This window comes from Haliscomenobacter sp. (assembly GCF_033763495.1).
Classification (GTDB): domain Bacteria; phylum Bacteroidota; class Bacteroidia; order Chitinophagales; family Saprospiraceae; genus Haliscomenobacter.
Map to the genome: position 1 here is coordinate 1 of NZ_JANRKL010000193.1, position 57,671 is coordinate 57,671.

General features: G+C 47.1%; 52 protein-coding genes (1 of these 52 running past the window's edge). 16 read left to right on the forward strand and 36 right to left on the reverse strand.

What is annotated here, in order from left to right; translation table 11 throughout:
- Positions 1-122: 122 nt before the first annotated feature.
- From SFV55_RS22095 to SFV55_RS22110, 4 genes are all read right to left on the reverse strand, one after another.
- Complete coding sequence (locus tag SFV55_RS22095) at positions 123-1,373, reverse strand: TolC family protein (RefSeq protein ID WP_320031732.1); 1,251 nt, start codon at positions 1,371-1,373, stop codon at positions 123-125.
- A gap of 185 nt (positions 1,374-1,558) precedes the next feature.
- Complete coding sequence (locus tag SFV55_RS22100; protein WP_320031733.1) at positions 1,559-5,239, reverse strand: efflux RND transporter permease subunit; 3,681 nt, start codon at positions 5,237-5,239, stop codon at positions 1,559-1,561.
- Positions 5,240-5,249: 10 nt separating this feature from the next.
- Positions 5,250-6,140, reverse strand: coding sequence for a DUF2911 domain-containing protein (locus SFV55_RS22105; RefSeq protein ID WP_320031734.1), 891 nt, complete (start codon positions 6,138-6,140; stop codon positions 5,250-5,252).
- Between the two features lie 98 nt (positions 6,141-6,238).
- A complete protein-coding gene (locus tag SFV55_RS22110; protein ID WP_320031735.1) occupies positions 6,239-6,685 on the reverse strand; it encodes an HYC_CC_PP family protein in 447 nt (148 codons plus the stop codon).
- 176 nt (positions 6,686-6,861) lie between these two features.
- Between SFV55_RS22110 and serC the strand changes: the two genes are divergently transcribed.
- Both serC and SFV55_RS22120 read left to right on the forward strand, forming a co-directional pair.
- The gene (gene serC / locus SFV55_RS22115) at positions 6,862-7,935 is read left to right on the forward strand and encodes a 3-phosphoserine/phosphohydroxythreonine transaminase (RefSeq protein WP_320031736.1); all 1,074 of its coding nucleotides are present in this window, start codon (positions 6,862-6,864) and stop codon (positions 7,933-7,935) included.
- Positions 7,936-8,029: 94 nt separating this feature from the next.
- Positions 8,030-8,761 carry a M48 family metallopeptidase gene (locus tag SFV55_RS22120; RefSeq protein WP_320031737.1) on the forward strand — a complete coding sequence of 244 codons (732 nt, stop codon included), beginning with the start codon at positions 8,030-8,032 and terminating at the stop codon, positions 8,759-8,761.
- 7 nt (positions 8,762-8,768) lie between these two features.
- On the opposite strand, the gene SFV55_RS22125 is transcribed toward SFV55_RS22120, so the two are convergent.
- From SFV55_RS22125 to SFV55_RS22155, 7 genes are all read right to left on the reverse strand, one after another.
- Positions 8,769-10,724, reverse strand: coding sequence for an OmpA family protein (locus tag SFV55_RS22125; RefSeq protein ID WP_320031738.1), 1,956 nt, complete (start codon positions 10,722-10,724; stop codon positions 8,769-8,771).
- Positions 10,725-10,811: 87 nt separating this feature from the next.
- A complete protein-coding gene (locus tag SFV55_RS22130; RefSeq protein WP_320031739.1) occupies positions 10,812-11,192 on the reverse strand; it encodes a CBS domain-containing protein in 381 nt (126 codons plus the stop codon).
- 168 nt (positions 11,193-11,360) lie between these two features.
- The gene (locus SFV55_RS22135; RefSeq protein WP_320031740.1) at positions 11,361-12,248 is read right to left on the reverse strand and encodes an SPFH domain-containing protein; all 888 of its coding nucleotides are present in this window, start codon (positions 12,246-12,248) and stop codon (positions 11,361-11,363) included.
- 209 nt (positions 12,249-12,457) lie between these two features.
- The gene (locus SFV55_RS22140; RefSeq protein WP_320031741.1) at positions 12,458-12,847 is read right to left on the reverse strand and encodes a hypothetical protein; all 390 of its coding nucleotides are present in this window, start codon (positions 12,845-12,847) and stop codon (positions 12,458-12,460) included.
- A 76-nt stretch (positions 12,848-12,923) separates the two neighbouring features.
- Complete coding sequence (locus tag SFV55_RS22145; protein ID WP_320031742.1) at positions 12,924-14,708, reverse strand: FAD-dependent oxidoreductase; 1,785 nt, start codon at positions 14,706-14,708, stop codon at positions 12,924-12,926.
- 218 nt (positions 14,709-14,926) lie between these two features.
- Positions 14,927-15,778 (reverse strand): DUF6920 family protein, encoded by an 852-nt coding sequence (locus tag SFV55_RS22150; protein WP_320031743.1) that lies wholly within the window; start codon positions 15,776-15,778, stop codon positions 14,927-14,929.
- Positions 15,779-15,925: 147 nt separating this feature from the next.
- Complete coding sequence (locus SFV55_RS22155; protein ID WP_320031744.1) at positions 15,926-17,839, reverse strand: DNA topoisomerase IV subunit B; 1,914 nt, start codon at positions 17,837-17,839, stop codon at positions 15,926-15,928.
- A gap of 263 nt (positions 17,840-18,102) precedes the next feature.
- Between SFV55_RS22155 and SFV55_RS22160 the strand changes: the two genes are divergently transcribed.
- Positions 18,103-18,645 carry a hypothetical protein gene (locus SFV55_RS22160; protein ID WP_320031745.1) on the forward strand — a complete coding sequence of 181 codons (543 nt, stop codon included), beginning with the start codon at positions 18,103-18,105 and terminating at the stop codon, positions 18,643-18,645.
- Here SFV55_RS22160 and SFV55_RS22165 read toward each other — a convergent pair.
- Both SFV55_RS22165 and SFV55_RS22170 read right to left on the reverse strand, forming a co-directional pair.
- The gene (locus tag SFV55_RS22165; protein WP_320031746.1) at positions 18,635-19,162 is read right to left on the reverse strand and encodes a hypothetical protein; all 528 of its coding nucleotides are present in this window, start codon (positions 19,160-19,162) and stop codon (positions 18,635-18,637) included. The genes SFV55_RS22160 and SFV55_RS22165 overlap by 11 nt on opposite strands.
- Positions 19,163-19,233: 71 nt before the next feature.
- On the reverse strand, positions 19,234-19,836 hold the full coding sequence (locus SFV55_RS22170; protein ID WP_320031747.1) for an NfeD family protein: 603 nt from the start codon (positions 19,834-19,836) through the stop codon (positions 19,234-19,236).
- Positions 19,837-20,079: 243 nt separating this feature from the next.
- Here SFV55_RS22170 and SFV55_RS22175 point away from each other — a divergent pair, with 243 nt between their 5' ends.
- The 4 genes from SFV55_RS22175 to SFV55_RS22190 all read left to right on the forward strand — a co-directional run bounded on the left by SFV55_RS22175 (position 20,080) and on the right by SFV55_RS22190 (position 23,379).
- The gene (locus SFV55_RS22175; RefSeq protein ID WP_320031748.1) at positions 20,080-20,724 is read left to right on the forward strand and encodes a pyridoxamine 5'-phosphate oxidase family protein; all 645 of its coding nucleotides are present in this window, start codon (positions 20,080-20,082) and stop codon (positions 20,722-20,724) included.
- Positions 20,725-20,854: 130 nt separating this feature from the next.
- Positions 20,855-21,499, forward strand: a complete 645-nt coding sequence (locus SFV55_RS22180) for a hypothetical protein (protein WP_320031749.1) — start codon at positions 20,855-20,857, stop codon at positions 21,497-21,499.
- A gap of 2 nt (positions 21,500-21,501) precedes the next feature.
- Positions 21,502-22,122: a hypothetical protein gene (locus SFV55_RS22185; protein WP_320031750.1), complete on the forward strand. Its 621-nt coding sequence runs from the start codon at positions 21,502-21,504 to the stop codon at positions 22,120-22,122.
- Between the two features lie 30 nt (positions 22,123-22,152).
- Entirely contained in the window at positions 22,153-23,379 is a 1,227-nt protein-coding gene (locus SFV55_RS22190; protein ID WP_320031751.1) for a cytochrome-c peroxidase, read from the forward strand.
- Here SFV55_RS22190 and SFV55_RS22195 read toward each other — a convergent pair.
- The 11 genes from SFV55_RS22195 to SFV55_RS22245 all read right to left on the reverse strand — a co-directional run bounded on the left by SFV55_RS22195 (position 23,372) and on the right by SFV55_RS22245 (position 31,240).
- Complete coding sequence (locus SFV55_RS22195; RefSeq protein ID WP_320031752.1) at positions 23,372-24,130, reverse strand: hypothetical protein; 759 nt, start codon at positions 24,128-24,130, stop codon at positions 23,372-23,374. The two genes, SFV55_RS22190 and SFV55_RS22195, sit on opposite strands and share 8 nt — an antisense overlap.
- Positions 24,127-24,822: a potassium channel family protein gene (locus tag SFV55_RS22200; protein WP_320031753.1), complete on the reverse strand. Its 696-nt coding sequence runs from the start codon at positions 24,820-24,822 to the stop codon at positions 24,127-24,129. The genes SFV55_RS22195 and SFV55_RS22200 overlap by 4 nt, the downstream gene beginning before the upstream one ends.
- Before the next feature lie 74 nt (positions 24,823-24,896).
- Positions 24,897-26,030, reverse strand: a complete 1,134-nt coding sequence (locus SFV55_RS22205; RefSeq protein ID WP_320031754.1) for a T9SS type A sorting domain-containing protein — start codon at positions 26,028-26,030, stop codon at positions 24,897-24,899.
- Between the two features lie 102 nt (positions 26,031-26,132).
- Positions 26,133-26,372 carry a hypothetical protein gene (locus SFV55_RS22210; protein WP_320031755.1) on the reverse strand — a complete coding sequence of 80 codons (240 nt, stop codon included), beginning with the start codon at positions 26,370-26,372 and terminating at the stop codon, positions 26,133-26,135.
- 98 nt (positions 26,373-26,470) lie between these two features.
- Positions 26,471-26,743 (reverse strand): DUF5615 family PIN-like protein, encoded by a 273-nt coding sequence (locus tag SFV55_RS22215; protein WP_320031756.1) that lies wholly within the window; start codon positions 26,741-26,743, stop codon positions 26,471-26,473.
- Positions 26,740-26,997, reverse strand: a complete 258-nt coding sequence (locus SFV55_RS22220) for a DUF433 domain-containing protein (RefSeq protein ID WP_320031757.1) — start codon at positions 26,995-26,997, stop codon at positions 26,740-26,742. The genes SFV55_RS22215 and SFV55_RS22220 overlap by 4 nt, the downstream gene beginning before the upstream one ends.
- A gap of 90 nt (positions 26,998-27,087) precedes the next feature.
- Positions 27,088-27,495 (reverse strand): DUF6855 family protein, encoded by a 408-nt coding sequence (locus SFV55_RS22225; RefSeq protein WP_320031758.1) that lies wholly within the window; start codon positions 27,493-27,495, stop codon positions 27,088-27,090.
- A 22-nt stretch (positions 27,496-27,517) separates the two neighbouring features.
- Positions 27,518-27,985: an SRPBCC domain-containing protein gene (locus SFV55_RS22230; protein ID WP_320031759.1), complete on the reverse strand. Its 468-nt coding sequence runs from the start codon at positions 27,983-27,985 to the stop codon at positions 27,518-27,520.
- A 78-nt stretch (positions 27,986-28,063) separates the two neighbouring features.
- On the reverse strand, positions 28,064-28,867 hold the full coding sequence (locus SFV55_RS22235; protein WP_320031760.1) for an RNA polymerase sigma factor: 804 nt from the start codon (positions 28,865-28,867) through the stop codon (positions 28,064-28,066).
- A 73-nt stretch (positions 28,868-28,940) separates the two neighbouring features.
- Positions 28,941-29,924: a Gfo/Idh/MocA family oxidoreductase gene (locus SFV55_RS22240; protein ID WP_320031761.1), complete on the reverse strand. Its 984-nt coding sequence runs from the start codon at positions 29,922-29,924 to the stop codon at positions 28,941-28,943.
- A gap of 86 nt (positions 29,925-30,010) precedes the next feature.
- Positions 30,011-31,240: an MFS transporter gene (locus SFV55_RS22245; RefSeq protein WP_320031762.1), complete on the reverse strand. Its 1,230-nt coding sequence runs from the start codon at positions 31,238-31,240 to the stop codon at positions 30,011-30,013.
- Positions 31,241-31,502: 262 nt separating this feature from the next.
- Between SFV55_RS22245 and SFV55_RS22250 the strand changes: the two genes are divergently transcribed.
- Both SFV55_RS22250 and SFV55_RS22255 read left to right on the forward strand, forming a co-directional pair.
- A complete protein-coding gene (locus SFV55_RS22250) occupies positions 31,503-34,100 on the forward strand; it encodes an adenosylcobalamin-dependent ribonucleoside-diphosphate reductase (protein WP_320031763.1) in 2,598 nt (865 codons plus the stop codon).
- Positions 34,101-34,180: 80 nt separating this feature from the next.
- Complete coding sequence (locus SFV55_RS22255; RefSeq protein WP_320031764.1) at positions 34,181-34,846, forward strand: hypothetical protein; 666 nt, start codon at positions 34,181-34,183, stop codon at positions 34,844-34,846.
- 651 nt (positions 34,847-35,497) lie between these two features.
- Here SFV55_RS22255 and tnpA read toward each other — a convergent pair.
- The 4 genes from tnpA to SFV55_RS22275 all read right to left on the reverse strand — a co-directional run bounded on the left by tnpA (position 35,498) and on the right by SFV55_RS22275 (position 37,958).
- Positions 35,498-35,944: an IS200/IS605 family transposase gene (gene tnpA, locus SFV55_RS22260; protein WP_320031765.1), complete on the reverse strand. Its 447-nt coding sequence runs from the start codon at positions 35,942-35,944 to the stop codon at positions 35,498-35,500.
- A 371-nt stretch (positions 35,945-36,315) separates the two neighbouring features.
- On the reverse strand, positions 36,316-36,747 hold the full coding sequence (locus SFV55_RS22265) for a DUF2147 domain-containing protein (protein ID WP_320031766.1): 432 nt from the start codon (positions 36,745-36,747) through the stop codon (positions 36,316-36,318).
- A gap of 55 nt (positions 36,748-36,802) precedes the next feature.
- Complete coding sequence (locus SFV55_RS22270) at positions 36,803-37,129, reverse strand: MGMT family protein (protein ID WP_320031767.1); 327 nt, start codon at positions 37,127-37,129, stop codon at positions 36,803-36,805.
- Positions 37,130-37,133: 4 nt separating this feature from the next.
- On the reverse strand, positions 37,134-37,958 hold the full coding sequence (locus SFV55_RS22275) for a hypothetical protein (protein WP_320031768.1): 825 nt from the start codon (positions 37,956-37,958) through the stop codon (positions 37,134-37,136).
- Between the two features lie 141 nt (positions 37,959-38,099).
- On the opposite strand from SFV55_RS22275, the gene SFV55_RS22280 reads away from it, so the two are divergent.
- Positions 38,100-40,208, forward strand: coding sequence for a peptidylprolyl isomerase (locus SFV55_RS22280; protein ID WP_320031769.1), 2,109 nt, complete (start codon positions 38,100-38,102; stop codon positions 40,206-40,208).
- Between the two features lie 105 nt (positions 40,209-40,313).
- Here SFV55_RS22280 and SFV55_RS22285 read toward each other — a convergent pair whose 3' ends face one another.
- From SFV55_RS22285 to SFV55_RS22305, 5 genes are all read right to left on the reverse strand, one after another.
- The gene (locus SFV55_RS22285) at positions 40,314-41,276 is read right to left on the reverse strand and encodes a Gfo/Idh/MocA family oxidoreductase (RefSeq protein WP_320031770.1); all 963 of its coding nucleotides are present in this window, start codon (positions 41,274-41,276) and stop codon (positions 40,314-40,316) included.
- Between the two features lie 120 nt (positions 41,277-41,396).
- Complete coding sequence (locus SFV55_RS22290; protein WP_320031771.1) at positions 41,397-41,963, reverse strand: acyltransferase; 567 nt, start codon at positions 41,961-41,963, stop codon at positions 41,397-41,399.
- Between the two features lie 107 nt (positions 41,964-42,070).
- Positions 42,071-42,964, reverse strand: a complete 894-nt coding sequence (locus SFV55_RS22295; protein WP_320031772.1) for a MoxR family ATPase — start codon at positions 42,962-42,964, stop codon at positions 42,071-42,073.
- A gap of 6 nt (positions 42,965-42,970) precedes the next feature.
- Positions 42,971-44,257 carry a C4-dicarboxylate transporter DctA gene (gene dctA / locus SFV55_RS22300; protein ID WP_320031773.1) on the reverse strand — a complete coding sequence of 429 codons (1,287 nt, stop codon included), beginning with the start codon at positions 44,255-44,257 and terminating at the stop codon, positions 42,971-42,973.
- 143 nt (positions 44,258-44,400) lie between these two features.
- Positions 44,401-44,835, reverse strand: a complete 435-nt coding sequence (locus tag SFV55_RS22305) for a hypothetical protein (protein ID WP_320031774.1) — start codon at positions 44,833-44,835, stop codon at positions 44,401-44,403.
- A 273-nt stretch (positions 44,836-45,108) separates the two neighbouring features.
- On the opposite strand from SFV55_RS22305, the gene SFV55_RS22310 reads away from it, so the two are divergent.
- Both SFV55_RS22310 and SFV55_RS22315 read left to right on the forward strand, forming a co-directional pair.
- Positions 45,109-46,614: a hypothetical protein gene (locus tag SFV55_RS22310; RefSeq protein ID WP_320031775.1), complete on the forward strand. Its 1,506-nt coding sequence runs from the start codon at positions 45,109-45,111 to the stop codon at positions 46,612-46,614.
- 35 nt (positions 46,615-46,649) lie between these two features.
- A complete protein-coding gene (locus SFV55_RS22315; RefSeq protein WP_320031776.1) occupies positions 46,650-48,167 on the forward strand; it encodes a hypothetical protein in 1,518 nt (505 codons plus the stop codon).
- Positions 48,168-48,236: 69 nt separating this feature from the next.
- Here the strand turns inward: SFV55_RS22315 and SFV55_RS22320 are convergent, their stop codons facing one another.
- Both SFV55_RS22320 and SFV55_RS22325 read right to left on the reverse strand, forming a co-directional pair.
- Positions 48,237-48,389: a hypothetical protein gene (locus SFV55_RS22320; RefSeq protein ID WP_320031777.1), complete on the reverse strand. Its 153-nt coding sequence runs from the start codon at positions 48,387-48,389 to the stop codon at positions 48,237-48,239.
- A gap of 655 nt (positions 48,390-49,044) precedes the next feature.
- Positions 49,045-50,835 carry a MutS-related protein gene (locus tag SFV55_RS22325; RefSeq protein WP_320031778.1) on the reverse strand — a complete coding sequence of 597 codons (1,791 nt, stop codon included), beginning with the start codon at positions 50,833-50,835 and terminating at the stop codon, positions 49,045-49,047.
- Positions 50,836-50,875: 40 nt separating this feature from the next.
- Between SFV55_RS22325 and SFV55_RS22330 the strand changes: the two genes are divergently transcribed.
- From SFV55_RS22330 to smpB, 3 genes are all read left to right on the forward strand, one after another.
- The gene (locus SFV55_RS22330; protein ID WP_320031779.1) at positions 50,876-52,363 is read left to right on the forward strand and encodes a helix-turn-helix domain-containing protein; all 1,488 of its coding nucleotides are present in this window, start codon (positions 50,876-50,878) and stop codon (positions 52,361-52,363) included.
- Positions 52,364-52,404: 41 nt separating this feature from the next.
- Positions 52,405-54,684 carry a S9 family peptidase gene (locus SFV55_RS22335; protein WP_320031780.1) on the forward strand — a complete coding sequence of 760 codons (2,280 nt, stop codon included), beginning with the start codon at positions 52,405-52,407 and terminating at the stop codon, positions 54,682-54,684.
- 146 nt (positions 54,685-54,830) lie between these two features.
- The gene (gene smpB, locus SFV55_RS22340; RefSeq protein WP_320031781.1) at positions 54,831-55,292 is read left to right on the forward strand and encodes an SsrA-binding protein SmpB; all 462 of its coding nucleotides are present in this window, start codon (positions 54,831-54,833) and stop codon (positions 55,290-55,292) included.
- A 43-nt stretch (positions 55,293-55,335) separates the two neighbouring features.
- On the opposite strand, the gene SFV55_RS22345 is transcribed toward smpB, so the two are convergent.
- Positions 55,336-56,166 carry a tetratricopeptide repeat protein gene (locus SFV55_RS22345; protein WP_320031782.1) on the reverse strand — a complete coding sequence of 277 codons (831 nt, stop codon included), beginning with the start codon at positions 56,164-56,166 and terminating at the stop codon, positions 55,336-55,338.
- A 134-nt stretch (positions 56,167-56,300) separates the two neighbouring features.
- On the opposite strand from SFV55_RS22345, the gene SFV55_RS22350 reads away from it, so the two are divergent.
- A protein-coding gene (locus SFV55_RS22350) for an AAA-like domain-containing protein (protein WP_320031783.1) crosses the window boundary here: on the forward strand, positions 56,301-57,671 show its 5' portion. Its footprint extends 201 nt past the window's final position; 1,371 of the gene's 1,572 nt are visible here — the first part of the coding sequence; its start codon is at positions 56,301-56,303; its stop codon lies beyond the right edge, outside the window.

Genomic DNA, 57,671 nt, shown 5'->3' on the forward strand with positions numbered 1-57,671 from the left:
ACGGGGTGAAAGTTGATATTTTGGTTTCATGTTTTTTTGGTTGAGGAGGTTGAGGAGTTGAGAAGTTGAGGCTACCGCGAGCGATTTTGAAAAGGACTTTGTCTAAGTCGCTCGCGGTAGCCTCAACTTCTCAACTTCTCAACCTCTGCCTTCGCCTGCTGCACCTTCACAATGGCATCCAAATCCATCAATTGGTACTCCAAGCGTAGTTCATAATTTTCCAAAAGGCTCTCGTACAAATCGGCATTGGTACTGAAATTACCCTCCTGCATTTTGATCAGTGCATCGAGGGTTTTGAGCTGTTCTTGTACAAATTCGTGGGTCAATCGCGCTTCTTCTTGCAGAGACATGGCCCGACCAAGGGTTGCTGCAAAATCATTACCCAGGGCCTGGGCTTCCAGGTCCAAACCCTCTCGGCGCAGTTGTTCCTCCCGCGCTTTGGCCTCGTATTTTTTGCGGTAAAGGGGCAAACGAATGCCAATGCGGGGCATCACCATGTCTTTACCGTCGGAGGTAAGGCCGTGTTCGGTTATTTTGCTCATCACCACGTAGTCCAGGCCAAGGCCAATGTCCGGTTTGCCTTCCAATCGGTTCAAGGTTTCCATTTGACGGGAAGCTTCCTTTTCGTAACGCAAACTGCTGATGGCCGGGTGCTCTCGTTTGATCTGTTGCAACAGGGAATCCATTTGAAATGGCAGGATTTCAAAGGTCAAGGTTTCATTCAATTGAATGGGTGTTTGAGCCGGTCGATTCAACAATTGATTCAAGCGATACTGTGGAAATTGGGTGCGGTTTTTCAGTAGGTTCAGTTGCTGCTCCTGTTGACGGATTTTCAGCTGCACTTTCAACACCTCAGTTGCATTTCCGCGGCCACTCTCCACCCTGGCCAGTGCCAGTCGTTCGGCAGAGCGACTCAAGGTGATACTTTCTTCTAAAAAACGAATGCTATTGACCGTTTGGTAATAATCCAGCCAGGCCATTTTGACTTCATACCGGAGATTGAGTGCTTCCGCCTCCGCTTGTTCGTAAGTCACTCGCGCTTCACTGAGCGTCAAAGCTGAGCGGGTTGACAAGGTGCCGGGCCAGGGAAATTCCTGCATGCCCCCAATAATCGCCGCTTGCTCCCAGGTACGCATGCGCAAAGGCAGGAATTGGGTGCTGACATCCAGTTGAGGATCGGCCAATTGGGTTTGTTGCGGCGCGCGTTCCAGTTGGGATTGGTAGCGGGTGTAGCGGGCTTTGAGCTCGGGGTTTTGGCGCAGGGCAATTTGGACGAGGCTGTCGAGGGGCTGGGCTTTTAGTCCTAAAATTCCTGTCGCCATCACCAAAAGTAAAATAGCCCAACGGTGAAATGCTGCTGGTACAAGTCGCATTGCTAGTACAAATCGCTGACTTGTACCCATTATCCCCGCGTCTCTGACGCACAAGCAACGCAAAAAAACTTCAAAACCACTTAACAAAGAAGCAATTGCAACACATCTGGAGACGTGTAGATAATGGTTCAAGTCTGGAGACTTGAACCAGCTGAGGCAACGCACAAATTCATTTTTCATTTTATTCATAACTCCTCAGTTTTTTTCCCACGCAGTCCCGCCTCTTTCCACAAGCAAAACAACACTGGAACAATGAAGATGGAAATGATTTCAATCAAAAGCCCACCAAAGGCCGGTATTGCCATGGGTGCCATGATGTCGGAGCCCCGACCGGTGGAGGTTAAAATCGGTAAAAATCCCAGCAAGGTGGTGGCTGTAATCATCATGGCAGGGCGCACTCGGCGAGCTGCCCCCTCTAGCACCGCCGCTCGAATTTCGCTGGTATTGCCAGGCTTCAAGGCCGCAAAACGCTCCCGCAGGTAAGTGGCCATCAACACACCATCATCGGTCACAATTCCAAATAAGGCCAGGAACCCTACCCATACCGCCACACTGAGGTTGATGGGGTGAACATGGAACAAATCCCGCAAATTTTCACCCAACAAATTGGCATCCAAGAACCAGGGCTGGCCATACAACCACATCATGATAAAACCTCCGGCGAAAGCGACCAATACTCCTGTAAAAACCATTGCTGAAATGGTCAAAGAGCGAAATTCCAGGTACTGAATCATAAAAATGATCAGTAAAGTCAGTGGTAAAATGATGCGGAGCCGGGCATTGGCACGGAGATTTTGTTCATAGTTTCCTGCGAAGCGATAACTCACGCCAGGAGGCACCTGTAATGCACCGGAAGCCACCTTTTCGTCCAGAAATGTTTTGGCATTGGTCACTACGTCGATTTCCGGGTAGTTGTTTTCCTTGTCAAAAAGCACGTAGCCCACCAAAAAGCCGTCTTCACTTTTGATCATTTGTGCTCCGGCGGTATACTTGGTCTTGACCAGGTCACTCAGTGGAATGGGGTTGTTGCTGTTTTTGGAGGGGATAAAAATATGTTTGGCCGCCTCCGGGTCGTTGCGCAACTCACGGGGGTAACGCACCCGCACATTGTAGCGCTCGCGGCCTTCCACCGTTTGAGTGACCGCAGTTCCACCGATGGAGGCTTCGATGTAGCTTTGCACTTCGGCAATGCTCAGTCCATGCCGGGCTATGGCGGCGCGGTCGATTTCCAATTCGATATAGGGTTTGCCTACAATCCGATCTGCAAAGACCGCGGCATCCTTCACCCCTTCCACTTCACGAAGTAATTTTTCAATTTCAAGGCCAAAAGCTTCAATACTTTCCAAAGTTGGCCCCTTGACCTTGATGCCCATCGGGGCGCGCATCCCCGTTTGCAGCATGATCAAGCGGGTTTCGATGGGTTGCAACTTGGGAGCCGAGGTAATGCCCGGGAGTTGGGTTACTTTGCTGATTTCATCCCAAATGTCATTGGGCGATTGAATGTGGTCACGCCATTGGCGGAAATACTGGCCATTCCGATCTTCAATCAAGTCGCCTTTTTTGTCCCTCCCAAACTCACCCCTTTCATCCACCTTGAAGCGGAGGCGATTGCCGTCTTCGTCGGTTTTGTATTCGGACTTGTACAAAATCACGTTTTCGTACATGGGCAAAGGAGCGGGATCCAGGGCACTTTCTACCCGACCAGCCTTTCCTACCACGGTTTCTACCTCGGGAATAGCCGTTACTGCCATGTCCAACATCCGCAAATTGCGGGCGTTTTCCTGTGTCCCCGAGTGAGGCATGGCACTGGGCATGAGCAGGAAGGAACCTTCATCCAAAGCAGGCATAAACTCACGCCCAATCCCTCTAAAAATGAAATACCCTGCGCTCAATATGCCCAGGGGAATGAGCAAAAACAGCAACTTGTATTCTAGAAAAAAAGCCAACAAGGGGCGATAAATAATGGTCATTCCGTACAGGAGTCCCAACAGCGCCGCGATAATGCCTCCTACAAAGAGGTAATTGAGGGCAAAAGACTGATCCACTCCCAGCGGCATCCACATGTGGGTGATTAGGCCAGCTACAATTGCTGCGTATACCAAATTGATGCCCAGCTTGATCCGTTCGTGCAAAATGCCACCCCAACGTTTTTCACTCCACACCAATACTGCAGCGGATAGCCCAATGATGAGCAATATAAAACCAAGGGTGTTTTGCTCAAATAGCAAAGCTACGATCCCACTCACGAACAAAGCCCCGGCACCGAGCCAACGCCAAAAACGCCGCGTTACTTTCCAGGAAAAAACAGTATGCGCCAAGGCTGGCAATACCATAATGGCCAGTACAATCGCAGCACCAAGTGCAAAGGTTTTGGTAAAAGCCAGTGGGCGGAACAATTTCCCCTCGGCACCTTCCAGCGCGAATACGGGTAAAAAGCTCACGATGGTTGTTAGTACCGCCGCTACCACCGCCGAACCCACTTCGGCTGATCCCTCGTACACCGTGGTGAACAAATCTTCTTTATCACCTTGGGTTTCCAACCTACGTACAATGTTTTCCGACATCACGATACCTACATCCACCATGGTACCAATGGCAATCGCAATGCCCGAAAGCGCTACGATGTTGGCATCCACGCCGACCAATTTCATCACGATAAAAGTCATCAATACGGCAATCGGTAAAAGCCCCGATACCACCAGGGAAGCCCGCAGGTTGAACAAAAGCACGATGACCACAATGATGGTGGTGAGGATTTCCTGGATCAGGTTGCCGTACAAGGTCCCCAAAGTTTCTTTGATCAGGTGGGTACGGTCGTAAAAGGGCACAATTTTCACCTGAGAGAGGGTACCATCAGCCAGTACTTTGCTGGGCAAACCGGGTTCAATTTCGGCAATCCGTTCTTTTACTTTTTGAATGACTTCCAAGGGGTTGGAGCCAAAACGCGCTACTACTACCCCACCCACGGCCTCGGCACCCGACTTGTCCAAAATCCCCCGGCGCTCGGCCGGGCCGATGTTGACTTTGGCGATGTCGCGGATGCGAATGGGGATGTTGTTGCTGACCCGCACCACGGTTTCTTCCAAATCCTCAAGGGTTTTGATGTAGCCAAGTCCACGCACGTAGTATTCCACCAGGTTGAGTTCCAGGGTTTGGGCACCAATATCGAGGTTGGATTGGCGCACGGCGTTCATCACCTCTTCCAGGCTGATGTTGTAGGTGCGCAATGCCTGAGGATCTACGTCAATTTGGTATTCCTTGACAAAACCACCAATTGAAGCTACCTCGGATACACCCGCAGCGGAGGTCAATCCATAGCGCACGTAAAAATCCTGGATGCTGCGCAATTCGTGGGCATCCCAGCCACCAGTGGCTTTGCCTTGAGGGTCCCGGCCCTCCAAAGTATACCAGAAAATTTGCCCCAGTCCGGTCGCATCCGGGCCTAGCGTGGGTTGTACGTTTTGCGGCAGCAAACTGGAGGGCAGTGAATTGAGCTTTTCCAAAATCCGCGAACGGCTCCAGTAAAAATCTATCTGATCCTCAAAAATGATGTAGATGCTGGAAAACCCAAACATGGAGGTGGAACGGATGCTCTTCACCCCCGGTAGCCCCAACAAGGTAGTCGTCAGCGGATAAGTAATCTGATTCTCGATGTCCTGTGGCGAACGCCCCGGCCAGTCGGTGTATACAATCTGCTGGTTTTCGCCGATGTCAGGAATGGCATCAACTGCTACCGGATCACGCGGCAAACCCGGGATGTGGAAGTCGAAAGGTGCCGATACCAATCCCCAGCCAGTGAAAAGCAGCAATACCACCCAGGCCATGAGTTTATTGTGCAAGAAAAAATAAATGATCTTGTTCAACATAACCTGCTGCTTAATTCTTTCCTGAGCCAACCCGTTTTTGCAAATCGGCAATACGTTTGTTTAAATCTTTGATCGCAGTGCTCAGTTTTTCCTTTTCAGCCAAAACCAAAGCACGTTGGGCCGCAGCTAATGCCGTTGGATAGTCGTCCAAATCCGCATGGATTTTTTGGGCCAAATTGGGGATGGAAAAGGTTTTATCGTCCAGCTTTTCCGCTGCTTCTATCCAGCTTTTGGCCTGCAGAATATCTCGTTTGGTCGCATAGTAATAAGCTGCAGCCTTAAACAGCAAATCAGCATTTTTCTCCTGCTTATCAATCAAACGCTTTTGGATTTCGGCCATGTTGTTGAAATCGGCGATGGTTTGAAGCGGGATTTTGACCAGGGTATTTTCCCACATCAAATTCAGTGAACTTTCTCCACGTGGGTTAAAGTCTCCAAACTCGATGGTGAAGGTTTCATAAAATCGCCCCGCTGCTTCTGGCTTTACCTTAAAGCGGTGAATGTCTACTTGGGAGTCGTACCCAAAAGCGCCGTGCAGCGTGGCATCCCGATTGAGGATGAGCGTCCATTCCTCTGGGCCAGGGATACTGAAAAGAGAATATTTGCCAGCCGGGATTTTTTTGCCGCCGATGATCACTGTTTCGCGCAGGGCAAGTGCGGTACAATCGTTGGCCCCGGTGCGCCACAGGCTGTCGAAGGGGATGAGTTGGCCAAAAATTTTGCGTCCTCGTGCTGATGGGCGACCATAGGTTACGGTGATGTCACTTTCGCCAAAATTTTGCACCAGGGTAGCATCCGGGCTGGCGGTAGGGGCTTTTAAAGTGGCTTGGGCATGGGTATGTTGCAGACAAATACCGGATACACAAAGGGCTAAAACACTGCCGAGCAATATTTTTTTCATAACTATAAAATTGATGCATGCTGGATACAGCACTGAAGAATTAATCAAAAAGGGAGATTGTTTTCATCAGGACGATGAAGACTTAAAGCTGACAGAGGCTAACAAAGGAAGGATTGTACCAGCACCGGAATGTCGCGCATGCGAGGCGGGGGCTTGTAAAGGTAAAAACGCAGAATTTTTTGATTGTGGGGAAGAATATCTCGAGAGAATGCTATGGTTAAATTTAGGCTTGGGGGTAAAATAAACGCGTCAGCGACAAGGCTGAGTGCTAGCACTTTTTGTAAGGTAGGCTGGGTGTCAGTTTTGAGGAAAGAAGATTTGTCCGAACAGCAGGGAATACGGGAAAGGCTTTCCTGTCCAGTGCTCGCTTCCGCTTTTTCACAGCAGGAACCTTGAACCTGTACTCGTTTTTGACAGCAACTTTTAGGCTGTACAAACAAGGCTACCTTTTTGCCCCGCATTTGGCACAAATGCTCAAACACCATTATCCCGCTGGAGGATAAAAGGATGTTGAGTGCCAGAATGAGGTGCAAAATTTTCAGCATTGGGTTGCTATTTGAGGGCAAAGATACGGTTGAAAACGATGTGCAGGGGGATTTTGTTTTTAGCCACAGGCCTACAAACGCTTTCCCATCGTAAAAAAAGCCACAAAACTTCCATTTTTTCCAAGCGGGCACCACCTAGAAAACCTATTTTTGCACCACCAAAATTTGCATACCCAATGAAGAAACACAATTTCAGTCCTGGGCCGGCTATTTTAGCAGCATCGGTCATTGAAGAAGCCGCTCGTGGCGTACTCAATATCAACAACAGTGGACTATCTATTTTAGAGATTTCCCACCGTAGCAAAGATTTCATCGCTATCGCTGCTCAGGCCGAGCAACTCGTACGCGAATTATTAAATCTCAGCGACGATTACGCCGTATTGTTCCTCTCTGGAGGCGCCAGTACGCAGTTTTTCATGGCCCCCATGAACCTCCTGAACGAGGACGAAACGGCAGCGTACGTCAATACAGGCACCTGGGCCGATAAAGCCATCAAGGAAGCCAAACTCTTCGGCAAAGTGGAAGTACTGGCTTCGTCCAAGGAGCAAAACTACACCTTCATCCCCAAAGGTTGGACGGTGCCTAGCCATGCCAAATACCTACACCTGACCAGCAACAACACCGTCTACGGCACCCAGTACCACTGGTGGCCCGACACCGAAGTGCCGATCGTATGCGACATGTCTTCGGATATTTTCAGCCGTCCAATTCCGATGGAGAAATTTGGACTGATCTATGCCGGGGCACAAAAGAACATGGGTCCTGCAGGAACCACATTGGTGATTGTGCGCAAGGACTTGCTCGGCAAAGTAAACCGCGCCATTCCATCCATGCTTCAATATGGCATTCATGATTCGAATGACAGCATGTACAATACCCCACCGGTATTCCCCATCTACGTTTCATTGCTGACCATGCAGTGGGTCAAAGAACAAGGTGGACTTGCCGCAATGGGCGCCCACAACCAGGCCAAAGCTGACTTGTTCTACAATGAACTGGATGCCAATCCACTCTTCAACGGCACTGTTACCGAAAAAGGCGACCGCTCCTTGATGAACCCAACTTTCCTGGCCATCAACGAAGAGGTCGACAAGGCTTTTGATGCTGCGGCCAAAGCTGCGGGTATCGATGGGATTCGTGGGCACCGCTCGGTAGGTGGTTTCCGCGCTTCCATGTACAATGCCATGCCGCTAGAAGGTGTACAGTTGTTGGTGGATGTGATGCGGGATATCGCGCAGAAAATGGGCTAATCGATTTCAGATGGGGGATTTCGGATTTCGGTGGTATTCCAGGCTTGAAATCGTCCGAAATCCGAAATCCCACTTCCGAAATAAACAATAAAAGGTGCTCTCCTCTTCCATTGAACTAGGCGGTCAACACATCCCGGTCAAAGTCATCCACGAACGCCGGAGCTCCTTCCGTGCAGCCACTGGCAAGCAAGGTTTCATCTTGCGCTTGCCCAAACGCCTGGACAAAAGTGGAGAAAAACGCGCCTGGGAGTGGTTTGAAACCTGGGCCAAAGCACTCCATCGGGATAAGCCCGATTTTTTCCAGCGTTTTTTAAGCAAACAATACAACGATGGTGATGTCATACAGGTAGGCAGTCGCCAATATACGCTGGGCATCAACCTCGAAGATCAGGCTTCCCACACCGCCAAGTTGCACCCCAATCGCTACATTCAATTGAATTTGGTGCGCTCCGTATCAACTGAAGAGCAGCACAAAGCCGCGGCTACCTTACTCAGCCGCTTGATTGGACAGGATTTTTTGCCGGAATTTTCTCGCCGGGTGCTGGAACTCAACCAACTGCATTTTGCCAAACCAATTAAAGATATCCGTTTCAAAAACACGAGTTCGCGCTGGGGCAGCTGCTCCAATACCGGCAATCTTAATTTTTCTACCCGCCTGTTGTTTGCTCCCGCTGAGGTGATTGATTATGTGATCATCCACGAGCTCGCCCATTTGATTGAAATGAACCACTCGGATCGTTTTTGGGCGCTGGTGGAAAAGGCCATGCCCAATTATGTGATGCAGGAGAAGTGGTTGAAGAAACATGGGGCTGGGTTGGGGTTTTGAATAGGATTTATTGCAACACAAATTCCGTCCGCCGGTTCTCCCGCCGTCCCGCCTCCGTCGCATTGTCAGCAATAGGCTGGCTTTCGCCAAAACCTTTGTAGCTCAAACGAGCAGCAGCAATTCCTTTGCCCATCAGATAGGTGTACACCGCTTTCGCCCGTTGTTCCGACAATTTCAGGTTGTCTGTATCAGACCCGACATTATCCGTATGCCCATTGATTTGGATCTTCAAAGTGGGGTTTTGTTGCAAAAGCTCAGCCAGGCGATCCAATTCGGGGGCAGATTCCGGGCTCAGGACTGCCAATCCCGTTCCAAAAAACACATTGCGCAAGATTACCGGAGTTTTATCCGCCGGGACTGTGGTAACACCCTCGGCAGGTAAAGCTTGCAAACCTGCACTCAGTTCATAAGCTTGCGCGGCATTGCGCACTTCGGCCAGTTCAAAATTGGCTGAATAAAAGGTATAACCAGGGTGATTGGCATTGAGGGCATAGTTTTGTCCGACAGGCAAACAGACCATAAAGCTGCCATCAGAGGCGGCTTTTGCTTTGTAAAACACCCGCTTAGTGTTCAGTTCCTGCACCTCTACTTCTGCGGTCAGTGGCGCTTTGCTAGCCAGGTCAAATACCTTGCCACGAGCAAAGGTGACTACTTTGGGGCGATTTACGGCTGGCATTGTAAAAGTGTAGATATCCGAACGCCCTTGTTTAATGCCTTCCGCATTGCGGGTATCCTCCACATCGGTCGAAAACCAGGCACGGCTACCGTCCAAACTTACGGATAAGGCTCCCTCATTGGCGCGGGTGTTGATGGGGTAACCCAGGTTTTGGGGTGTGCCCCAGTTCCCTGCGCTATCCAGGCGGCTCAGGTATAGATCGAAGCCCCCCATGCCAGGATGGCCGTTGGACATGAAGTAGAGGGTAGCGCCATCAGGATGCAGAAAGGGGGCTTGTTCATCTCCCAGGGAGTTGACTTTAGGTCCCAGGTTGCGCGGATTGCTCCACTTGCCGTCGGACAATTGTCGGCTCAGCCAGAGGTCACGCCCGCCTACTCCACCTGCGCGGTCGGAAGCAAAAATCATGACCCTGCCACTGGCAGAAATGGAGGGCAGGGATTCCCATGCACCGGAGTTGATGGGGGCACCCAGGTTGGCGGGAGCAGTCCAGGTACTGTCTTGAAAATAAGATACGTAGAGGTCACAACCACCCAGGCTTTTGGCCAGGTTGCAACCTGTGAAATACAAGGTTTTGCCATCTGCCGACAAGCAGTGTCCCGCCTCATTGAAGGGGGTGTTAAGGGCAACCAAGGGTTCGGCGTTTTGCCAAACGCCGTTTTCCATTTTGCTCACAAAAAAATCTTCCTGCCCTTGCACCAGGCGGCTGAAGACCATCGTTTGTCCATCCGCACTGACGGAAGGCAAAAATTCAGCTTGCTCAGGGTTGTTGATGCTGGAAGGGAGTTTTTCGGGGTTAAAGGGTACTGGTTTTTTGATGGCCTCAGCGGCGAAAACGGCGTCGGCGCGGTTGCGTTGGGCGCGTTTGATCAGCTCGGGGTTCTTTTTTTCGCGTTGCAAAAATTGATCCCAGGTACTCAAAGAGCCCATAAAATCATCGGCCCGCATTTGGGCTAAAGCCAGTTGGTAGTACAAACGGGTTTGATAATCTGGCCCCAATTGCAGCGCTTCGCGGTAGCGTTGGATGGCTTTAGGATAGTTTGGCTCGTCGTAATGGATATTGGCCAGCAGAATGATGCCGTCAATAAAAGTGGGATCTTCCTGGAGGATTTTTTCGAGGCCGCTTTGGGCGTCGGTGAAGTTTTTGGCTTCGGCCTGGGTACGGGCTTTTTCGAATTGTTTTTGGAGTTTGGGGGCGAGGGTGGTACGGGTGGTAAAGTTTTGGCTAAAGGCAAGGGGACCTTGTAGGCAGCAGTACAATCCGAGGAATAAAATGAAGGTGTAACGCATGGATGGCTGAATTCAGTAGCATCATAACGAAGGGAGAGCGGGAATCGGTACGTTTGGGTAGGTTGAAACAACCAATATCCAACCATTTTACACAAAAAATAATACGTCCTGATCCGTAGATGATTGATTGGCGATCCATCTGAGTAGATCAGTAGCACTAAGTATCCCTACCACTTTGTCGTTGTCTTTGACCAATACGTGTTTCACCTGGTTATTTAACATTATTTTTGCCGCTTCGGGTATTGAATCGTCAATGTTGACGCAATAAAGTTGAGTACTCATCAAACCATCTGCAGTTAAGCAGTTATCGTTTACATTGCGCAAATCTGATCTGGTCACAATGCCGATAATGGTATCTTTTTCTGTTTCATCGGCAATTAAGATGGCACCGATGTTTTGTTGATCCATTAATTCAATTAAGGTTTTAATGGTAGTCTCTGGATTGACCACCACACCTAGATTGCTCATGAGCTGTTTAATGGTCTTCATGGGTGAAATGGATAAAAGGGTGTAGCAGCAGGAGGCAGAACTTGGTCCTAACTGCTACCCCAAGGTTACAATAAAAAATCATTAGACCTTTTACTTCACCATTTACTAAGTGCTTGTTTGGGCTGTATTCTTTAGTATTAATGCACTCTAGTTCCCTTCATTTCCCAGCATGTTCACAATCGGCGTTTTGCCATCCGTGACGATTGTTTTAGTATTGGGAGATGTCGACAATTTTTGAAAAGCTTCAATTTGCTTGAATTTCAATACATTGGGAGTAAGACTCAAACTGATTAGTTCGTTGGCTTTTTTGATGCCTTCTGCCTCAATCTCGTTGCTTTTAGCCTTTGCTTCCGATTCAATGATTGCTGCATTTTTCTTACCTTCTGCTTGGATTCTGGCGATTTCTTTAGCTCCTTCTGCGTCGATGATTTGGCGTTGGGCTTCTTGTTTTTGGCGATCGAGTACAAATTGCATTCGCAATGCATCCTGTTCAGCTTCAAGTTTGGCTTCGATGGATTTGGAAAGGCCAGCAGGCAATGTAATGCTCTTCAATAACACCGCTTCGATGATAAATCCTTTTGGGCCGCATACCTCTATCAAGCGCTGTTTGATCGCTTCTTCAATCTCGGCGCGCTTCGAACTATGCATGTTCTTTGCGTCATATTCTGAACATACATCTGAGGCAGCTGAGCGAAAAACGGGTAGGATCAACATTTCCTCAAAAGCCATTCCTGTTTCCTTGAGGATTTGAGGCACTGAACTGGGTTGAATCCGGTAGAGAATTGAACTTTCTGAGCGAATGGTTAAACCTTCTTTTGACGGTAAATTTTCGGTAATGGCCAGGTTCATCGTTCGAATTGGCACCCTCACCACCATAGTGGTAAATGGATTAAACGAAACTAAACCTGGAGGTCTTACATTGTCCTGGATGCGACCAAAAGTGCGTTTCACGCCAACTTGATCCGGCATGACTGTTGCACAACTGGCCATGAATACAGCTGCCAAAATCAGCAGGGTGTTTCTTAGCTTTGTCATGTGTTGTGTTTTTATGTTAAAGCAAATAGGTTCAAAAAATAATAATACTATCAAAAAAAGAAGTAATACTATTATAACACACAACAAAGACATTGGTTCGATTAAATGTAAGAATCTTAGGATTGTTTGGGTTGCGATAAACTAGGCGCTCGAAACACCACTTGCCATAGGGATTTAAATTTTGAATCGCAAAAAATCCAAGATAAAACCTACATCACTATCCGGAAGCGATGCACTGCGATATCACCCTTATACCTAAAATGCACGAAATACTCCCCAACCGGTAAGTTCAATTTGGAAACCCGGTACACATTGCTGTTGACCCGTTCAATGTGGGGTTTGACCTTCTGAAGCGTTGAGAGGTTAAAAAATTCCTTGCGAAGGTACTGGCGGTCCAAGCGTTCAGGTACAAAAATCAGGAATTCGTTGTGGTAAGTCTCGTTCGGTATGATGCGAATGGCATAAAGCGCACGGGTGCTGGTACTGTCCTCATTCAGGCCTGTTTTGTAGTTCAAAGTGGCAATATCCGGGGTCCATTGAGCATTGAGTGTGCTGAGCCCGATTAACCAAATTAGTGCGATCAAACAGTTCTTTTTCATGCTTCATAGTTTTCACATTCAACTCAGCTAGAAAGAACATTGTTCGAGAAAAGATTTTACGACCTACTGAGCGGGATTACGGCATCGCCAATTCCCGATCCACCCAAATCGCCAACTGCCTTTTCGTCACCCCTTCCTTTTCCATTTCTCGTTTTTTCACCTTAAATCCCAATTTCTGTAAATATTTCACTACCACCGTTGCACTCAAGACACCCTGCTCGGCCACCTTCAGCCCAGGGCGCAGCTGATCCAATAACGATTGCAAATCCTGCTGCTCAACCAATTTATCCGGGTAAAAAAACATCTCATTGGCCCAATCCACTGCTTTTGGTTCAGCCCGAACCCAGCCACGCACACAAGCCCTTTGAATGGCACGAAAATCGGGGTCTTGGGGTCTGATATCGGTTAGCGGGAACACATAGGCACTCGCAGCGAGCAATATTTCCTGCAATGTGGGGACCTTCAGCTCCCGCGCTTCAATGCCTTTTTTCACCACCATCGCTGCCGCTGCACCAGCTGCTTGCCCAATGCCCAGCACGACGGGTTGCAGTCGGGTACAGCCATTGACCATGTGTGACACGCTGATGCTTTTTTCCGCCACAATCAGTCCATCCACCTGCTCCGGGATCAAGCAGGCATAAGGCACGGTGAAGGGCGGGATTTGGTAATAGTTCTTTTCGTTGCTTACGGCCGGATTTTCTTCGTGGTGGTGATCGATGGGGTAATTGCCCACGGCAATGCCAATTTTGTAAAAAGCTTTGCCCCCGGGAGCATATGGGTCCAAGAGATCATTCATGGTAAAAAATTGTAGCCCTTTGACCCTCCGAGCTTCGCGGTGGTAAGGGATAAAGGGCAGACTGTCGACAGTGCCAAATTCATTGTACAAGCCCAGGTGGCTAAACCCTGCTTTGTTTTGCAAAAACCAGACATAGGCCAAAGTCTTTGTTTTGGCGGTTTTTAAGGCCTTTTGCCGCTCCGAGGTACTCAGTCCAATTAAATTCAGGTAGGTGTCGTTGCCTTTGAGCGGCCAGTTGATCATGTATTTGTTGTTGGGCAGTTTGCCATAAGTGATCAAGGCGGCACAAGCATGGCGGGCATTGGCGGGGTCGGGGCAAACTTCTTTACAGGTGCATTCAAAATCGTACAGGTCGTAGTTTAGTGGCTTCGGCAACAGGGGGGCTTTTCCTGGGCCATAGTCCTTAAGAATGGCTACGTAGGTGAGGTCTTGAATGTTGTCGGCCTGACGCTCCAATGGGGCGAGTTCTTCTCCGGTCAAACTGCGGGGGTCTTGCCCGATGTAATGTTCGCAACCCGCCATCGCCAGCACGTCGCCCAATTCGGTAGCATCAATGGTGATTTTGGCGTGGATCTCCAGCTTTTCCCCTGCGGCATTTTCAAAAACCACTCCAGTTACAGCATTACCCAATTTCAGTACCTGGACAGGGAAATAGCCATGCATGCGGCTCAAGTTCGGATAGGGGTCGAGTAGTTGCTTGAAAATCTGATTGCCAACGGCGGGTTCGTATTGGGTTTCGCTTACCCAACCAGTGGCCAGGGCCTTGGGGCCACCATAATGTTGTTCCAATTTGCTGCGGAATTCCCCCCAGATGCCCGAGGGCATTTTGTGGTTGCCATCAATGGCGCTTACCCCTGAGGCGGTCAGCATACCACCCAGCCAGGGTGTCTCTTCTACCAGGATGACTTTGCGGCCCATGCGTGCGGCTTGGAGCGCTGCGGCAGTGCCGGATGCGCCTCCTCCTGCGATCAGAATTTCGGTTTTGAGGATTTGGGGGGATTGTGCCAACAGAGCTGTACCCACACAACAAGAGAGGAGAAAAAGCAAAGGGAGGATTCGCCGCATGATTTTGGTGATTTGAAAGATGATCTGAGGTAAAATACCGCAAAAGTTGGACACCTCCATTCATATGGACTATTTTTTGGCCTCTAATGCTTAGCTTGAAAAATCACTCACATTACGCAAGTTTGATTCTGAAAAGGAGCAGCTAGAATGTCAAGCTTTAATCTATTTAACTGCGTAATGTCAGTTAGTAAGTTGAAATTCCTATTTATTCCAATAACCTACCACCAAGCGTATTTCCCTTTTTGCACCACATCCGTGACCTGCAAATCTGCCTGCACAAACACCTCCCCAGTTTTATCTTTCCGCAAAATTTCCACCTGAAAAGGCATTTTTTGTTCCTGAAAAAGCCGATAGTCGCTCCAGCGGAGTGCAGTTTGCCATTCCTGCCAGTTTTCGCTCCACAGGCTCAGTTCTTCCAATTCTTGTTGATCATTGATTTGGGCTTTAAAAAAAAAGGACTGGTTGTCCAGAGAGCAAGTAAAAGCCAGTCCTCCCACATTTGTATCCTCCCAATTGAGCTGGTAAAACAACCACCAATTGGGTTGCCAAACGGCAGCGGCGAAGTTATAAAACGCATTGCGCCGAGCCAAAACCAAGGGTAGCGCCGCTTTTTTCCACCGATAAGGAAAAGTAGACAACAACCAACGGGTACTGAATCCCTGGGATTGGCCATATTGCTCAGTCGCTTTGACCGACACCATAAAGGCTCGGGTGATGTCGGCATACCAAACCATGGTCAAAGGTTGTAGTGTAAAAAAAGCCTTGATTTCAGCGGGGTGCCATTTGCTTTTGGAACTGTTTCGTACAATACCTTTCATGCGTAGGCGTACTCGGGTGCTGGGCTCTGTTTGGGTCGTTGGATTGCTTTGGGCGAGGTAGTTGAGCCAGGATTGAGGGGATTGCTCTCCTTGAATTGGAGGAGCTTCAATAGGGGATTGTGCGGCTTCCCAATGCTGTTTGGCGCGGGGACGTACCAACAAACGAAACAAGCCACTACCTAGTAAGTCCAATAGTAGCCAAGCGGTGATGAAATAAGTGATCTCGGGCAAGTAGTATAAAATCTTGGACATGTTGGAGGGTTTCGTTGAGGCGCCACTAGCGTATAACTTCTTAGGTGACTCCTTAAGTGCCTTAGGTTTCTTAGGTGGTAAAAAACATTCTTTCACCACCTAAGAAACCTAAGGCACTTAAGGAGTCACCTAAGGAATAAAGGCAACTTAATCCTCCACATCCGCCGTTTCCAGTGCTGGAGCATCCACTGCCTCTATCTCGATCTCATTCAACTCCACCCGCAAGTTGCCAATGATAAAATCCTGGCGCTCTGGCGTGTTTTTGCCCATGTAATAGGACAGCACATCGTCGATATCCGTACTCTCGGTAATAATCACCGGTTCAAGGCGAATATCCGCACCAATGAAGGCTGAAAACTCATCTGGAGAAATTTCACCCAAGCCCTTAAAGCGGGTGATCTCCGGTTTGCCCCGCAGTTTTTTGATGGCGGCCTGTTTTTCAGCTTCCGAGTAGCAGTAAAAACGCTGCTGCTTATCCCGTACCCGGAAAAGTGGGGTCTCCAGGATATACAGGTGATTGCCCCGCACCAATTCAGGAAAAAACTGGAGGAAGAAAGTCAACATCAAAAGCCGGATGTGCATGCCATCCACGTCGGCATCGGTGGCGATGACCACGCGGTTGTAGCGCAGATCGTCCATCCCGTCTTCGATACTTAAAGCGTGCTGGAGCAGGTTAAATTCTTCGTTTTCGTAGACCGTTTTTTTGGTCAGGCCATAACAGTTAAGCGGTTTACCCCGCAAACTAAACACAGCCTGGGTTTGAACATCCCGAGCTTTGGTGATCGAGCCGCTGGCCGAATCTCCTTCGGTGATGAATAAAGTGGTTGCCAGGCGCAGGTCTTCAGCCACTTTTTTAGTTGAGTCGCTGAAGTGCAGGCGGCAGTCCCGCAATTTTTTATTGTGCAGGTTGGCTTTTTTGGCGCGTTGGTTGGCCAGTTTTTTGATATCGGCAATCTCCTTGCGCTCCCTTTCTGATTGCAGAATGCGTTTTTTCAGCGCATCTGCTACTTCTGGATGTTTGCGGAGGTGATTGTCGAGTTGCTCTTTGATGAAGTTGCCAACGAAGGTACGGATGCTTTGGCCGCCCTCAGGGGCCGTATTGACCGAGCCGAGTTTGGTCTTGGTTTGAGATTCGAAAACAGGTTCCTCAATCCGGACACTCACGGCAGCTACAATGGAGCCCAGGATATCCGTGCGGTCGTAATTGGCGTTGTAAAACTTCTTCACGGTTTCTACCACCGCTTCCTTGAAGGCATTGAGGTGGGTACCACCTTGAGTGGTGTTTTGACCATTGACAAAAGAGTAATATTGCTCGCCATAATGGTTGCCGTGGCTCATGGCCACTTCCATGTCTTCGCCCTTGAGGTGAATCAGCGGATAACGCAGGTCTTCGTTTTTACTCTTGCGCTCCAGGAGGTCGTAAAGACCATTTTTGGAGGCGATGATCTGCCCGTTGTAGTTGAGTTTTAACCCTGAGTTGAGGTAAGCGTAATTCCACAACTGGTTTTCAAGGTGATCCCGGTGAAAACGGTAATTGCGGAAGATGCCATTGTCGGGTTTGAAAGAAACCAAGGTCCCGTTGGGTTCGTTGGTTTTTGCAATGGGATGTTCCTTGACTAGTTCGCCTTGTTTGAATTCGGCAACTTTCATCTGACCTTCACGTACAGCTTTGACCAGAAAATAGTCTGAAAGGGCGTTGACAGCTTTGGTACCTACCCCATTCAAACCCACCGACTTTTTAAAGGCCTTGGAATCGTATTTACCGCCTGTGTTGATTTTGGATACACAGTCGATCACTTTACCCAAGGGAATGCCCCGACCATAGTCACGAATTTCGGCGGAGTTTTCCTCTATCTTAATGTGAATCTCCTTACCGTGCCCCATGACGTATTCGTCAATGCAGTTGTCCAACACTTCTTTGAGCAAAATATAAATGCCATCATCTGAAGAGGCTCCATCCCCCAACTTACCAATGTACATCCCGGGACGTAACCGAATGTGCTCTTTCCAGTCTAAAGAGCGAATGTTGTCCTCGTTGTAACTCACTTGCTGTTCTGCCATGTGCTCCGATGTTAAAAAAATATTAAAAACTACTGCAAATCAGTTCCAGAGTAGTGGGCAAAAATAAGTATTCATTTTTTTTGAGTCAAAGGATTAGATAAGACACTTAAAATGAACCGTTTACTTATCTAATCCTTTGACAAAATGAATCACTTATTTTTTTTTGCCCAAAAGAACGAAAAGAGTGGTATTTTTGCGTTAAATATACAGTAAAAAAACTTTTTCAAGCAACAAATTGTTGTTTATTTTTCAATTTCATCAGCTTGAACCGAGAAAACTTATACCGTCACCCTGCCATGCGCAACCTGCGCAATGCCATCCTTCGTGAGCTGCGGATGCAGTTTGCCATGAGTTTGGTATTGCTCGCTTTTGGTTCGGGACTATGCGTGTTGACCTTTAAAATCAACGTTGTTTTTTCCATTATTGGTTTAGGCTTAAGCATGGTGGGCGGCAAATTGGTCGTTGACACCACCACAAATCTGCGCATCGACAACCATCTTTTGCTCAATTACCTCCGCTATCAGCCTCAACAAATTGTGTGGGTGTATTCCATCATTACCGAACGTATCCCTTTCGGCATTCACTTGTTCCGCAAGGGCACGCTGCACTTCAAACTCGCCGATGGCAGTGATTATACGGTTGGCATGCAAGCTAGTAAATTAAAATTGGTTAGCAAATTCCTGATGCGCCTCCTGCCCCACGCTACTTTCGGGTACACCGTTGATCGGGAGTACACTTTCCGCGTAAGCCCCGAGCGCCTGCGCAAAGATGAAAGCAAAGACGACGATAGTGATTTTAATTTCTAGTTTTGGAATAACCTCTTCCAAAAAACTGGCGGTACCCCAAACTCAGCGCCAGCAGCAATCCGGCAAAAATCAAGACCACCACTGAAAAAGGCATGCTGATAATGGCAAAGATTCGCGTACGATCTACCAGCCACATCAGCCCTATGGTAGCAGCAATCAGCATGAGTAATCCCGACAATTTATCAAATCCAGGGATGTAACTCAAATCCACATTGCGCCGCACGATACTCAAGGTCAGAATCATGGATACGATGGGCAAAACCTGGGTATAGATATCCATGTTCAGGATGCTGGTGCGTTCGAATAAAAAGATATAGACATTGAGCGACAGGGCAAAGATACCTGGCACTGCGCTCAAATAAATGATAGCAGAATACAGGTATTTCCAGGGAGTATTCCGGCCTTCTACACCTGCTATCCAGGCCAGAAGCAAAGCCGCCACTGGCAAAACAGCAAAGTACAGGACTACTGATTCGGGATGATTGCCCAGGTAGATGAGCAGGTCATTCAAGGTCATGGTGCAATGATTTTGATCAGGAACAAGAGTTTGTTTAAACTCAAAACCCAAAGATATAAAATAGGTGATAACTAGAAGGGAGACTGCGGACCAATATGTTGTAAAGGTTCCACTACCAGGATGTGGTCATCAACAATATCCACCACCCGCACAGAGTCCCCTGGCCGAATTTCGGCACCAATCGAAACTGCATCCAGGGCATAGGGCGCTTTGCGCAAATTGAGGTGCACTCTTCCCAGTCCTTCCTGATGAGGAGGAATGTATTGCAGTACTTCCCCAGTGCTGGTGAGGGCTTCCTGATAATTGAATTCGGACCGATGAGAGGGAACAATTTTTTTCACAGGCTTACGCAGGCGCAAAATCAGGTAGGGAAACAATGCCGCAAGAACTCCAAAAGGTAGTCCATCTGCCAGGGAAATCAGTAAGCCTGGCTCCCAAATATGAGCCAAAAGACTTGTCCAGGACCAAAAGGTGAAAAAAGTCAGGATGAACCGAGCACCAGTTACTTTAGGACGGGTATAGCCGTGATCATGTTCATCGTTAAAAAACTGCAGGATCAAAAAAATACTCAGCAAGATGGTAAATACCACCGCAGCCACCCACAGCAGTTGCTCTGCCCAGGTGAGTCTAAGGAATGCGGGAATAAATAGCCAAATCTGCATAGTCTTCTCCATCTTAAAGCACGTTCAAAAAGAATACCTTGCTTTTCGACAAAAGTAGCTTACTTATGCCACACCGCGTCCTTTGTATCGACCAATGGGCAAGGATTTTCGCTCAAATGGGCTTCTATTGCTTTTTTCAACTGGTTTAAGTTTTTTAACAACATCAAAGCAGGAAGCAATTGAACTGGTCTATCTTTTTTCTCGAAACTGGCTGTTTTTACTAGTCCTTAATCTCCATAGTTTTGTAAAAAAAACATGAAACCGAAGACTTCCCGCATCGAACCCAGTCGTTACGCCAAACGGATGCGCAACGACGAAGGGACCATTCACACCATTCTGGACGAATCCCTGGTTTGTCACGTATCTTATGTATTGGACGGGCAACCCTTTATCATCCCCACTGCTTATTGCCGGGTGAACAACACCATTTATTTGCACGGTTCCGTAGGTAGTCATTTTTTCATGCAAATGGCCAAAGGTATTCCGGTTTGTATTGCGGTGACCTTGATCGATGCCCTGGTGCTGGCTCGTTCGGTTTTTCACCATTCCCTCAATTATCGCTCAGTGGTTGCTTTTGGAAGCACTCGCCTGGTGGATGACCCCGCGGAAAGGTGGATGGCCGCCGAACGTTTTACCGAGCACATCATCCCCGGGCGTTGGAACGATGCCCGCCAACCTTCAAAAAGCGAACTCAAAAAAACGATGTTCATCGCCGTTGAACTAGAAGAAGTTTCGGCTAAAGTGCGCGATATGGGCGTTGGAGATGATCCTGAAGACATGGAGGCACCGGTTTGGGCTGGTTTATTGCCTTTAACCCTGAACGTTGGTACCCCACAACAGGATGAGCAACAAGAGTCCAACATCCCAGTACCCGATTACATTAGCCAATATAAACGTTGAAAAAATTCCAACGCATTTCTCCCTACCCTCGTCTTATGTTAAAGTAGCTTCCTATTCCCACTTTACCTTGTTAAAACCCTTGGGTTTACAGCAATTTGCGGTATTTTTACCAAGATTACAACTACACAGGATGTTGCGACTGCTGTTTTTACTGCTGATGACGATGACGGTAAGGGGAAAGCTCTCTGCTCAGGATACCCTTTTGTATTGGCCAAAGTTGGAATTGGGCATGAACATTACCCAAACCCTGGCTGGTTTTTTTAATTCCGGCGGGCAAGGATTGCCTACCGATCCTTACTTGTTCAGCCTCAAAATTCCGGGGGCTCGCAGTACTTTCCGCACGGGGTTCAACGCCCGTTTGCGCAATCGGGAAGAAGCCTCCAATACTGGCCAACGCCTGATTAATGAGCGGGATTTTCACCTGCGCGCAGGGCTGGAATGGCGGCGGGCTTTGACTAAAAAATTCAGTTTTTACTACGGCATTGATGCCATCATGCGTTATCAACAGGAAGATGTTGATTTCACTACCAATGGCGGAACAATTGAATTGGGCAGCAATAATATTGGTTTTGGTGGTGGCCCTTTGATGGGTATACTATTTCACCTGTCGTCTAAGATAATGCTGAGCACCGAAAGTAGTTTGTATGGAATGGCGAGTTCGGGGAAAGAAAGAGATCAAACCGATCCAGGAGTCCCACCGACCGAGCAGAAGATCCGGCAGTTTGAAATGCTGCCTTCGATACCGAATTCCTTGTACGTGTTTTTCCGCTTTTGACCATGCGCTACCTGACGATACTTACTGCTAGCCTGTTCATCGGCCTATTGATGGCCAACGTGTTGAGTGCTCAAAACGAGCAAGATCGTTTTTTGCCCCCTGGAGGATACCGGGTGATGGGATTCAATACTACCCCGCTTTTGGTGCAGTTGATTCCCTTTAACCGTTCAGATCCACGGGTAGTTGGGCCTTATTATGTGAATTGGCGGAGTTACGTGCAAAAAAACGACAAATTGAAAGGCTTTAAAATAAGCTTGGGTATTGATCTTTCTGATGTTGATGACATAAATCCAGTTCAGGCATTTTTCAACTTTCGCTTGGGATTTGAAAGTTACCGGCGGATCAGCCCACGTTGGGGGTATACCCGGGGTTTTAATGGCTTTTTCAGTTCAGGAGATTTTAATACCCCGGGTTCTAAACCCAACAACGATGTTTTTTTAGGCATAGGGCCACATTGGGGTGTCGATTTTTTCGTTTCCTCTAAAGTGAGTCTTTCGTTGGAAACTGCACTGGTAATTGGAACTGCTGGTTTTGGACCCAAGCTTGAGTTCATTCCACCCGTAGCCCTCAACCTCAATTTCTGGTCGCCCAAACGCGTACTGCGTGTCATTTCAAATGAATAATTCTTTTATAGCTGAATAACCACCTGTCTTATGAAGAAAATTACACTACTCTCCTTACTTACAATTGGCCTGCTCATCGGCCTGACCGCATGTTACGAAGAAATGGAATTTGAGGATGCTCTGGCTGAGCCCAATTTGCCCGAGGAGGTGATGGATTATACCTCCTTGCAGATGCCTGAGCACATGAAAAATACTTTCCTGGGCTTCAGTAATAATATTTTTGGGCAGCCTGGGGTGAAACCCAATCCTGGGCTGATCAACAGCCCCAATTTTATCGATCCTAATTTTATCAACAATACCAATATCACCTTGGGGCCAGCCAATCCGGTGGTCAGCAACCACGGGGCCACCTTGGGGCGAGTGTTGTTTTACGATACCCGTTTGTCCATCAACAACTCCATTTCCTGCGCTTCTTGCCACAAGCAAGAACTGGCCTTTTCGGACAATGCCCAATTCAGCAAAGGTTTTGGGGGCAAAATGACCCCTCGCAACTCAATGGCCATCATCAATTCGGGTTTGAACCACAACCTGTTTTGGGACTCCCGCGTACATTCCGTGACGCAATTGGCCCTAGAGCCTGTGCGCAACCACATTGAAATGGGCATGGAATCCATGGAGGTTTTAGAGAAAAAATTAGCGGCAACCAACTTCTATCCCGAACTTTTTGCCAAAGCTTACGGCAAATCAACCATCACCAGCGCCACTATTGCCGATGCCATGGCACAGTTTGTCTGTTCCATCATTTCCAGCAACTCCAAATTCGACAAGGGGGTAGCCAGCAATTTCAGCAATTTTACCGAACTGGAAAAAATGGGTCGTGCGCTTTTCTTCAGTTCCAAAGCCAAGTGTTCGGAATGCCATGCTGGCAGCAATTTTTCTGCGCCTGATAATCCCCATTCCAACGATCCTTATGGCTCGCCTGAAATTGGCGGAACTGCGGTGATTGGTTTGGAAATTTTGGCCAAAGACAAAGGCAAAAACAATGGCAGTTTCCGTATTCCCAGCTTGCGCAACGTGGGCCTGACTGCACCTTATATGCATGATGGGCGTTTTGCCAGCCTGGATCAGGTAATCGACCATTACAACAGTGGCATTCAGGCTCATCCTGATCTTGACCCCAAATTCATCGACAAAGATGGCAAGCCGCTGAAAATGAACCTGAATGCGATTGAAAAGAAAGCGCTGGTGGCTTTCCTCAAGACTTTGACCGACGAATCGATCACCAAAGATCCTCGGTACGCGAACCCTTTTAATTGATTGGATTTGGCTTCATCAAATGCAGTAAACTCTGGCGTTCGTTCGTTTTTAGATTGATGACATCGAACTTGCGGGCACAGTTGAATGAGCCCATATCTGAGTCACTGTTAATCAGAATAGCACCTATCAAAATAACGTAGCGGCAATTGTACTGGGTTGCCGCTACCAATTCCTCGATCCGACGGTCGATGGCCTCATAAATGACTTCGGTGGCTTCTTTCAGCGGGATCGCCGCACTCAAAATCCGATCTTTTTCTTTCAGCAAAATTTGCTCAATGGTATTCATCTGATAGTCCATGTCGGTCACATTCCCGGCAGTAATTTGACCGTTGATCAGCTTGTTCAGTGCCCCTTTAGCTGCGCCACAACATCCCGAGTTTTTACTTTGTCCAAAACGATGAATTTCCCCAAAAGCACCATTTTTAGCTACTCCGATATGTGGACCATAGTACACAAATACCGCCCCATCATCGGGTACATGGCTGGCAAAAGCCCCCATTCCGGTAAGTCCGGTAAAGGGAAATCCATCCAGTCCGCCCATTTTAAAAGGGCCTAAAAACTCATGTGCGCGAGCAGGATACTGGATGCTGTTGACGTCATCACTACAGATGCTATCGGCCAGCATGACTTGCGCTGGCTCCAGATCTAATGTTTCTTCCACAAAATCGATCAATCGATTGACTCCGTCAATTGTGGTGATGGCGTCGTGGTAGTATTGGCGGATGATGGCGAGTTTTTCGCGTTTTTTCATGATTGGCGTTTATGGTCAGATATGGATGAAAATTTGCTGATTAAAATCCCCATCAAGACGACGAGGTAAAACTGCCCGGCAATGCCAAACAAAGCCGTGATCAGTTTGGTATGATGGGTGTTGGGTGTTATGTCTCCAAACCCAATGCTGGTCAGGGTGATGCTGCAAAAATAGACCAGGTCCATGTAGGTGGCAGCCGTACCACTGGCGCTTACCCCCTTGAAGGAGTCGGGATTGGCATAGACAAAAATTTGCAACAGGAAAACCGCCATTTCAATAAGCAGCAGGTAGCCACAGGCCGAAGCGGATATGACATCCACATTGATGTAGCTGGGGCGGGTCAAAAACTTGATGATTTCCCAAAATATGAAGGCGAAATAAATCACATAGGTCACATTCAGGGCAAGCATAAAATAGGGAACCCCGGAGGCAAAGGTCAGCGCAATAGGAAAACCAAACACTAGGATAAACAAGAAGTTGCGCACGACATTTTTCCACTTGCCTTTTTCAACAAACACCCCCACACTGGCAATGCCCAGAATCAACATGTTGATCGGCCAAATCACTTTGGTATACAAGGGAAGATTTTGCAAAAAAACACCAATAAAAAGATGTTGAAGCAGTGCAAAGAGCAGCAGTTCGTATTTACGTCTCCGCAAAAACTGGTCAAATTTTGATCTTAATCGGGGCATGGAGTGAATTTTAGGCAACTTTTTAGTGCCTAAAGATAATACACCTGTTTTCAAGCCAGCTCAAAAACCAGGTGCTATTTCAATCCTACTACTATTTTTTGATGGTACAATTGGTGCTGTTCGGTTTTGACACAAAGCAAATACACGCCTTTGGGGAAGGCTGATACCTGTATGGAGATTGGAGCATTGGGGTTTTCAATCGCCTGTTTGAACACCATTTGGCCATAACTATTGTACAAAAAAAGTTCAGCAGCCACATCCATACCGCGTTCTGAAATCCGCACATTGATTTGTTCCTGAGTCGGATTGGGAAACACTTTGATGCGTTCAATCTTTTTCGGGTCTGCAACTGCGGTGGTCACGCTACTGCTGGAATTCCGTTTGAAAAAAGCCCAAATCAACTGACTTGCATTGAGGTCTTGATTGGTATTGCCGAATGGTAAATTGGTTGGCGCACCCGGCCAGGTATGGCCTCCATTGGTGATTTTGTAAAAAATGACTTCACTCTTGTTGGTCCCATTTCCGTAGGCATATTGCTCCGCCGTGGATCCGTCATTGGCATTGCTATTGGGAATGGGGGTAATGATGGGCGTCTTGGTGCATTTGTTTCGATCTACCCACCATTTGATAGTTGTCTCGACCGGAGGGATGCCAATAGTGCCGTTGTAATTGACCAGGGGATCGGTAGTACCATGAAAATGAATCACTGGCAATCCATTGGGTAGCGGGCAATTGTTTTGCAAGTTGGTACTCATGTTGCCCGAAACTACACCTATTGCTTTTAATGGGACGGCACAAGCCAGTCGGTACGACATAAAACCACCCATCGACATACCTGTAGCAAATAAGCTATTGTTGATGGAAAAGTCTTTTTTTAGAGAATCAACGAGATGGGTCAAAAAATTGACGTCCTTGTCCCCAGTGAAACTCCAGGAACCACCGATGGCGTTGGGATAGACCACGATGAAATTGGCGGTATCGGCTATCTTATCAAACTGGGAATAGGCTTGTTGCTGGGCTGCGTTGGAATTGAGGCCGTGCAGGTTTAAGACCAGTGGGTAACGGGTACTCGATTTGTAACTTTTGGGCAAGTATACAATGTAGTTGCGGTATTCACCTTGCTCAAAAATGGAATCTTTTTGGCCAAAAAGGGCAGTGCAATTCAGTATGGCTACCAAAAAGAGCAGGGTAAATTTTAGGGTTTTCATGCTAGCTTGGGTTGGGAATGAGCAATAGCACTTGGACTAGGATTTGCCCCGATGGTTTAAATCTTCTTTTCTACAGAACGCCAAACAATTAATACCCTGAACTCACTTCCCCCCTTCCATCTCCCGCTCATACCGAACCCGTTCCAGAATAGAATTCCCAAAAACGCAAAGCCCTGCATTAAAGACACAAAGCGATACAGTGCCCGCAGGCACCCATTGCATCCACGATGCGCCAGAAGCTTTGAGCATGGCCGATTCTGCCACCAGGCAGACGCCAAATCCGAGGATGACCAGACCCAGTGGAGCCTGTATCATCCAATTGCGGTAGTGTTTGTTGTTCATGCTTATTTATAAAGTGGTAACTTTCGGACGCAAATACCTCCTTCATCAATGGTCATCAAATGACCTTGTTCGGCGGCTTCGACCAAATCAGAGAAGTTTTACACTACGATCTCTCTGAACAAAGCCTCATTTATGGCGCCAAAGCGAAAAGTTATAATGGACGGGAATTCTTCTTTAGAAAGCGCCATTATTCTGGAAAAATCCAAATCATTCGTCAAAATCGTTTCTCCTGATTTTCGAGCAAAAGCGACAATGTCTTCATCGGGAGTTTGATCCAGCCCAACATCATAAACATGTCGGGCTGAATATCCCAAACTCAGCAAAATATCGCGAAAAGAAGGCAGAAGATTTTCATCAAGCAGTAAATTCATGCAGCAGCGGGAGTAAGCTTCAGTGGAAGATAACGATCCTTAAAATGAGCAGCCGCAAAAGCAATACTCTCGTAAACATCAGTAGTTGATAGCTTTGGATACGCCTCGACAATTTTTTCTACGCTCATACCTCCAGCTAAATACGATAAAATAGCGACAACCGTAATACGGGTATGTTCAATACGGGGTTGCCCGTCACAGAAGTCTGGATCCGCTACTATCCTTTTGAAACCTGCAAAATGTACGTCTGGCATAAACATTATTTATACAAAAATAGCAGGATTTTTTTGTACAATCAAGTCATTGTTGTTTTACCAAGCAGATTTAGTGGAGACGCTTAAGCCCTAGATCGCCCGCATTTTGTTCCCCTTCGCATCATGCGTCACTTCCGCCAGCCCCAATGCCTCCATCAGCGGCGGAACGTACATGCCAAAACGACCCCGATAGCCTTTTTTCAAGCCATACCAACCTCCTACCGGGTTATTTTCGGCACGGCCCCAGGCTTCTACGGTACCTTCTTTCGCTGGTTTTTGCTCGTCGGCACTGCCAAGTTCCATCCAGTCGCCGTGGGCTTTGAGCATCTGGTGCAAGTCTTCCAGGCAGCGGATATCGTAGTGTAAAACGGTTTTCCCTACGGTACACACCAGAATTTCTTTGCCGTCCTTTTCATCCACATGCATGGTGTATTCACCAGATAGCGGCGGAGTTTTAAGTAACATCGGGTTGGCTTTGGTTCCAATTTTGTTTTTCATGGTATTGGGTTTTGGAAATGAGTCAATTGGCTTGCATGATGCTTTCGGCTTCCTTTTTCAGGTCGGCCGCGAACTGTTCAAAGGAGGCATCGAAAGGGGGAATAAAACGGGCGAAGAGTGGAAACATCAGGCCGCCAATTTTTTCCACCATGGAAAAAACAGTGTGACCCTGGTCATTTTTGCTCAGGGTGTACACTCGATTGCCCATTGCATCACCCCAAACCAATCTTTTACCCGCCTCAAACTCCTTTACCTTTAGCTTAAAGGTTCTTTTGGGGTCCAGCGTGGAGATCAATTGAATGGTTTCACCCAAGGTAATATTTCCGTTAATGGAGATCACTGTTGAATTCCAACGTGAAAAATCACTGGCATTGGTCAACAAAGACCAGATGATGGAGGCATCAGCCTGGATGGCGATGCTCACTGCGGTTTCGCGGCTAAAAGTGGTTTTGGTTGTTGCGGCTTTGCCATTTGCTGTTGTAGCACTCATGATGGATGTTTTTTGATGCAATGTTGGTTATTAATGCTTGTTTGCGTTTCTGACGAACGAGCAAATAAAAACGATAGGCTAAACTTCATTTTTTTTCAAAAAACTTTCCATCACTTTTCGATTGTGCTCTAAATGATGCAATTGCAATTCGGCAGCACCGGAAGTAAACGGATCAATACCTTGTAAAATTTGCATGCGGAGGTCAAAAAGGTGCTCTTTGTCTCCTTTTTCGGCGGCCTTGACCATGTCAATTTTGACCGCCTCTTCTTGAAATTTTTGTTGGGGATTAAACACGGCGTTCAACTCCGAACACTGGTGACAAGTCCCTTCCTTGTTGATCAAGGCACAACGTCCTTCAAATATGCTAATCATTTTGGCCCTGGCCGTATGCAGGTAATATTTGACCATGGCCTCGCTGGTATCCACAATTTGCAGGATTTCAGCAACCTTAAAATCGTATACTTCCTTGAGTAGAAGGCAGATTTGCTGCTCCAGTGGCAGTGATTTGGCGATACAGGTAAAACAAAAAGCAATGTGTTCCTTGATTTCGAAAGCACCTTGGGTGGAACTGTGGCGGATTTGCATGGCTTCCTGAAAGAATTGAGGATTGGACATAGCCGCCGATTTACAGATGTCGGTTACGTCTTCCGTCCAGCGTCTTTTAGCCCTCAGTTTGTCTTTGGCAAGATTAGAGGCGATCGAAAATATCCAGGTTTTGAGTGAAGATTCACCACGGAAGCTTTCAATTTTTTCAGCTGCTTTGAGGTAAGTATCCTGAACAATGTCTTCGGCATCAGCTACACTCGCCGTAATCCTGAGGATAAAGGATTTGAGTTGACCCTGGATTTGTTCAAATTCGGTGTTTAGGTGGGTGGTGGACATAGGTGTGTCGGTTTCTAGTAAGATATTAAAAACCAGTAGAATTAATACCAGAATGGAGAGATTTAATCAATTGTTAACCTACAATCCGATCCAACCACCAATTGGCTCTGGCTCCAGTGATGCCACTACTCGGGCAAGTCCCCTCCCCTCGCAATTCCTCCACGATGCTTTGAATCAAAGGTTGTTGGACATGCTCTGGGTAAGGGATGGGGTATTCCATCAAGCCCTCTGCCGTCTCAACCCGGATGGGCGAGTCGTTGAAAAAAGCAAAACTGATCTTGCCTTTCGAGCCGATGATTTGGGTTTCATCGGTCCGCTGTTCGGGGTTGACGGTAAAGCACCAGGTGCCTGAGCCCATCACGCCTGAAGCAAACTCAAAATTGGCCACCACCAGGTCATCCGCAGCGTAAAGCCCGGCCTGATTGCGTGCCATCCCCTGCACCTGATGGATGTCGCCCAGCAAATACTCCAAAAAATCCAATTGGTGTGAGGCCAAGTCATGAAAATGGCCACCCCCGGAAATCTCGGGATTGACCCGCCAACGGGGTTGAGGGTTTTCGGCAATCTCCTCGGCTTGCGGCGGGTTGTGGATGCGCAGGTGCACAAAACGAATGTCGCCAATGACTCCAGAGTGTACCAATTCGCGGATTTTGAGGAAATTGGGCAAGGAACGGCGATAGTAGGCTACAAAAAGAGGCATCCCGGTTTCCTGGCTCACCTGATTCATCGCCGCACACTCGGCACTGTTCATGGCCATGGGTTTTTCGACGTATACTGCCTTTCCCGCACGCATGGCTCGGATGGCGTAATCGGCGTGGACATTGGGAGGAGTGGCGATATAGATGGCGTTGACTTGGGGGGCTTGCAAAAGGGCATCCACATTGTCGTACCAGCGGGGTACCTGGTGGCGTTGGGCGTAATCGGCAGCTTTATCGCGGTCGCGGGCCATCACGGCCACCAGCGTAGAATGAGGTGTTTTGCTGAATGCCGGGCCGCTTTTTTTCTCGGTTACGTTTCCGCAGCCGATCATGCCCCAATAGATGTGGGATAAAGACATGGTATTTATGTAGGGGCAACCCTTTGTGGTTGCCCACCGCTAAAATAGCAAATAATAATCGTGGGGGCAACCCTAAGTGGCTGCCCCTACGATTTGGCAATAGCCAACTTATCTTTTTCCAGATACCGGAAATTCGTATACCCCAAATACACACAAAACAGCAAGGTCACAATACTCATGTAACCTACCCAGTTGTAATGGATCAATTTTCCGCTCTCAGGGTCTTTGGTCACAATAAATCCAGCTACCAAAGCCGCAAGGCCACTGCCCAACTGCTGGACACTGCTATTAAAACTCTGAAAGCTTCCCCTCTGCTCTGGATTGACCACACTGGTAATCATCGCACTGGAGGTCACCCCCCGACCAGTCGCCACCGAAAACCAGAGCCCGAACAAGGCCAAAACCGGAATATACGCCTGCATGGGCGGTAAGTTGGTAATGACAAAAACCATCGGCAGCGCTGAAAAGGTACAAATCATAAAAATGAACACCTTTCCGTGAATATCCGACAACCTTCCCAATATGTTCGAAGCAAAAAAGGCCGCGACTCCTCCAACGAGGTATATTAAAGGTGTAATGTTTTTGGAAAAACCAACATTAAACTCCATGAAGGGATTGATGAAAGGGATGATGGAAAAATGTCCAAACATGATCAATCCACTAAAAAGTAAGGCGGTGTACTGGCGGCGATCCGCAAAAACATTCGTGATGACGCTCCACTTGCTGTGCCGTTCAGCCCCCACAGGTTGGATATGCCCCGTCATATTGGGTAAGTAGCGGATCAACAAGGGAACCAATACAATCCCCAGAATACCCACCAACAAAAATGGAGCATGCCAGGAAATCAGATTGGCCAAATACAAGGCAAAAGGCACCCCAAAAGTAGAAGCCAATGCAAAGGCCGACATGATGGCCCCCATCGCCGCCCCCCGCCGCTCGTAAGGGAAACTATCCGCCACAATAGATAAAACCTGAGCTCCAATCAGGCCGCCAAATAAACCAGCAACCGTACGGGCTATAAAGAGGGTGATAAAGGTAGGTGCAAGGCCACAAGCAATGGTGCCAAGTAAAAAACCAATGTAGGCAAATAGCAATACTTTTTTACGGTCGTAACGATCCACAAAAAAAGCAGCTCCAAAACCAGATACCGCGGCACTGATGGTATAAGCCGACACCAGTACAGAAAATTGCTGCGGCGACAGATCAAAATAAGGCATTAGGTAATTACCCAAAGGCATGAGGATCATAAAATCCAGAATGTGGGTAAAGTTCAAGGCCGCCAACAGGATCAGGATAATCCGCTCTCTCCAGCTCATAATGTAGTAGTTGTGTTCGGGTGAAGAAGGTGTTCGAAGGTATGAAACAGTTTCTAAGGATAAGGATAGGAACACAAAAAACAAGTTTCGGGTTTCATGGAAGCCAAATCTTTTCCATTTCTATTGGTACATACACTTTTTTTCTAGAAAGACAAATATTTTTTATCCGCCTGTGGAAAAAATGTTAGTCTTTTCCACAATTTTGTTTTGGTTTAGTGTGAAAAAAGGAGGAAATTGGACTCCTGATTAAACCAAAAGTTTTATGATAGCCAAAGACCAGGAACAAATTGCACAACTACAAACCTATTCTTTCGAAGAGGCTGTGGCTGCCAGCACCGAGTATTTTAAAGGCGATAACCTCGCTGCCAACGTATGGGTAAACAAGTATGCCTTAAAGGATTCCTTTGGCAATATTTATGAGAAAACACCAGAGGACATGCACCGTCGCATTGCCCGGGAGATCGCGCGCATCGAGTCCAAGTACCCTAACCCATTGAGTGAAGAAGAAGCTTACGGATTGTTGAAAGATTTTGCCTACATCGTGCCCCAAGGTAGCCCGATGGCTGGCATTGGCAATAACTTACAAGTATCCTCGCTGTCCAACTGTTTTGTGATTGGCAACTTTGCCGATTCTTACGGTGGGATCATCCGCACCGATGAAGAACAGGTGCAACTGATGAAGCGCCGTGGTGGGGTAGGTCACGATTTGTCGCACATTCGCCCCAAAGGTAGCCCAGTGATGAACTCTGCCCTGAGCTCTACCGGGATCGTGCCCTTCATGGAGCGCTACTCCAACTCTACCCGCGAAGTAGCTCAGGATGGCCGTCGCGGTGCACTGATGCTGAGTGTATCCAGCAAACACCCCGATGCAGAAGCCTTCATCGACGCAAAATTGGAGCAGGGCAAAGTAACCGGTGCCAACGTATCCGTACGCATCGACGACGAATTTATGCGCGCCGCCATGAGTGGCACCCCTTACAAGCAGCAGTTCCCGGTTGATTCGCCCAATCCCAAAATGACCAAGGAGATCGATGCTTCGGCCCTTTGGGACAAAATCATCTACAACGCCTGGAAATCGGCAGAGCCGGGGGTATTGTTCTGGGATACTGTGATTCGGGAATCTGTGCCAGATTGTTACGCTGACTTGGGCTATCGTACCAGTTCAACCAATCCTTGTGGCGAAATTCCCCTTTCTCCCTACGACAGCTGCCGCCTCTTGGCGTTGAACCTGTACAGCTACGTTGAAAAGCCCTTCACTCCTGAAGCGCGTTTCAACTTTGAAAAATTTGCGGAACATGCCCAATTGGCCCAGCGCATCATGGACGATATCATCGACATGGAGATGGAAAAAATTGACCGCATCATCGAAAAAATTGAAAAAGACCCGGAAGCCCGCGACCTGAAAGACGTGGAATACGAGCTTTGGAATAAGGTACGCACCGCTTGTATTGGCGGTCGCCGTACGGGTGTGGGCATTACTGCTGAAGGCGACACCCTGGCTGCATTGGGCTTGCGCTATGGCAGCGACGAAGGCATCGAAATGTCTGTAAAAATTCACCAATGCCTGGCCATCAATGCCTATCGCTCGTCTGTAGAAATGGCGCGTGACCGCGGGGCCTTCCCCATTTACGATACCCAGCGGGAGGCTAACAACCCTTTCATCCAGCGTTTGGCCGCTGCCGACCCACAGTTGTACGCCGACATGCAGCGCTACGGCCGCCGCAACATCGCCCTGCTGACCATCGCACCTACGGGCACCACCAGTTTGATGACCCAAACCACTTCGGGGATCGAACCGGTATTTATGGTGAGCTACAAGCGCCGCCGCAAGGTAAATCCCAACGACAAAGACGTCAAAGTGGCTTTCATCGATGAGGTGGGCGACCACTGGGAAGAATACAACGTGTTCCACCACAAATTCCTCGATTGGCTCCAGCAAAATGGTTACAATGTAGATGAGGTGACCAAAATGAGCGCCGAGGAATTGCAACCCATTATTGAAAAATCCCCCTACTATAAGGCCAGTGCCAATGATGTAGATTGGGTGCAAAAGGTAAAAATGCAGGGTGCCATCCAAAAATGGGTGGATCACTCCATCAGCGTAACGGTCAACATCCCGGAAGATACTTCCGTGGACATGGTCAAGCGCATTTACCAAACGGCCTGGGAAGAGGGCTGCAAGGGTTGTACCATTTACCGCGATGGTTCCCGCTCTGGCGTTTTGATCTCTTCGGAGAAGAAAGACAAAAAAGCAAAAAAGGGTGCCAATGGCCAGTCTTCCAATGGCAACGGCCACGCCAAGTTTGGAGAGGCCCACTATCCCGAGCGCCCCGATCGCCTGGAAGCCAAAATTGTACGCTTCATGAACAACGACAAGCAGTGGATCGCCGTAATCGGCCTGCTGGAAGGTCGTCCTTATGAAGTTTTCACTGGCGCTGCTATCGACACCTTCAAGTTGCCACCCTACGTAGAAACGGGTTGGGTCAACAAAGCCAAAGGTGAAGATGGCCGCAACCGCTACGACTTCCAGTTCATGGATCGCGACGGTTACCGCGTGACTATCGAAGGCCTCAGCCGCAGCTTCAACAAGGAATATTGGAACTACGCCAAACTGATCTCCGGCGTACTCCGCCTGGGTATGCCCATCCAAAAAGTGGTCGACCTGGTCGAAGGCCTCAACGCCGACGAGGATTACATCAACACCTGGAAAAATGGGGTGGTTCGCGCCCTAAAAACGCTGGTGCCTGATGGGACGAAGGCGGCGAAGGCAGAGTGCCCATCTTGTGGGGCTGCGCATGGATTAGTGTATAAGGAAGGGTGTTTGAGTTGTGTGAGTTGTGGGTATTCGAAGTGTAATTGAGAAGATAAAAAATAAAAAGCCGGGTCGTCTGTATTGGTGACCCGGCATCAAATGATACAGATGAGAAAAAAACTATTCCTTTGGATATATTGAAAACTATTCAAGATACTGTTGATAAGGCTAATAAAAATGAGTTTATCTGCTCAGAAGTATCAATTGATACACTTTTAACACTTCGCGACAACGAAATAGATTCTATTTTCTACTTCAAAGTCGTCTCATGTCGAGAGGAACGCGGCAAGACACTTTATTCTTTAGAATACCTACCTTCTAATGGAGCGAGCCAAGGAGTTTTTAAAGACTCCGTCGCCATAGATGGTTTCAAAACTCATTTGGATAATTGGCTTAATCTACTTAGTGAATATAATCTATCATATCCTTTATTCGAGGACCCTATTTTAAACACCTATTACAACGAATTATCGCCAAGTTTTGAAATCCTTGAACCCGACGCGGATACAGCCCCATATAATTTTGAAAAACAAGCATATATAACAAATATTTACAACAAATTAATTGAGTTGATTTTGAAAGAAAAACCAAATGAGGATCAAGAAGAAGCAGAGCACATTATAAGTATGATCGAGGTTAACAAAAAACAAATTCCCAAGCAGGCAAAGAAGAAAGTTATTGAAAACCTCAAAAGAGTTGTTGCTCACTGTTTCAAGTATAGCTTTGAAGTGGGCAAATCAATCGCCGCAGACGTTATAGTAGAAGTAGGTAAGAGATTATTAACGGGTGGGTAAAGCACAATATTTCTATTCAACCGCTCCCGCGGTTGCCACCCACCCCCAACCATCCTTATCCCCGGACGACCGGGGCTATTCAGAATTCAACCGCTACCGCGGTTTGTAGTGGCAAAAAAATCAATGGCCTATACCTCATAATCTGGCTCAGGCCACGCCCTAAAATCGAACATAAACCACTAAAAATCACACCTCCCCGCAATCGCGGAGCTATTCAATTCTGAATAGCCCCGGTCGTCCGGGGTAAAATCCGTACCTAAGGTTTTCACACCCGCGGATGCGGTTGAACCACTCTACTCCCAACACCAAAACACAACAAAATTTTCAATCTTCAAGGGCGATTCAAACTCCCTAAAATTCAATTCAACCGCTCCCGCGGTTGCCGCCCACCCCGACCATTCCCTTATCCCCGGACGACCGGGGCTATTCAAAATTCAACCGCTACCGCGGTTTGTAGTGGCAAAAAATCAATGGCCTATGCCTCATAACCTGGCTGAGGCCATACCTTAAAATCGAACATAAACCACTCACCATCAGGCCTCCCAAGAATCGCGGCAGCGATTCAATTCTGAATAGCCCCGGTCGTCCGGGGTAAAAATCGGCACCTCAGGTTTTCACAACCGCGGATGCGGTTGAACCGTCCGACCCCATTCAATCCAGGTATTTTTCATCAAACTCAATTCCATGCTCCCGGAACAATTCGATCAATTCTTCGCGATAGGTTTTGGTTCGATGGTGCTCCTCCTGGTTTTTCACATATTCAATGAGGGTATCTTTATCCCTGTAGGAATGGGTGAATGCTCCATACCCGTCTTGCCATGAATCAAACTTGGGGAATAGATTTTTCTCCTTGATAAAATCGCTACTCGCCAATTTGATGTCTTTGACCAAAGAAGCCAAAGCTACAGATGGGTGAATGTGTAGCGCGATATGAAGGTGGTCTTCCACCCCATTGATCCGGTACAAATGACATTTTTTCTTCTTCAAAATCCCCCAAATGTAATTAAACAGCTCCTGCCGATTTTCCTTGACCAAAATAGCTTCGCGGTATTTGGTGCCAAATACGATGTGGTACAAAATTTGTGTGTAGGTACGCATGCCTGAAAAAATTTGAATTGAACAACAATGAATTGGTCTCGCCCGCAATAGATCGGGGCATGCTGCGATTGCAGCCAGAAAGGAGCGTAAAGAATAGTTGTTTATTCAGGCAAAAAAGATGTTCAAATGTACAGGATTCTGAAGGATTTTCCAAAACCAAAAAAAAAATTATTCAACCGCTCCCGCGGTTGCCACCCACCCCCAACCATTTCCTTGTCCCCGGACGACCGGGGCTATTCAAAATTCAACCGCTGCCGCGGTTAATAGCGACCAAACATAAATGAGACATTAACTTCAAATTCGACCGCAATCACGCGCCCAAATCGAACCCAATGCAATCACAATCAGCCCCCACCAACCACGGCAGCAACTCACTTCACCCGAAACCAGGTCTGTGTCCGATAAATTCCCGTCCAGTGCTTCCCGCGCACTTTGAGTTCATTCGGTTTGTCGGCTTCCACCCAAACCACGCAGCCGTAGACGTTTCCATTCTGAGGGTCGAGGATGGTTCCGTTTTTCCAGGTACCTTCCACTTCCTGCATCCCTTCGATGATGACCATCCCATTCACGGGTTGGCCTTTTTTCTCCCCTTTGCACTCGTCGCACTTGGCATTGGGTTTGTCGGTCAGGATTTTGATGATCTTGCCGTACATTTTGCCATTTTTTTGGTACACCTCTACGTGTGATTTGGCCTCGCCCGTTTTGTCATCAATGCTTTTCCAAACGCCGAAGGGGCTGTTGCTTTGAGCAGTTATTGTAGCGATGCCAAGTAGCATCAAGAAGCTAAAAAAACAATACTTCATTGGTCAATTTGATTTGGTTAGTAACGAGTAAAAAATAAGTTGTCAGTTGTCAGAGCTACCATCCTAGTTCCTCCGGGTGCCAGAATACTTCCTTGAAGTTGACTACCCGGTCATTTTCCACTTTAACGCCTTCTGCTTCCAAAAGTTGTTGCATCAAACTAGGCGGCTTGAAGTGCGCTCGCCCACTCAGTTCACCTTTACTATTGACCACCCGGTGCGCGGGAACGTCCCCAAAGGCGGAGCAGTTGTTCAAGGCCCAGCCTACCATCCGCGCCGAGCCCAGAGCCAAATAATCGGCAATGGCGCCATAGCTGCTTACCCGTCCGGGTGGAATCAGGCGGGTGATGTCAAAAACAAGTTCCTGATAATTTGCTTTGGCCATACTGCTATTTTACCTGTACATGAATGTGATCGTCGTGGCGCACAGCCTGACAACCGTGGTACCGAATGTTGTTGAGGCGGCCCAAACCGAGGCGGCCTTTGAGATGGGGTTCGATGAAGATTTTTTCAGTAGCAGGGTCTTGAGATAAGTTCTGCACCAATTGAGTATTCAGTTCCGCATCAAAGGGGTAGCGTTTGGGATCGCTTTTTACTAAGGTTTGTAAAAGGCTGTACTGCCAGGCGCCCCGTTGAGCGCATATTTCTGGTTGGTTCAACTCCCCTTCAGCGGGTGGCTCCGAAAAGCCGTAACCCATAAAACTCGGGTATTGGGTCGTGCTCTTTTGCTCGCGGGTGTCGTAGCGAAAAAAAGCGAGGTCCAGTTTTCGCCCATCACTATGGCTAAGGTGGGGGAAAAGAGGAAATTTTTTCCCGAAAGGAAAATTGGCATCCAGGTACATCAGGTGTTGTTGGGCGTCCAGTTTTTGCAAAAAACGGCCTTGTCGGATTGCCAGCTCGTACAAAGCCGGGGTCACATAATGGCGGTTGCTCAGGCAAGTCCACCAGCTGAGTGGTGCCACGGGCCGATCAGATCTTGCCCCCAGGGGTAGCGCTACCCGCCCGTTGAGTCGTGCCAATAAGGGAACCAATACGATGGCGGAAAAAAAATAAAGCAAACCAAAGGATAAACTGCGCCAGGCCCAAAGCCCTTTTAGCGACTTGCGTCTCAGCCACAAGGCTCGATTCAGCAACCAAATCAGGCCACCCACCTGGGTAAGCACGGTGAGGAAAAACAGCCAGATCATTTGGATCAATACCAGGAATATGCGCATCGGGTTTGTTTTTTAGCACAAGGCAAAAATAAAATTGTTAAAATTCATACATTTATTGGGATCATGGTCTAGGAAAAGTACTGCTTTCAAATTTTATTTGTTTACATTTGCGTCGTTTTTCTTCAAAGTTAATTAGAAAAGATGGCTCTGATTAGTACAATTCGCAAGAATAGCGCTTTGATTGTGGTGTTGATCGCGCTTGGCCTACTTGGCTTCATTATTCAGGATATGACGGCTGGCCAAAATAGTATCTTTGGCAGTTTACAACCTAGCATTGGCAAAATTAATGGCCAAGGAGTAGACCTGAATGAGTTTAACCGCACCGAAAGTATCCTCTATGCAGGATCTACTGGTGATATTTATGCTCGCCGCAGTGCGCTCTGGGATTATTTCGTGGAAAAGGCACTGATTGATCAGGAAGGCGAAAAGCTTGGCCTTGGGGTAAGCAAAAATGAGTTAAACGATCTTCAATTTGGCCCAGAACCCAGTCCAATCATCATGCAGCGTTTCATGGATCAAACGACGGGTCAACTCAACCGGGAACAATTGAACTCCCTGAAGCAGCAAATCACCTCCAATACCATGACTGCTACTGCCCGCTCTTATTGGGCAATTCAGGAGCAGGAGATCATCAAGGATCGCATTCAGACCAAGCTGGTCAACATGGTATCCAAAGGGATGTACATGCCTAGTTGGGCAGCTGAAATGAGCCAGAAAGAAAGTGCAACCATGATGGAACTGGTTTATACCCGCATTCCATTTGATGCCATCGACAACGCTGAAGTATCCGTTTCTGATGAGGATTATGCCAACTACCTGAAAGAAAACCCAGGGTTGTTCAAGTTCACAGAAGAAGCGCGCAAACTCGGTCTGGTTATTTTTGATGTAAAACCAACCAAAGCAGACTCTGCTGCACAACGCAAAAAAATTGCGGACCTGATTACCGAGTGGAAAAAGGCTCCCAACGATACGGTGTTTGTAGAGCAATATCTTGGAACCATAGATGGTGCCTATGTCAAAAGAGAAGGTTTGTTGCAGAATGCTGACAGCATCTTCAACTTGCCAATCGGCGGTATTTTTGGCCCTTATGTTGAAGGAAACGCTTACCGCGCCGTAAAACTGCTGGACCGCAAAGTCATACCCGATAGTGTAAAATCGCGCCATATCCTGATCCGTCCTGACGCTACAACTCCATTGGCAGTGGCAAAAGCTCGTATCGACAGTATCAAAGGTGCCATCGAAAAAGGTACCACCACCTTTGAAGCCATGGCTGCCCGTTTTGGCCAGGATGGCACTTCGATGAGTGGGGGCGATTTGGGTTATACCGGGCCTGGTGGCATGGTTAAACCTTTTAATGACCTGATTTTCTTTCAGGCTGAACAGGGGAAATTGTACACTGTCGAAACCCAGTTCGGTGCACACTTGGTAGAGGTTACAGGCAAAAGAATCACTTCCAATGGTTCGGGTGTACGATTAGCTTACATTGGCGAGGTCATCAAACCTTCCAAGGAAACCGAAACCAAACGTTTTGACGAAGCACAACGCTTCCTGAATGCCAACAACAAAAACATTGATGGCATGTTGGCCGCAGCAAAAAAAATAAAAGGAGTTACTCAAGAAACCAGCCCGGCTGTTAATGCCAATGAATTCTTTGTAGGTTCTTTGGGCTCTGGCCAAACTTCTCGGGAAATCGTTCGTTGGGCCTTCGATGCCTCCAAAGGGGAGGTTGCTCCTGATATCTACACGTTCACTGATCCCACCGAATTTTACACCAACAAGTACGTACTGGCTGGCGTAAAAACCATCTTCAAACCTGGAGCTCCTACCGCAGATCAGGTGAAGGAAGATATAGAAACGGCTGTTATCAACCGCAAAAAAGGAGAGTTGATCATTGATAAAATCAAAGGCAAAGGAGTAGAAGCAGCAGCAGCTCAATACAGCGCCAAAGTGGACACCCTGCGCAACATTCGTTTCAACCAGTCTTTCCTGCCTAATAACGTTGGTAGCGAACCTCGTTTCAATGCCTATGCTTTCAAATTGAAACAAGGTCAAACCAGCAAACCATTTGCAGGAAACAATGGTGTATATGTAGTCAATGCATTTTACGTCTCAACGCCTAGTTCAGCTTCTGATGTCAATCAGTTGAAGTCCACCCTTGCTACCAGTGCACGGGCTCAGGTAAGTACTCGTTTTATGCCAGCCTTCCGCAAAATGGCCAAGATCAAAGACAACCGTTCGAAATATTTCTAAGCGAAAAGCTTATTTTGATAAAAAAGCGGACCCTGGGTAGCCCTAAGGTCCGCTTTTTTTATGATGTTTACTAAATCTCGAAGGTTTAGTAAATATATGCTCCTATCATTTAAACGGATGTTTCGCCTGGGGCAAAGCAGCCAAAGGATGGTATTCACCAGACAGCCCCCGCACTTCAGCTTCGCGAATCTCGTGCACCAGCGCAATCGAAGGCGCAGCATCCCTCAAACCAAAGCCCTGACCGTCCAATATTCCCTTGTAACTTTCCGTGTGCAAATCGGTAAAACCTTCACTAAATTCAAGTTCCTGGCCATCAATACGGATAGATCGAAAGGTTCGCCCGCCTCTTTCCTGCACGGTTGTTGGTAAGGTTTTTTCGTCGATGCTCAAAAACCAGCGTACCCGAGCTTGCTCCAGTTCCAGGTATCCGGCCGCCCGATCGTGGCTGTGCTGATGTACTTCACTTTTTTGGACCGATCCAAAAATCCAGATCAGCATATCGAAAAAATGAATGCCAATGTTGGTAGCAATGCCCCCGGATTTGGGCAATTCCCCCTTCCAACTGGCAAAGTACCAGGCACCCCGAGCAGTAATGTAAGTCAAGTCAATGTCGTATTTTTTGCCCGTGGTTTGCACTGCGACTTGTTGCTTCAGTGCCTTGATCACTGGATGTAAGCGCAATTGCAGGATGGTAAAGACCTTATGTCCGGTCTCTTGTTCGTTGCGTTGAAGGGCTTCGGCATTCCAGGGGTTGAGTACCAATGGCTTCTCACAAATGACATCTGCTCCCTGCCGCAACCCAAAGCGGATATGGGCATCATGCAGGTAGTTGGGCGAACAGATACTCACGTAATGCAAGTTTTGCCCTTTTTGCCGGAATTTTTCCAAGTGCCGATCAAAACGTTCAAATTCTACAAAAAAAGCTGCTTCTGGAAAATAGGTATCCAAAACTCCAACAGAGTCCGTAGGGTCCATGGCCGCGATCAAACGATTACCCGTTTCCTTAATGGCGCGCAAATGGCGGGGTGCCACGTAGCCAGCTACTCCAATCAGTGCGAAATGTTGCATTTTTGGAAGTTGAGAAGGTTGAGGGAGGTTGAGAAGGTTGAGGCTACCGCAGCGACTTAGACAAGGACGCGTCAAAGTTGCTCGCGGTAGCCTCAACCTCCCTCAACCCTCTCAACCTTCCTAAACCTTTTTGACCTGCCCTTCTTCCAGCCGATACCTCTCGCCGGAACCAGGACAAGTAGCCAGGTTTTGTTCATCAAAATAAAGGCGTTCGCCATATTCACTCATCCAGCCAATGGCTTTGGCGGGATTACCCACCAGCAAAGCATAAGCTGGAACATCTTTCAAGACAACGGCGCCAGCCCCGATAAAGGCATAAGCCCCAATGCGGATGCCACACAATATGGTGGCATTGGCTCCAATGGTGACGCCACCTTCTACCCAGGTTTCACGATACTCTCCCTTGCGGTTGATGGCACTACGTGGGTTATAAACGTTGGTAAAAACCATCGAAGGTCCCAGAAACACATCGTCTGCACAGATGACCCCTGAATACAGCGATACGTTGTTTTGCACCTTGACATTTTTTCCCAAAACCACTCTATCGGCAACAAACACGTTTTGCCCCAAACTGCATTGTTCACCAATAACAGCACCAGGCATAACGTGACAGAAATGCCAGATTTTGGTACCTGCTCCAATTTGGGCACCTGGGTCGACGATGGCGGTGGGATGTTGGTAGAACATGTCGCTGAAAGGGTTGAGAAGGTTGAGAGAAGTTGAGAAGGTTTAGGCTACCGCAGCGATCCTTGCAATTCGGCTACGCTCAGCGACCGGATTAAACCTTCTCAACCTCATAGGTTATCAAATTTCGAAATCGCACCCGTTTTTTCAAACAACTCCGTCAAAGACATTTGGGTTTGACGGATGTCCTGCCAGTCTTTGAGGATGATGCCGAGGGTTGATTCTACGGTTTCTTTGTCCAGGTGTTCGATGTGGAGGTTGGCCAGTGCTGTTGCCCAATCGAGGGTTTCGGCTACCCCGGGTACTTTATCGAGGCGAAGTTGGCGCAATTCGCGCATGAAGGCGCAAATTTGTTCCCCCAACTTGGTATCAATTCCCGGCACTTTGCTTCGTACAATTTGTAACTCCTTTTCAAAATCCGGGTAATCGATGTACAAGTACAAACAGCGGCGACGCAGGGCTTCGGATAACTCCCGCACCCGGTTACTCGTCACAATCACATGGGGGCGGTGGGTAGCCTGGATGGTTCCGATTTCTGGAATGGTGATTTGCCAGTCGGAAAGTACTTCCAGTAAAAAACTTTCAAATTCTTCGTCGGCCCGGTCGATCTCATCGATGAGGAGCACTGGCGCTTTATGGTGGGTAATGGCCTGAAGCAAAGGGCGTTTGAGCAGGAATTTTTCATTAAAGATGTTTTTTTCCCGTTCCGCCAAACTCATTTCCAGGCCTTCTTCCATTTTCAGGTACAATAGTTGCTGCTGGTAATTCCATTCGTAGAGGGCATGATTGGCATCCAGCCCTTCGTAGCATTGCAGGCGGATCAAATCTGTATCCAGGGCTTTGGTCATCACCTTGGCAATTTCCGTTTTGCCTACTCCTGCTGGCCCTTCAATCAAAAGGGGCTTGCCCAAGCGCATCGACAAAAACAAGGACAGCACAATCGGTTTTTCGGTAATGTAGCCTTGCGCAGCCAATAAATCCTGCACTTGTTCCAGTGTTACCATAATAGCCTATTTATGAATCAGAGGCGTAAATTCCCCTTCACTTTTGGCTACTACAATGGTTGCCACTGCATTCCCAATGAGGTTGGTGATTGCTCTGGCCTCGGACATGAAGCGATCCACACCCACCAGCAGCCCCAAACCCTCGATCGGTATTTGGGGAAATGAAGACAAAGTAGACGCCAAAACGATAAATCCACTTCCGGTGACCCCAGCGGCACCTTTGGAAGTCAATATTAGAATGCCAATGATGTACAATTGTTCTTGAATACTCAGCTTTACCCCAAAAACCTGGGCAATAAACAGTACCGACATCGACAAATAGATGCTGGTTCCGTCCAAATTGAAGGAATAGCCAGTGGGAATGATCAGTCCAGCAGCTTGTTTGGAAGCGCCGTAGCGTTCCATTTTTTCAATCATGCGCGGTAGCACTGATTCCGAGGAGGAAGTGCCCAATACAATCAAAATTTCTTCTTTGATGAAGCCCAGTAATTTCCACAAACTGATTTTGGAAAAATAACAAATGAGGTTCAACACCACAAAAATGAACAAGGCCATGGTGATGTAAACCGTCAGCATGAGCATGGCAAGTGGTTTGAGGGTAGCCAGTCCATATTTACCTACCGTGTAGGCCATCCCACCAAATGCACCCAAGGGGGCCAGTACCATGATCATGGCCATGATTTTGAACAAGACCTGTAGAATTTTATCAAAAGTTTTGAGCAACCCGTGCCCGGTATCCCCCAACTGAGCAATCCCGATGCCAAAAAGGATGGAAAAGAACAATACCTGCAACAAATTCCCCTCCGCAAAAGCACCCAACACATTGGGGGGCACAATTTCGGTGATGTGATCTACCCAGGTTTTTTCCTTACTTTTTTCCACGTACTCACTGACGTCGCCACTGTTGAGATGCGCGGTATCCAGGCCAGCACCCGGTTGAATCAGATTGGAAACCACCAAACCAATGAACAAGGCCAGGGTGGTAACTGTGATAAAATACAATAGGGCTTTGCCTCCAATACGCCCAAACTGTCGGATGTCGCTCACCTTGCCAATACCCGTCACAATGGTCAAAAATATGATGGGCGCAATGACCATCTTGATCATGTTGATAAAGGTTTTGGCGATGGGCTGCATAGCTTCTCCCGTTTTTGGGAAAAAAGCGCCCAACAGCACCCCCAGCGCAATGGCTACCAACACCCTGAACGTAAGGTTGTTGTAAAATCGTTTGGGCCGCGTTTGTTGGACTTCCGGCCCTTCTGCGTTTGGGTCGGGGATGTAGGATTGGATCATAGATTTCGGTGCTTGTTAGACTTTACGAACAGAAGGTGGCTCGGTCAGAACGAGTGCATTAACCCATAAATTCTGTTGCGTAAATATAACCGAAAATCTGAGGGTTTTGCGGAAGGGCTACAATTGAAGCACATTTTTTTGATTCAACTCTGTAAAAAATCTACTATAATAAATTGTTCACCATCCTGGATCGGGTATACACCTTCGGGAATACAAATATTCGTGGTTTCCAATGCTGTTGATAGGTGGTCCGAAAATGCAAAAGCCTCTTCCAAACAAAAATACCCACCGGCAAAACGCAGTGCGTACTGCTCTGGCATAATCGAACTTTTTAAAAATGTAAAACGAATCGTCGAAGAATTAACCACTTGCAGATAAGCCAAACTCGCACCACAAGGCGCCTTACCTGCCTGATAATCAGGAGAATCTACCGCATTGATTTTACAAATGCCCATACCCTTGCAGTCTCTACTACTTAAACCATACACCACTTCTGCCAAAATCCGGGTTTGAGGCCCTTTTCTGTCAGCTATTCTGGAGCCACTGTCTATTGCTTGGATTGAAGTACGCTTGGTCATTTTTTTTCTTGGCTTTTTAAGGTTTGGGATAACATTTTGTTCAAATGTGAGGTTTAAATTTCAATAAAGCAAGGCATTTTTGCCCAAAAATGACCAGCCTAAATGCATAAGAATGTAGTTGCCGACATTTTTTTCGGTAAATCATCGGTCATTTTTTTGTAAATTCCAAAAAAATCCTAATTTTGAAATTCGGCTAATGAAGTTTTTAAGTTTGGATCTTACCTAAATCGTCTATCATTTGTGCTTTTTGTGGGTTTTTAAATTTTCTGGTTCATGGAAGAATTCAGAGAGCTGGTTCTATTGTTAAAAAATTACTCAGCCGATCAGCACATTGAGGTATTTGATAGCATTTCTATCAAACAAATACCCTTCTGGGCTAGCAAGTCATTTGAAAATGGGCATGCCGATGGTGATCTTCAGGTAGAACCTAATGCGGAGATGAATGGTCAATCAAAAACAACTAGTCAGGACTCAGACCAGTCCCGTCAACGACTTTGGAACACCTTGCTGTTTTTGGATTTGACCAAGGAAGATCACCAGGATCCCCAAAGAGTAGCGTACCTGTGTTGGCAACGACTCGCAGTGTTAAAAACCCTCATGGCTGCAGGGGCCTTCAAATCCTTACGCGAAATTGCCGAGTCCATTCTTCATTTGGCCAAGACCTACGAACTTACCACCATTGTGATCGAAACTGCCGCTCAACTTCGGCAATTCAGTGCCTTGTACAATGGCAACATGAATGGATTTGAAAAATATTGCCGCATTATTGGTCAATACGAAAGTATACTCCAGGCTGAACAGGCGGCAGAAGATGAGTACTGTGCCTATTTATTTCTTCAAAATCAGGGGATCAGTAGCCCCCAATTTCTAGCTAAACAGGCAAAAGAAGCTTGTCAGAGACTCCAAATTCACGCGCAGTCTTGCTTCAGCAGCGCTTTTGTGCTCAATTTTTACTTTCTGAAACTTCAGGCTGCTTTTCTGGAGTCTGAATGGGAGGAAGTTGTACAAATCAGCAACCAGGCTACCCAACTGTTGAACCGCAAAAGTATATCCAGCCCCGCAAAAATCAGTGCTTTTTTCCTAAGCAAAGCCCTGGGCTGGGCCAACCTGGGTAAACTTGATCAAGCTCTGGTGGCATTGAATACGGCCATTGCCGACGAAGTAGCAGGTAGCTCCAATTGGTATCGCCTGCAAGAAATGAAACTGACCTGGCTGTTACACCTGGACAAACATGCTGAGGCACTTGACCTAACCAAAAATTTAAACCTAAAAAATAGATACCCAGAATGGCCTTTGGAGCAAAAGCAATTGTACAACAGTATTTTGTTGTGTTTAATCGACACAGGAGAGCTTCCTATCTCGAACCGGGTCAAGGGCATGTTGATGGCCAATTGCCTACCCTTTCGCAGTTTGTATTTACCTGAACTAAATAGTACCAATTTAGACAGCAAAGCTGCCTTATTGCTGGTGCAAGTGCCCAAATGGGTACAAAGTGGGGCAAGTGGGCAAGTGGCAAATTGGTTTCAAAAATACCTGAGCTTAAGTGGCGCTTGTATGCCCCATGCTGCGCGTATACAAACCTTGATCACCAGTTTGCTAGAAATTGAAATGGGGAAAAATCCGGCCATGGTGGCACAAGAAGGTATAAGGCATTTGAAAAACCTGCCCCTGGATTACAGCAGTCCAGAAGCAGCTCCGGAAATTATCCGAGTTGAACAAATTTTTCATATGCTGATTGAAATTCAATCAAACGCTGTTTGTAGTAAGTCAAACCCATAAAATACCCATGCTATTGTTAATCAAATCACTGTAAAATGGAAGACCTAAAAGAGTTTGCCCAGGTCATCGATGGATATAAATTGCGCCAAATCGAAGTGCTGACCAGACCACTTCGCACAGAAGTACCAGAAACGCGCTACAGAATCATGTACCATGCCCTGGCCGAGGGGCAGGTACGCGATGAATTGGATGGAGCTAAATTGTTGGGATTGGATGTAAAAGGCCGTCCTTTCCGGCGGTTTTTAATGGAATTCCGACGGCGTTTGTTTGCTCCATTGTTGTTTTTAGATACAGAAAGCAGTCCAAACTTCAACGCTACCCAAAAAGCCAATTTTGAGTGCCTGCGCAAACTAGCTACATTCCAGACCCTCGTGTACCGCCATTGCCCTGAAAACGCCCAGATTCTTGCCAAATCCATCATCGAAGTGGCCATCAACAATGACGTGACTCTGGTCGCCCTCGAAATGGCTACTTTTTTAAAACGGTACTATGTTGAACGGGTGCCCGATTCAGATCAATACCTTTATTACAAAGAATGCGAGGAAAGGTTGCGCCTGGATTGGATAGCGGAAAACAAGGCCATGGAGAGTTACCAGGCCGTCATCGCTCCATCTGTAAAATATAAATCAACCCAGCTACAAATCTCAAAGCGCGCACAGGCTTTGTTGGGTTCCTTGTCCCAGTACAAAGAAAAGTGCAACACAATCATTTTTGTGAGCGGGTATTATGCTACAAAATACATCGGGGAGATGTCCAGATTTCGTTGGCATGATGCAATTGCAGTGTGTGACGAGGCCATCCAAATTTTAGAAAAAAAAGCCTGTACTTCCCCCAGGATTATGGCTGTTTTTAAAGTCCATAAAGTGATCTGTCTGACCATGTTGGATCGCTATGCTGAAGCTTTGGATTTGAATTCCGAAGTCATTCAAACTGAAATAGAGGGCTCAAGAAACTGGTTCTTATACCTGGACAACCAGATGCTCGTTTCGCTAAAGGCGAGTAATTTTCAAGTTGCACATGAGGCTGCTGCAAAAATATATACCAATAAGAACTTTGCAGCAATGCCTGCATCCATCAAAGAGTCCTGGACTCTTTTGGCTGCTTATTTGATTTTAGCCGACCGCAATCAGGCGATCAACCCGGCTATACAGCTCGAAAAAGTTTTGAATTTCAGGTTGAACAAATTTTTAAACCAAGTCCCCAACTACTCCAAAGACAAAAAAGGGCTGAATGTACCTATTCTGATTGCTCAGTTTTTGTTCTTGTTGCAAGCCAAGAAGTTTGACGAAGCTTACCATAAATTGATCGCACTGCGAAAATACCGGGTGAAGCACTTCAACTCCGAAGATGGTTACTATCGTACCCAACTATTCATCCGGATGTTGTGCACTGTAGCCAGTTCCTCTTTCTCCAAAAAAGTATTTATTTACAAAACAGCCGACATGATCAAAACAATCAGCAAGATTCCCAAAGGTCATCCTGACCAGCATTTTAAGATTGAAATTGTCCCTTACGAGCTCTTGTGGCAATGGGTCCTAAATTGCCTGGAATAGGCGATACCTCAACTCACGAGTAATTAGATTACAGTGTGGCCATCTACACTAAAGAGATAGCCACACTGTTCAAAGGATTAAATCAACTTCAATTCCAGTACGCTTACCACCTGTTTTTGGCCGACCTACATCTTGTTGTAATTCCAACAAATTGAACGATTCATTGCGCTCAAAAAGAAGATCGATCAGAATTGTCAACGCATCGGTACATAAAGTTTTCATAGCTTGATATTTTGGGTTTGTGATGAAGCTTAATTGCAAAAGCAAATCTATACACTTCACCCAATCCAGTCACGCCACTTTTGCACAATCCAGCACAGGCCATATTTTGAGTTTCGCCCCAAATTGATGGAAAATGGCTAACCCAAAAAATAAGTATTGCCCAGGCTTTATTAAAAATTATTGCCCAATCAAAAGGGAAGAAAAAAATAAAACAGTTGAAATTGTAGACAATTTGAGTTGTTCAAACACGGTTGAACCCTGTAAATCAAATGCTTAATATTTCTAATTTCAAAAAATAACAAAAAACTAACCTGTCTTTTTTAGCAGTAGAACGTAACCTGTACTCTGTAAATTTCCCACGTACTTTGTTGAACAAACAAAGAAGGAAGAAAATTCTTCCACATAAGTTCCTTCTTAATACCTGTTGCCAAAATCCGAAGCGTAGCTCAAGGGCTACGCTTTTTACAAACGAATTTATACGCCCAATAATAGAACTCTGTAAGTTTATTTGATTTTGTACAATATAACACTGTAATTTATAGTGCTTATATTATTCCCAAAGGGGTCCAAATGTAGCGTTTTTTGTCATTGATTTTGTTCCCGCTACAAATGGATCCTTTTTTTATTTCCTGATTTCCAGTATCATACCCTGCTTTTATTCCACACCAATCCCCATTCGGCGCATCAATACCGAAGCATTAAAACTCTGACTGATGCCAGCTTTAAGGGTGTAATCGAAATACAACTCATCACCCTGGATGTCCACTTCCATACACACATTTTGAATCAAGCCGGGGTTTTCAGCTTCCATCGCCGTAAGCTCCAGGTCATGGGTGGCAATAAAGCCAGCACTACCATGGCGCAACAATTGCAACATCAAGGCCCGTGAGCCCTGATGCCGATCCCGGGAATTGGTACCTTTCAAAATTTCGTCCAAAAGGAAAAATACCCCAACAGGTTGTCCTTGTTGCGCAATTACTGCATCGAGCATAGCCCGCAAGCGGCGCAACTCAGCATAAAAAGAAGAGGCACTGGCCGAGAGGTCATCCTGTGTACGCATCCCCGTAAACACCAACAAGGGCGGCATACTCAAAGCCTGTGCACATACCGGTGCGCCCATTTGCGCCAACACCAGATTGACTCCCAGGCTGCGCAACCAGGTACTTTTCCCCGCCATATTCGAGCCAGTGAGCAGTTTCAGGTGCTGTTGAGTAGGCATCTGCAAGTCGTTGCCGATGCGTCGATTCCCTGGGATCAAAGGGTGCCCCAGTTTTTGGGCCGATAGGCTCGCTTCCTGGTGAATTACCGGAAAAACCCAGTCTGGCTGGTTGTAGTGTAAGTTGGCTAAACTGTTCAAAGCATCCATTTCTCCCAAAGCCACAAACCATTGGGAAAGGTTTTCTTTGTGTTCAAACTTCCATTTTTCCAATTGATACACCCATTGCAAGTCCCAAACTCCAATCAAATTTAGGAATATGGCAAAGGGGTTATTGCGCACATTGAGCTGCCCCAGGTAGTAGGATAATTGACGGATGGCTCGGGAGGCACCAAATTGGGCTTCAGTGTTGCGAAAATGTGCTTGCAGGTTTTGTAGCAAGGGAGTGGTAACCTCTAACTTTTCAATTTGTTGGATCAGCATCCCGTAGCGAAGCAACCAGCTTTCGGCCTTAGCAGTGTATTCCAGGGTGCGATTGACTAGCTGTAGCGTTTGGCGGAGCAAAAGGGCCGCAGGCAAAACTGCGAGCAAAATCAGGATCAGCGGATAATTGGGTACAATGACGATCAAGGCCGCTATCCCCCAGATGGGCAATAGCCACAGTGCCCAGCGCATCCATTTTTTGCCAAACACAAAAAAAGGCTCATCCATCCATTTTTGCAAAGCCAACTGATACACTTGCTCATCAACTTGTGCCATGCCATAAGCCCGAAAATGTTGGCGCCAATCGAGTTGGGGACCCAATTCCTGCACTGCCTGCTGCCGTTCCTGTACTTTCTCAGGTTCAGCGGCGGTCTGTAGCCAATTGGCCAATTGATTAGCACCTGCTGCGGTGGCAGTTCGGTTGCAAAATTGGAAAATTGAATAGGAGCCAAACAAATCCAGGTCGCCGGAATAAGGGTGCAATGAGTCAGCGTACTGTTCGCCATCGGCAAATTCCGAAAAATGGTAACCCAACGCAGCCTGTTCTTGCCGATTGACTTCCGCTAAGCGACGATGGTGTTGCTCTGCTTCCTGTACCTTACGGTGCCGCAGGATCATCCACAAAAAAAGCGCAATGGCCAAAATCGTCCATGTCAGCGCTAAACTCCAGTGCTGCTGGGCCAAAAAGATGATCAAAGCGATGGCAAAAACGAAGTACAACAAGCGCCCTAAAGAGAGCAAGTTGTAGCGTTTTTTCAATTGATCGGCCACTTGCCGAAAGTGTTTCTCTCTTTCCTGATAATTCATATTGCGAATATTCGCTGGAAAAAACTATTTTTAACCCGGTATGAGTACAAAAGCACAAAACGAACGGATTCTTTTCGGCTTGAAGGTAAAACAACTTCGACAGCATTTGAACCTATCTTTCGCAGATTTATCGGAGAAGGCAGGGATGTCGGTGTCATACCTCAACGAAATTGAAAAGGGGAAAAAATACCCCAAAGGGGAAAAAATCCAAACCCTGGCCAAAGCCCTAAACGTGGCCCCCCAGGATTTGACATCATTTAACGTAGATGAAAGTTTGGCCCCTGTACACGACTTATTGCAATCCAACTTTCTCAACGAACTTCCTTTAGAGCGTTTTGGCATTGATCTGGCCAAAGTAGTTGAAATCATCGCCGGTGCACCCTCCCGGGTTGGGGCATTTATTTCCACCTTGCTGGAGTTGTCGCGCAATTACGCCTTGCGGCAAGAGCATTTTTATTTCAGCGCACTGCGCTCTTATCTTGAGCTCAACAACAATTACTTTGATGGCCTCGAAAAAGCGGCCGATCAGTTCCAGTTGGAGTTCCAGATACCCGCCAAACGCCCCATGACTGGCGAAAAGCTGCGCAATATTTTGGAGGAAAAATACGACTACATCGTTCACGAAAATGGCTTGGACCGTTATCCCGAGTTGCAGCATTTGCGTTCTTTGTTCATCCCCAAACGTAAGGAGTTGCTCCTGAGCAGCAAACTTTCTCCTATTCAACGAACTTTTGAATACGGCAAAGAATTGGGTTTTCAATTCCTCAACATCAAAGAACGGGCTTATACTTCTTCCATTTTACGGGGCCGTACCTTCGAGGAGGTATTGAACCACTCTCAGGCCATTTATTTTTCCGTAGCGCTGCACTTGCCGCTTAAAGCGATTGTGCAGGATCTGGAGTTGTTTTTCCAGCGCAAAACATGGAACGGCGAAGCCTTCCAGAACATCATCGGCAAGTACGATGCTACGCCTGAGATGTTTTATCATCGTCTGACCAACCTTCTGCCCGGCTTTTTTGGCATTCGCAAGTTGTTCTTCCTGCGTTTTGTACACGACCCCATTCAAAACAGTTTCGACGTTGACAAAGAGTTGCACCTCAACCACAAGCACCATCCGCATGGCAATGGGATTTATGAGCACTATTGTCGGCGTTGGGTGTCCATTGACTTGTTGCAAGAACTGGCCAAACTCAAATTAGCGGGCAAACCTAGTGAGTTGTTGATTCGACCCCAAATTTCACACTACCTCAATACCTCCGACAAATACTTGTGCATCACCGTTGCACGTCCTTCCTATCCTTCACCCAATAAAAATGTGAGCGTAACCATCGGCTTGCTGATTGATGATGAACTGCGTGCTAAAGTGCAGTTTTTGAACGATCCAAACATCCCTAGCCGTGAAGTGCACACCACTTGCGAGCGCTGCCCGCTCGAAAATTGTGTCGAACGCGCGGCAGAACCCTCGATTGTCCAGAAAAAGCAGCAATTTCAACAAATCCAGGAGCGTTTGAATAAGCTGTTGAGTTAGTTTTTCTACACTTGCGTTTATTACAACAAAACACAAAAAAAATGTTCAAGCATTTACTGTTTGTCACCCTGAGCTGTTTGTCCTTACTCACACTACAGGCTCAAAAGGCCATTACTCTGGAAGATATTTGGAAAAAATACACCTTCTCCACGCGTAGTGTACCAGGCTTTACTTTTCAGAATGATGGTCGCCATTACACCAAACTCGACCGCAACAAAATTATCCAACTGGACCTGACCACCGGAGCAACCACCGCTACCATTCTCGACCCGGCCACCCTGAGCAATAACGTACAAATTGAGGAATACCAGTTTAGTGCCGATGAAAGCAAAATCCTGCTGGCTACTGGCATTGAACCTATTTATCGCCACTCCAGTCGAGCCACCTTTTATGTGTACGACCGCAACCAAAAACAACTGACCCCTTTATTCGCGGAGGGGAAAGTGATGTACGCCAGTTTTTCTCCAAAAGCGGATAAAGTGGCTTTTGTATACAAAAACAACCTATATTACAAGGAACTAGCTTCGGGAAAAACCACCCAAATCACCAAAGATGGTGCCCTCAATGCGATCATCAATGGCGCTACGGACTGGGTATACGAGGAAGAGTTTTCGATGGACAAAGGTTTCGCCTGGTCGCCTGATGGCAGCAGCATTGCCTTTTTTCGTTTCGACGAGCAGGAGGTGCCTCAATTTACCTTAACCAATTTTGAGGCGGGTATGTATCCCGATTATGTGACGTTTAAGTACCCTAAAGTTGGGGAAAAGAACTCCAAAGTTGGCATCCACATCTACAACCTCAGCACAGGCCGGACCGTAAAAACCGAAACCGACCCTGCCACGGAATACATCCCTCGCATCAAATGGACCAATGACCCCAATAAACTCAGCATCTTTTTGCTCAACCGCCACCAAAACCAACTGGACCTGGTGTTTGCGGATGCCACCACAGGCAAAACCCAGCTCATCTTGCAAGAGGACAGCAAATACTACGTGGACATCCACGACAACCTCAGTTTTTTGCAGGATGGCAAACACTTCATCTGGAGCAGTGAAATGGATGGCTGGAACCACCTCTATCTTTATGAACTGAGCGGCAATATGGTGCGCCAAATAACTAGCGGCAAATGGGAAGTGAGCAGTTATTATGGGGTGGATGAAAAAACGGGAACCCTATACTATCAGGCAGCCGAAAATTCAGCTTTAGAGCGGCAGGTCTACCAAATTGGGCTGGACGGCAAAAACAAAAAGCCGCTGTTTGCCGAAAAGGGTTGGGCCGAAGCTCAATTCAGCCCTACCTTTTCCTATTATGTGATCGATCATTCCACGGCCAATGCGCCAAGCACCTACACCGTTTTTGACCAAAAAGGCAGTAAAATTCGGGTAATCGAGGACAATGTTTTTGTCAAAAATCTACAAAAGGAATACAACGTACAGCCTGTGGAGTTTTTTGCTTTCAAATCCCGGGCAGGAGTAGACCTTAATGGCTGGATGATCAAACCTGCCAATTTTGACCCCACCAAAAAACACCCCGTTCTGATGTTTCTCTACGGTGGCCCCGGCAGCCAGGAGGTAAAAGACAGTTGGCGTGGCCAGAACTACTGGTGGTTCCAACTATTGGCCCAAAAAGGCTACATCATTGCCTGTGTAGACAATCGAGGCACGGGTGGCCGTGGTGAAGAATTTAAAAAAATGACCTACCTGCAATTGGGCAAATACGAAACGGAAGATCAAATCGACGCCGCCAAATATCTGGGCAACTTGCGCTATGTGGATCAAGGGAAGATTGGCATTTTTGGTTGGAGTTACGGGGGCTACATGTCTTCGCTCTGTTTGTTCAAAGGAGCAGGCACCTTCAAAGCCGCCATCGCCGTAGCACCAGTGACCAACTGGAAATGGTACGACAACATCTACACCGAGCGCTACATGCGCACGGTACAAGAAAACCCTAATGGATACAAAGACAATTCCCCGATCAACTTTGTAGACCAACTAAACGGAGAATACCTGCTGGTACACGGCATGGGTGACGACAATGTCCATTTTCAACACACCGCCGAGCTGGTCAATGCGCTGGTGGATGCCGACAAACAGTACGACACCTATTTTTACCCCAATCGCAACCATGGCATTTATGGGGGCAACACCCGCTTTCACCTGTACACCAAAATGACGCAATTTCTGGACGATAAACTGAAAGGACCTGAGCAAAAACCGAATGGCGCCTATGCCCGGGAAGCATTGGACCGGGATATCACCAAGTTTCGCCAGCAACCGATTAAGCCCAAAATAACGCAACAACAACCACAAATCAAGCAATAACCCAGAAGTAGTGGGGCAAAATGAGCACTTATTTCTTTATCGCCCCTAGTAATGGAACTTTCCATTAACTAACCGGTTATATTTGCAAGCAGCGACGCATTCAGAACCAGGCTGGATGCGTCGCTGACCCAAAAGTTTGGAGAACAATGAAAAAGAAAGCCGCTCCGGAAATTGTAAATCGCCGAGCAACCTTTGAATACCATTTTGACAGTCGCTACGAGGCAGGGATTGCCTTAATGGGGACAGAAATTAAATCCTACCGGGCCGGGCACCTCAACCTGAGTGATGCCTATTGTGTGTTTGATAAAGGTGAGTTGTACATTCACAATTTATACATTGCCGAGTACGAAAACGGTACTTATTCTAACCACGTTCCCCGTCGCTTGCGCAAACTGCTCCTCCGCCGCCAGGAATTGCGCAAACTGGAACGCAAATCCAATGAAAAAGGCTACACCATTGTGCCTTACCGCGTTTACTTGAGTGAAAGAGGTTTTGTAAAAGTGGAAATTGCCTTGGCTCAGGGTAAAAAATCTTACGATAAACGGGATTCCATTCGGGAAAAAGACAACAAGCGGGAACTGGATCGGCTCAAAAAAATCAAACTTTAACCTGTTTTAGGAACAAAAAAACAGGAACTCTTTTGCCCCAATATTAATGCCGCTCCAAAGCAAAGTATTGCCTTAATGTAATGATTGTCCAGGCTCTTAACACCTGTTCGACATGGGCTTCCTGCTTGGCTGCAATGGCCACTAGTAGGTTTTCCTCCTCCTTTTGGAATAAGTCTCCGCTGTAAAACTCCTGCAATTTATCGTTGTATACCCGCTTTTGCACCCGCGCAGCTTTGGACCAGATTTCAAAGCCCAAATGCGCTTCAACACACAGTCGTTCCAAGGTTTGGATGTCTTTTTTCGTGGGGCTTTCCAGCCAGCAGGAAAAGGTAAAATAAAGGGAGCGCTGCTGAAGGCCCAATTCGGCATGTACCGGAAAGCGGCGACGTTTGGCCACATTGTAACCAATGACTTGTCGGTCAAAAACTACAATGTCTAAAAAATGACGGTCAGAATCGGGATGTGGAATGCTCGTGATTTGTGCCCGAGCCTGGTCAAGTGGTTTGGCCCAAATCATTTCAAATAGGCCGCTGTGGGTAAGTTGTAATGAGATCAAGGCTGAGCGCGGATTGCTGGGTCCGAATTTTGACCATACCGAATTGGCCAAGCGCTCTTTTCCCAATGCAACCGCAGTTATGCCCAAGGTCCACCAGGTATCTGCCAAACTGGCATCGAGTGAAAGGGCTTTTTTGGCATAGTACATGGCTGGTTTCCACTCTGCCCGTTTTTTGTAAATCTCCGCCAATTGCACATACGCTTCCACGACCTCTGGTGCCAGCTTAATGCAGCGCTTGTACAACTTCACGGCGTTGTACACATCGCCGCGGGCATCGTATTCGCGGGCTTGGGCGAGCAGGAGGGCGTGGTCAGACATGGTTGTTGTTCTAGAGACCTTTCTGTTGCAATAATAGGAAATAAGTGACAGCAAGGGATAAGTTAGCAAAAATAAAGTAAGTTTGTAGACGAAATCGGGCAGCTAAATTTAGCGAATATCGTAGCGTTAAAGAAATGATCCACAAGGAATTCAATATTACCGGGACTTGTTTTCCTGAATTGCACTACATGGCAGATATCTCCCAAAAGTTCGCGCAAACCATGACAATGGTGCAGCAGGGAAAGTATTTTGTCATCAATCGCCCCCGTCAGTATGGTAAAACTACGATGCTAGAGGCTATTGCCCGCGCTTTGAGAGAAACCCAGGAATGGTTGGTTTTTAACCTTAGTTTTGAAGGTTTAGGTAGTGCGTCTTTTCAAGATGAAGCCGCATTTTGTCGCGCCTTTTTAGGGCTGATGAAGTTACAAATGACCGAATCCAATGAGGATACTTTTGCCGATTTTTTCAACACCGCTCAAAAAAACACCCACACTTTATCTGACTTATCACAAACCATCAGCACTTTTGTCGCAAAAGCCGAGCGAAAATTGGCACTCCTGATTGATGAAGTAGATAAAAGCAGTAACAATCAATTGTTTTTAGATTTTCTCAGTGTGCTGCGCAACAAGTACCTAAGGCGGCACCTCAAAACTGAACGTACTTTTGACTGTGTAATCCTGGCAGGCCTCCACGATGTAAAATCACTTAAGCTCAGACTCCGACCTGATGAGGAGCAAAAATTCAATTCTCCTTGGAATATAGCTACTGATTTCACCATAGATATGAACCTCCAGCCAAATGAAATCCAGCCGATGCTGGAAGAATACGCGAGGGATAATCAAGTGAGTTTAGAGGCAGCTTCAATTGCCGAACGTTTGTTTTACTACACTTCAGGATACCCCTTTTTAGTGAGCAAATTGTGCAAAGTCATTGCAGAACAATTGCTTCCCGAAAAACTGACCCGCAGCTGGGAAGCAATAGATGTTGAGCTTGCCGTTGCCAAAGTAGTCAAGGAAACCAATACCAATTTTGAAAGTCTGATCAAAAGCTTGGAGAATAATGCTGATTTGTACGAGTTTGTATTTAAAAATCTGGTTGAGGTAGAATATCAAAGTTATTCGATTCATGAACCACTGGTAGCTCTGGGGTTAATGTACGGCATCCTCAAAAACGGTCAGGGAATCAGCATCCACAATCGGATTTACGAGGAAGTGATTTATGATTACATGACTTCGAAAACCCGCTCACAGGTAAATCTGTCTGAATACAACTTGAGTAAAAATTTTATTCTGCCTGATCAACGCCTGAACATGGAGGCCGTTTTGCTGCGTTTTCAAGCTTTTATGCGCGAGCAAGACAGTCTGAAAGACCAAAACTTTCTGGAGCGCAACGCTCGGCTGGTTTTTTTAGCTTTTATCAAACCCATCATTAATGGTTCGGGTTATGATTTCAAAGAACCACAGATATCTGAAGAACGGCGTTTGGATGTGGTAATTACCTACCTG

Bases quoted from the DNA above. Each gene is read 5' to 3' on its own strand.
- SFV55_RS22315 (WP_320031776.1), top strand. From the start codon at position 46,650: ATGGAAGACCTAAAAGAGTTTGCCCAGGTCATCGATGGATATAAATTG.
- SFV55_RS22225 (WP_320031758.1), bottom strand. From the start codon at position 27,495: ATGAAAAACAAAATTGGAACCAAAGCCAACCCGATGTTACTTAAAACT.
- SFV55_RS22105 (WP_320031734.1), bottom strand. From the start codon at position 6,140: ATGAAAAAAATATTGCTCGGCAGTGTTTTAGCCCTTTGTGTATCCGGT.
- SFV55_RS22295 (WP_320031772.1), bottom strand. From the start codon at position 42,964: ATGGTAACACTGGAACAAGTGCAGGATTTATTGGCTGCGCAAGGCTAC.
- SFV55_RS22330 (WP_320031779.1), top strand. From the start codon at position 50,876: ATGAGTACAAAAGCACAAAACGAACGGATTCTTTTCGGCTTGAAGGTA.
- SFV55_RS22320 (WP_320031777.1), bottom strand. From the start codon at position 48,389: ATGAAAACTTTATGTACCGATGCGTTGACAATTCTGATCGATCTTCTT.
- SFV55_RS22200 (WP_320031753.1), bottom strand. From the start codon at position 24,822: ATGCCCCGATTAAGATCAAAATTTGACCAGTTTTTGCGGAGACGTAAA.
- SFV55_RS22245 (WP_320031762.1), bottom strand. From the start codon at position 31,240: ATGAGCTGGAGAGAGCGGATTATCCTGATCCTGTTGGCGGCCTTGAAC.
- SFV55_RS22345 (WP_320031782.1), bottom strand. From the start codon at position 56,166: ATGTCTGACCACGCCCTCCTGCTCGCCCAAGCCCGCGAATACGATGCC.
- SFV55_RS22155 (WP_320031744.1), bottom strand. From the start codon at position 17,839: ATGGCAGAACAGCAAGTGAGTTACAACGAGGACAACATTCGCTCTTTA.
- SFV55_RS22310 (WP_320031775.1), top strand. From the start codon at position 45,109: ATGGAAGAATTCAGAGAGCTGGTTCTATTGTTAAAAAATTACTCAGCC.
- SFV55_RS22190 (WP_320031751.1), top strand. From the start codon at position 22,153: ATGAAGAAAATTACACTACTCTCCTTACTTACAATTGGCCTGCTCATC.
- SFV55_RS22130 (WP_320031739.1), bottom strand. From the start codon at position 11,192: ATGAGCAATCTAGGTGTGGTGGTCAATCCAGAGACTACCATTAAAACC.
- SFV55_RS22335 (WP_320031780.1), top strand. From the start codon at position 52,405: ATGTTCAAGCATTTACTGTTTGTCACCCTGAGCTGTTTGTCCTTACTC.
- smpB (WP_320031781.1), top strand. From the start codon at position 54,831: ATGAAAAAGAAAGCCGCTCCGGAAATTGTAAATCGCCGAGCAACCTTT.
- SFV55_RS22275 (WP_320031768.1), bottom strand. From the start codon at position 37,958: ATGCGCATATTCCTGGTATTGATCCAAATGATCTGGCTGTTTTTCCTC.
- tnpA (WP_320031765.1), bottom strand. From the start codon at position 35,944: ATGCGTACCTACACACAAATTTTGTACCACATCGTATTTGGCACCAAA.
- SFV55_RS22095 (WP_320031732.1), bottom strand. From the start codon at position 1,373: ATGCGACTTGTACCAGCAGCATTTCACCGTTGGGCTATTTTACTTTTG.
- SFV55_RS22215 (WP_320031756.1), bottom strand. From the start codon at position 26,743: ATGAATTTACTGCTTGATGAAAATCTTCTGCCTTCTTTTCGCGATATT.
- SFV55_RS22135 (WP_320031740.1), bottom strand. From the start codon at position 12,248: ATGACAAAGCTAAGAAACACCCTGCTGATTTTGGCAGCTGTATTCATG.
- SFV55_RS22170 (WP_320031747.1), bottom strand. From the start codon at position 19,836: ATGGAGAAGACTATGCAGATTTGGCTATTTATTCCCGCATTCCTTAGA.
- SFV55_RS22290 (WP_320031771.1), bottom strand. From the start codon at position 41,963: ATGTTCTACCAACATCCCACCGCCATCGTCGACCCAGGTGCCCAAATT.
- SFV55_RS22265 (WP_320031766.1), bottom strand. From the start codon at position 36,747: ATGAAGTATTGTTTTTTTAGCTTCTTGATGCTACTTGGCATCGCTACA.
- SFV55_RS22270 (WP_320031767.1), bottom strand. From the start codon at position 37,129: ATGGCCAAAGCAAATTATCAGGAACTTGTTTTTGACATCACCCGCCTG.
- SFV55_RS22110 (WP_320031735.1), bottom strand. From the start codon at position 6,685: ATGCTGAAAATTTTGCACCTCATTCTGGCACTCAACATCCTTTTATCC.
- SFV55_RS22185 (WP_320031750.1), top strand. From the start codon at position 21,502: ATGCGCTACCTGACGATACTTACTGCTAGCCTGTTCATCGGCCTATTG.
- SFV55_RS22305 (WP_320031774.1), bottom strand. From the start codon at position 44,835: ATGACCAAGCGTACTTCAATCCAAGCAATAGACAGTGGCTCCAGAATA.
- serC (WP_320031736.1), top strand. From the start codon at position 6,862: ATGAAGAAACACAATTTCAGTCCTGGGCCGGCTATTTTAGCAGCATCG.
- SFV55_RS22205 (WP_320031754.1), bottom strand. From the start codon at position 26,030: ATGAAAACCCTAAAATTTACCCTGCTCTTTTTGGTAGCCATACTGAAT.
- SFV55_RS22180 (WP_320031749.1), top strand. From the start codon at position 20,855: ATGTTGCGACTGCTGTTTTTACTGCTGATGACGATGACGGTAAGGGGA.
- SFV55_RS22280 (WP_320031769.1), top strand. From the start codon at position 38,100: ATGGCTCTGATTAGTACAATTCGCAAGAATAGCGCTTTGATTGTGGTG.
- SFV55_RS22125 (WP_320031738.1), bottom strand. From the start codon at position 10,724: ATGCGTTACACCTTCATTTTATTCCTCGGATTGTACTGCTGCCTACAA.
- SFV55_RS22140 (WP_320031741.1), bottom strand. From the start codon at position 12,847: ATGAAAAAGAACTGTTTGATCGCACTAATTTGGTTAATCGGGCTCAGC.
- SFV55_RS22210 (WP_320031755.1), bottom strand. From the start codon at position 26,372: ATGAACAACAAACACTACCGCAATTGGATGATACAGGCTCCACTGGGT.
- SFV55_RS22175 (WP_320031748.1), top strand. From the start codon at position 20,080: ATGAAACCGAAGACTTCCCGCATCGAACCCAGTCGTTACGCCAAACGG.
- SFV55_RS22230 (WP_320031759.1), bottom strand. From the start codon at position 27,985: ATGAGTGCTACAACAGCAAATGGCAAAGCCGCAACAACCAAAACCACT.
- SFV55_RS22145 (WP_320031742.1), bottom strand. From the start codon at position 14,708: ATGCGGCGAATCCTCCCTTTGCTTTTTCTCCTCTCTTGTTGTGTGGGT.
- SFV55_RS22100 (WP_320031733.1), bottom strand. From the start codon at position 5,239: ATGTTGAACAAGATCATTTATTTTTTCTTGCACAATAAACTCATGGCC.
- SFV55_RS22195 (WP_320031752.1), bottom strand. From the start codon at position 24,130: ATGAAAAAACGCGAAAAACTCGCCATCATCCGCCAATACTACCACGAC.
- SFV55_RS22240 (WP_320031761.1), bottom strand. From the start codon at position 29,924: ATGTCTTTATCCCACATCTATTGGGGCATGATCGGCTGCGGAAACGTA.
- SFV55_RS22165 (WP_320031746.1), bottom strand. From the start codon at position 19,162: ATGACCTTGAATGACCTGCTCATCTACCTGGGCAATCATCCCGAATCA.
- SFV55_RS22235 (WP_320031760.1), bottom strand. From the start codon at position 28,867: ATGTCCACCACCCACCTAAACACCGAATTTGAACAAATCCAGGGTCAA.
- SFV55_RS22220 (WP_320031757.1), bottom strand. From the start codon at position 26,997: ATGCCAGACGTACATTTTGCAGGTTTCAAAAGGATAGTAGCGGATCCA.
- dctA (WP_320031773.1), bottom strand. From the start codon at position 44,257: ATGATCCAATCCTACATCCCCGACCCAAACGCAGAAGGGCCGGAAGTC.
- SFV55_RS22150 (WP_320031743.1), bottom strand. From the start codon at position 15,778: ATGTCCAAGATTTTATACTACTTGCCCGAGATCACTTATTTCATCACC.
- SFV55_RS22285 (WP_320031770.1), bottom strand. From the start codon at position 41,276: ATGCAACATTTCGCACTGATTGGAGTAGCTGGCTACGTGGCACCCCGC.
- SFV55_RS22325 (WP_320031778.1), bottom strand. From the start codon at position 50,835: ATGAATTATCAGGAAAGAGAGAAACACTTTCGGCAAGTGGCCGATCAA.
- SFV55_RS22250 (WP_320031763.1), top strand. From the start codon at position 31,503: ATGATAGCCAAAGACCAGGAACAAATTGCACAACTACAAACCTATTCT.